Below are 49,733 nucleotides of genomic sequence, written 5' to 3'. Positions count from 1 at the left end.
CCGACGGCCGCATCGTCGACGAACTCCACAACCCCACCGCCGACACCGTCCTGGACCGCATGCGCCGCTTCGACGCCAAGGGCCGCACCAGCTGAGGACCCGGCCCCGAAACGCCACCCGTCCCCGAGTACCCCAGGACTGACGCTCCCCCATGTTCCGCACCGCACTGCGCAATGTGCTCGCCCACAAGGCCCGACTGCTGATGACGGTACTGGCCGTCATGCTCGGCACCGCCTTCGTGGCCGGCACGCTGGTCTTCTCCGACACCGTCGGCAACGCGCTCCGGACCCAGAACTCCAAGAGCTACACCGACATCGCCGTGACGGTCAGCGACCGCGAGGCCGCCGGCTTCGGCTACGACCACGGAGACCGGGCCGTCGACAGCCCGACCCTCACCGAGGAGACCCGTGCCAAGGTCGCCGCGCTGCCCGGCGCCGCCGAGGTCCGCGGCGTGGTCAGCGGCTTCGCCGGCATCGCCGACCGGAAGGGCGCGCTGATCGGCAACGGCTTCTCCACCACCGGCACCAACTACGTGCCGGGTGCCGACGGCACCGACCCGCGCTACCCGTTGGTCGAGGGCCGCGGCCCGAAGGACGCCACCGAGATCGCGCTGGACGCAAGGACCGCCGCCAAGGGCGGCTACCAGGTCGGCGACACCGTCCGGGTCGCCGTCAACGGCCCGGTGATGCAGCTGAAGCTCACCGGCACCGTGCACACCAACGACCCGCGCGTGGTGGCCGGCGGCTCGCTGGCCGCCTTCGACACCGCCACCGCGCAGCGGCTCTACCTGAGCCCGGGCCGCTTCGCCGAGCTGGACGTCAGGGCCCGGCCGGGCACCGACGACGCCGCGCTGCTCACCGCCGTCAAGCAGGCCGTCCCGCAGGGCGACTCCATCGAGGCCAGGACCGGCCGCGAACTCGCCGACGAGCAGGACGAGATGATCAGGAAGGGCACCACCTTCCTGACCACCTTCCTGATGGCCTTCGCCGGCATCGCGCTGTTCGTCGGCGTCTTCATCATCGCCAACACCTTCACCATGCTGGTCGCCCAGCGCACCAAGGAGCTGGCCCTGCTGCGCGCCGTCGGCGCCACCCGCCGCCAGATCACCCGCTCGGTGCTGGTCGAGGCGCTGCTGGTCGGCCTGACCGCGTCGGTGACCGGCCTGCTGGCGGGCATCGGCATCGCCGTCGGGCTCAAGTCGCTGCTCAACGGCCCGATGGACGCGAACCTGCCGGACGGCCCGCTGATCGTCGCGCCGGGCACGGTGGTCGCCGCGCTCGCGGTCGGCGTGCTGGTCACGGTACTGGCCGCCTGGCTGCCCGCCCGCCGGGCCTCCCGGATCGCCCCGGTGGCCGCGATGAGCTCGGCCGAGCAGCCCGCCACCCAGAAGGGCCTGCTGGTCCGCAACACCATCGGCCTGCTGTTCTCCCTGGCCGGCCTCGCCGCGCTGGCGGCCGGCGTGGGCGGCAAGGAGGTCAAGCTGGTCGGCGTCGGCGCCGGCGCGCTGCTGATCGGCGTGTTCGTGCTGACCCCGCTGCTGTCCCGGCCGCTGATCACCCTGATCGCCCCGCTGCTGCGCACCCTGTACGGCGCCCCGGGCAAGCTGGCCGAGGAGAACGCGATCCGCAACCCGCGCCGCACCGCCGCCACGGCCTCGGCGCTGACCGTCGGGGTCACCCTGATCACCTCGCTGACCGTGATCGGCGCCTCGGTGAACGAGGCGGTGGACAAGGCCGCCGCGACCGACCTCAAGGCCGACTACACGGTCGCGATGCAGAACTTCTCCTCGCTCTCCCCCGAGATCGCCACCCAGATCGCCAAGGCGCCCGGCGTCGGCGTGGTGAGCGCCGAACGCAGCATGTCCGTCCGGACCGGGCCGAACGGGGACGACAGCGAGTGGATCACCGCGGTGGACGCCGCGACCATCGACCAGGTGGCCACCGTCAAGGTCACCGAGGGCTCCCCGGACGCCCTCCGGCAGGGCAGGCTCCTGGTCAGTTCGGGCCGCGCCGAGCAGGCCGGGTACAAGGTCGGCGACACCCTCGCCGTCACCTACCCGGACGGCGTCGAGGGCTCGCTGACCGTCGGCGGCATCCTGGAGGCCAATACCGCGCTGGCCTCGATCGTCGCCCCGGAGGCCGTGGTCGGCCCGCACGCCAAGCCCGGCTCCGGGCTGGAGAAGATCCTGGTCAAGGGCACGAACGGCGCCACCCCCGAGCTGAAGCAGGCGCTGCGCGACGCGTCCGGCGGCAACCCGCTGATCGCGGTCAAGGGCGAGAAGGAGATCAAGGCGGAGAACCGCAAGATGGTCACCGGGATCCTGAACATGATGTACGGGCTGCTCGGCATGTCCGTGGTCATCGCGGTGCTCGGCGTGGTCAACACCATGGCGATGTCGGTGTTCGAGCGCCGCCGGGAGATCGGCATGCTGCGGGCGATCGGCCTGGACCGGCTCGGCATCCGTCGGATGGTCCGGCTGGAGTCGCTGCTGATCGCGCTGTTCGGCGGGCTGGTGGGCGTCGGCCTCGGCGTCCTGGTCGCCTGGGCGGGCGTGCGCACGCTGGCGGACAGTCTGAAGGACGTCACCACCGTGGTGCCGCCGGTGCAGATCGCCGGCTTCCTGCTCGCGGCCGCCGTGATCGGTCTGCTGGCCGCTCTCTGGCCGGCCCACCGGGCGGCGAAGCTGGACGTCCTGGACTCGATCAAGAGCCAGTAACGGTCCGGGAGGACGGAGCCGGGAGCCCCCGGGGCGGTTTCGAGGAACCGCCCCGGGGGCTCCGGCGCGTCGTGGGTCGCAAGGCGTCGTCGAACGGCGTCAGCCGGGCGGCGTCAGTTGAACAGGACCTTCTCGTTGTTCGGCTGCAGGGTGCCGGTGGTCAGCCCGGCGGCCGAGACCAGCAGCTGGCCGGCCGGCTTGCCGTCGGTGCCGAGCACCTCGGCGGTGACCGGCGCGGTCTCGTCCGGCAGGGTGACCTGGAGGCCGGTGAGCACGTGGCAGCCGGCGTCCGCCTTGTCGCAGGCCGTCCACTTGAGGCCCGCGTACCCGGACTTGTTGGGCTTCAGGGTGGTCAGCACCGCCGGCCCGGGGTGCGCCTCGCGGTTGGCCGACAGCGCGTCCGCACTGTTGTCGGCCTTCAGCCCGCCGAAGCCCGGGTAACCGTACAGGGTGCAGTTGTGGTCGCTCTTGTTCTTGATCGTCAGCATGGCCGAGCCCGCGCCCTTGATCTGCACGGTGGCGGTGACCTCGTCGCTCTTGCACCGCGAACCGGCCGCCTGGCCGGCCATCGGGTCACCGGGGACGGTGGCCCCGGCGGCGCTCGCCTTCGGGTCGCCCGGCTTGTCGTCCGTGTACTTCACGTCGTCGCACGCGGTGAGCAGAACCGTCGCCGCGAGGGCGGCGACACCGGCGGCGACTAACCTGGCAGGCCTGCGAACGGTCATGATCCCCCCATGGGTGGGTAATGGCATGGAGCTGTCACCCTTAGTACGAAGGCCGTGGCGGAACGGTTCCACTGGGGCTGCAGATTGTCAGAGCTGACCGTTTTCGTCGCTTTCCTGACTTGTTTCGGCCGGGGCTGGCCGGAACTGGCGGCAATGGGCGCCGCCTCGACGAAACCGCCCCGCCCGGCGGCTGCCGGGCGGGGCGGTGAGGGGTCGAACCGCGGTGTCAGGAGGCCGACTTGGCGGCCACCCGCGGGGCGGGCTTCGCCCGGCCGCCGCCGAAGAGGTTGAAGAACACTGCCAGCGTGGGCAGCAGGTAGGCCAGCCAGACCGCCAGCTGCAGCACCGTCGGGTCCGGCTGGAAGTTGAACACGCCCTTCAGCAGGGTGCCGTACCAGCTGTCCTTGGGAACCGCGCCGGAGATGTCGAAGGCCAGGCTGTGCAGACCGGGCAGCCAGCCGGCCTCCTGGAGGTCGTGCACCCCGTAGGCGAGCACCCCGGCCGCGACCACGACCAGCATCGCGCCGGTCCAGGTGAAGAACTTGGCCAGGTTGATCTTCAGCGCGCCCCGGTAGAACAGCCAGCCGAGCACCACCGAGGTGAGCAGGCCGAGCGCGGCGCCGACCAGCGGGTTCCAGCCGTCGTCGGTGGCCTGCACGGCCGACCAGATGAACAGCGCGGTCTCCAGGCCCTCGCGGCCGACGGCCAGGAAGGAGGTGACCACCAGGGCCGTGGTGCCCATCGCGAGCGCCGCGTCCAGCTTGCCGTGCAGCTCGGTCTTCAGGTGCCGGGCGGTGCGGCGCATCCAGAACACCATCCAGGTCACCAGGCCGACCGAGACGATCGACAGGGTGCCGCCGAGCGCCTCCTGGGCCTCGAAGGTGAGCTGCGAGGAGCCGAACTGGAGCACCGCGCCGAAGGCCATGGAGAGCGCCACGGCCGAGGCGACGCCGATCCACACCGGCGGCAGCTTGTCCTTGCGGTCGGTCTTGACCAGGTAGGCGATCAGGATGCAGACGACCAGGCTGGCTTCGAGGCCTTCGCGCAGGCCGATCAGGTAGTTGCCGAACACGCGGGCTCCCGGGGTGTCGAGGTGGTACGAGGGGGTCGGGCGGGGATCAGCCGAAGAGGGCCTGGCCCCACCACTCCCCCGGCTTGCGCACGCCCGCGGGGCAGGCGAAGTGGGCGGAACCGACGTGCTGGATGTACTCGTTGAGCTTGTCGCTCGCCGCCAGGCGGTTCTGCAGCGGGACGAAGGCCTTGCGGGTGTCGCGCTGGTAGGCGAGGAAGAACAGCCCCGCGTCCAGGCGGCCGAGGCCGTCGGTGCCGTCGGTGAAGGAGAAGCCGCGGCGCAGGATCATCAGGCCGTTGTTGGCGTCCGGGTGGGCGAGCGCGACGTGCGAGTCCGCGGGCATCGCCTTGAGGTCCGGCGCGTCGTGCTCCTTGGCCCTGCCGTACGGCGCGCCCTCGCCCTTGGTGCGGCCGAAGACGTCCTCCTGCTCCTTGAGCCCGGTGCGGTCCCAGGTCTCGATGTGCATCCGGATCCGCCGGGCGACCAGGTAGGAGCCGCCGGTCATCCACTCCGGGCCGTCGCCGGGGGCGGCCCAGACGTGGTCGGCCAGCTTCGCGGTGTCGGTGCCCGCGATGTTGTGGGTGCCGTCCTTGAACCCCATCAGGTTGCGCGGGGTCTGCGCGTCCGGGGTGGTCGAGGAGGTCTTGCCGAAGCCGAGCTGCGACCAGCGGATGTTGACGGTGCCCATGCCGATCCGGGCCAGGTTGCGGATCGCGTGCACGGCGACCTGCGGGTCGTCCGCGCAGGCCTGGACGCAGAGGTCGCCGCCGCTGCGGGTCGGGTCGAGCTTGTCGCCCTTGAAGTTCGGCAGGTCGATCAGGGCCTCGGGGCGCTTGGCCAGGAGGCCGAAGCGGTCCACGCCGTCCTTCTCGAACAGGCTCGGCCCGAAGCCGATGGTCAGGGTGAGCCGGGAGGCGGGCAGGCCGAGGGCCTCGCCGGTGTCGTCCGGCGGCGCCTCCGCCGAGTCGGGCACCGCCCCGGTGCCGACCTCGCGCCCGCCGGTCATCGCGGCGGCCGCCTTGGTCCACTCCTTGAGCATCTTGACCAGGGAGTCCCGGGTGGCCTTCTCGGAGACGTCGAAGGCGGCGAAGTGCAGCCGGTCCTGGACCGGGGTGGAGATGCCCGCCTGGTGCTCCCCGTAGAACGGCACCTCGGCGCCGACCGGCGCGGCCACCGGAACGGCGTCGTCCCGGCGGGTCGCCACGGCGACCGAGCCGACGGCGGCGGCGCCGAGCGCGACGCCCGCCCCGGCCCAGCCGATGACGGCGCGCCGGCTGACCGCGCCCCCGCTCTCGGTGGCGTCCGGGGTGGACGGCGTCCCGTTCTGCTGCTCGTGCTCCGTGTCCATCGGCGGGCGGGCCCTTCTACTGTGCCGGTCTTCTGCGCTGACCCACGGAGGCCGTGGCGGCCGGATCGCGGGCCGCCACGGCGTCGGTGGGGGTGGTGCTGCGGGTGGGTGCCGCCGTTACTTGACGACCACGGCGGCGGCCAGCTTCGACAGCGGCTCGCCCAGCGAGTTGACCGCGTCGGAGAAGGTCTTGCGCTCGGCCTCGGTGACCTTGTCGTAGGAGGTGAAGGAGCCGTCGGCCTGCTTGTACTTGGCCAGCAGGGTGTTGATGGCGGTGAACTCGGAGTCCAGCGTCTTCGCCAGCTCCGCGTCCTTCTCGGAGGCGACCGGCTTCAGCAGCTCGTAGGCCTTCTGCGCGCCCTCGACGTTGGCCTGGAAGTCGGCCAGGTCGGTGTGGCTGTAGCGGTCCTCCTCGCCGGTGATCTTGTTGGTGGCGACCTCGTCCAGCAGCTCCTTGGCGCCGTTGGCCATGCTGGTCGCGGTGATCTCCGCCTCGGGGATCTTCTTCTGCCAGTCCTTGAGGTCGGCGACCAGCTGGTCGGCGAGCTTCTTCTCGTCGTCGCCGATCTTCGCGTCGGCCCAGAGCGACTTCTCCAGCTTGTGCCAGCCGGTCCACTCCTGGCCCTGCTCCAGCTTGTCCTCGCGGGTGTCGGTCTTCGGGTCGACGTCGCCGAAGCTCTCGGCGACCGGCTCGGTGCGCTCCCAGCCGGTGCGCGAGGGCGCGTACAGCGACTTGGCCTTCTCCACGTCGCCCGACTTGATCGCGGCGGCGAAGGCCTCGACGGCCGGGATGGTGGCGTCGGCCTGCTCCTGGGCGTACTTGCGGTAGGAGTCGACGGCGGCGGCCAGGCGCGGGTCGGTCGGCGCGGCGCTGCCGCCCGCGCCGGTGACGGTGATCTTCTGGCGGATGCCGTCGCCGACCATGCCGGGCTTGCAGGCGATCTCGTACGAGCCGGCCTTGATCTCGGCGTTGATGCTGGCCTTGGTGCCGGGGCCGATGTTCTCCCGCTCGGTGACGATCTTGTCGCCCTCGCCGTAGACGTAGACCTCGGTGGTCTTGGAGCCCTTGTTGCTGATGTCCAGCACGACGTGGCCGGCCGGGAAGCTGGTCCGGGAGACCTCGCAGGCGGTGTCGGTCGCGTTCACCTTGACCGCGTCGGAGGCGGCCTTGTCGTCCTTCTTGGACGAGCAGCCGGCCAGGGTTGCGGTCGCCACGGCGAGGGTGAGCAGCGCTGCTGCGGTGGAACGGCGACGGGCGGACATGGGGGCTCCAACGGAAAAGGGCATGGGGGTGCCGAGGCAGTGCGGTCGGCTGGCGGGCCGGCCGACCATCATTAGCTAAGGCATACCTTACGTACAGACGATTTTCAGTCCATACCCACCCCCGGAACCGTTACCTTCCCGGTGTACGGCGGGCGGCCGCCCGGGCCGTCCAGCGGCCCTCCTGCCGGCTGATCCGGATCGGGTGGCCGAAGGTCTCGCTGATCAGCTCCGTGGTCATCACCTCCGCCACCGGCCCGGCCGCGACGCACTCGCCGCCGCGCAGCAGCAGGGCGTGGGTGGTGCTCTCCGGCAGCTCCTCCAGGTGGTGGGTGACCAGCACGCTGGCCAGTTCCGGGTGCTGGTGGCGCAGCAGGTCCAGGCTGTCCAGCAGCAGTTCGCGGGCGGTCAGGTCGAGGCCGGTGGCGGGCTCGTCGAGCAGCAGCAGCCGGGGGCTGGGCATCAGCGCGCGGGCGATCAGGGCCCGGCCGCGCTCGCCCTGGGACAGCGTGGTCCAGGCGGCTTCGGCCATCGCGCGCATGCCGAGGGTGTCGATCAGCAGCTCGGCCCGCTCCAGGGCCTCCAGGGCCGGCTTGCGGTGGAACTCCGGCTCGATGGTGTTGGTGTGCCCGGTGAGCACCACCTCGCGCACCGTCAGCGGCGAGCGCAGCGGGTGGCGCGGGTTGACGTGCCCGAGGTGGGCGCGCAGTTCCCGGACGTCCACCCGGCCGAGCCGGCGGCCGAGCACGTCCACCTCGCCCCGGGTCGGGTGGGAGACCGCGCCGAGCAGCGCGAGCAGGGTGGACTTGCCCGCGCCGTTGGGGCCGAGCAGCGCCCAGTGCTCGCCGGGCCGGATCTCCAGGGTGATCCCGCGCAGCAGGTGGCGGCCGTCGCGCACGACGTCGACGTCCCGGGTCCGCAGCAGCGGCCCGGCGGCGTCGGGGGCGGATGAGTGCATGGGGCTCCGATCGCGGCGTCGGACGGGGTGTGCGGGCGGGGCGCCGCACGCAGGGCGGGGCGGGCGGGCCGGCGCCGCCCGTCCGCGTGCAGAGTACAACCGTCGCCCGGGGGCGGGCCCGGGCGTCCGAGGGGTGGACGCGCCAGAACCCTGTTGCCCGGCGGGAGTTGGTAGGAGGATCGTGCCTCCGAGGGGAACAGGGGGAGACGACGATGACCGAGGAGCGGGCCGACACCCTGCACGCACTGGTCGAACTGCGGGCCCGCCGGGCGCCGGAGGCGGTGGCCGTGCGCTGCGGCGAGCGGGAGCTGAGTTACCGGGAACTGGACGAGCGGGCCGGGCGGCTGGCCGCCGTGCTGACGGAGCGGGGCCTGGCCCCGGGCGGCCGCGCGGTGGTCGCCCTGGGCCGGGGCACCGAGGTGTACGTGGCGCTGCTGGCCGTGCTGAAGGCGGGCGCGGCGTTCGTACCGCTGGAGCCGACCGCGCCGGACGCGCTGCTGCGGCACGTGCTGGCGGACGCCGCGCCGGACGTGGTGGTGACCGAGAAGCGCCACCGCGGCCGGCTGGCGGACGCCGGCGGGGCACGGCTGGTCTGCGTCGACGCGGCCGCCCCCGCGACGGCCCCGTTCGAGCCGCCCGAGACCTCCTCCGCGGACCTCGCCTGCGTCCTCTACACCTCCGGCTCCACCGGCCTGCCCCTCGGCGCGCTGATCGAGCACCGCAACCTGCTGGCCGCGTACGAGGGCTGGCGCGAGGTGTACGGGCTCACCGCCGAGGACCGGATCCTGCAGACCGCGAGCCTGGAGTTCGACGTCTTCACCGCCGACTGGGTCCGCGCCCTCGGCACCGGCGCCACCCTGGTCGTCACCCCGTTCAACCTCGCCCTGGACCGTGCCGCCGACCTCGGCGCGCTGCCCGCCCTGGTCGCCGCCGAGCGGATCACCGTCCTGGAGCTGAACGTCCGCACCGCGCGCCGGCTGACCGCGCTGCTGGCGCGGACCGGCGACGGGCTGCCCGGGGTGCGGCTGCTCACCGTCGGCGCCGAGAAGTGGTACCTGGACGAGCAGTCGGGCCTGCAGCGGCTGCTCGGCGAGCGGACCAGGGTGCTGAACGTCTACGGCCTGGCCGAGGCCACCGTGGACAGCACCTGGTTCGACGCCCGGGGCACGGCCGCCGCCGACGGCGCCGAGCGGGTCTCGCTGGTCGGCCGGCCCTTCCCCGGCACCCGGGTGTACGTGCTGGGGCCGGAGGGCACGCCGCTGCCGCGCGGACGGTTCGGCGAGATCGCGATCGGCGGCGCCGGCCTGGCCCGCGGCTACCTGAACCGGCCCGCGGACACCGCCCGCGGCTTCGTCCGGGCGGACTTCGACCCGGACGGGCGGGTGCTGCTGACTGGCGACGTCGGGCGGCTGCGGGACGACGGCGTCCTGGAGTTCACCGCCCGGGCGGCGACGGTGGTCGGGCCGCTCGGCCCCCGGCCGGTCGGCACGGTGCTCCCGCTGGTCCGGGCGGCGGCGCGGGCCGAGGGCGTGCTGCGCGGCCACCCGGGGGTCCGGGAGGCGGCCGTCGTCCAGGTGGAGCCCCGACCGGGCAAGCGGCAGCTGGTCGGCTACGCGGTGACCGAGCCGGGCTGGGACGGGACGGACGGCTGGTCGCTCTCCCAGTACCTGGGGAGGCGGCTCCAGGGCCGGTCGGTGCCCGCCGCCGTCGTCCCGGTGCCCGAACTGCCGCGCACCCGGGCGGGCAAGCTGGACCGCGCGGCGCTGCCGCTGCCCGCCCCGCCGGGACACACCGCCCCGCGTCCGGGCGGGTCTGCGGGGGCGAAGGGCGGTCAGCGCCGTAGCGGCGGCAAGGCCGGGGGCGCGGGCGGCGGGGCGGACGAGTCCCTGGGCTGCGCGGCGGCCCTGCTGGTGGCGATCGGGGCGCTGTTCGCCTGGCTGACCACCGACGTGTTCTTCCCCGGCGCGACCGATCTCGGCGGCGTGCCGCCCGGCTACCGGGCCGGCTTCCGGCTGCTCTACCTGTGCGAGAACCTGGCCTTCGGCGCCGGGGTGGCCTTCCTGGTGCTCGGCTTCCCGGCGGTGCTGCGCCAGGGCCGGTCGTTCGGGCTGTCGCTGCTCGCCCACCTCTCCGTGGGCTGGCTGCTGGTCTCCTGGTGGCCGCAGGACAACCTCTACCGGCTCACAGCGGCGACGGACTGGCCGCGCCAGACGGCCATGGTGTTCGCCTTCAACGTCCCGTTGATGCTGGCGGCGGTCGTCCTGGTGGTCTTCCTGTTGCGCAAGACCCGTACGCGCAAAGGCAGGTGACGGTCGGTCAGCGGAGTGCCTCGAAGATCCCGGCCAGCGCGTGGTGGGCCGCCGCGACCAGGGCCTCGGCGGCGTCCAGCGCCTCGGTGTCCGGACCGGCGAGGGCCAGGCCGACGGTGGGCTCGGGCTCGCGGCCGGCGGTCGGGATCAGCGGGAGCAGGGTGACCCCGAGCCGGGCGCAGCGCGGCCGCAGCCGTTCCAGGTGGTCGTGCAGCGCGCCCTGGCCGAGCCGGGCGCCGAGCGGCATCGCGTCCAGGGTGCGCACCAGGTGGCCCGGGCCGCGCACCCGGTCCAGACGGGCGCGCAGCATCAGGGCGACGGCCGGGCCGGTGAGCCGCAGGTTGATCTCGGTGGGGGCGAGCCGGCGCTCCCGGTCGGTGACGAAGTCGACGTCGTACCAGCCGCGGTAGCCCTCGGCGGCCAGCCGCTCCCCCACCGCCAGGGTGAACCGGCGGGCGGTGGCGGCGGCGCCCCGCGGCACCGCCCCGGGGCCGACGGTGACGCCCCGGTAGCGGGTACCGGCCACGTCCATGGCGCCGGCGCCGACCGGGTGGACGGTGCCGTCCGGGCCGACCAGGGCGTCGTAGGTGAGGTCGCGCAGCCGGGCGGCCGGGCCCGGGTCCACGTACTCCTCCAGCAGCAGCAGGCCGTCGGACGGCAGGTCTCCGGTCCGGACCAGCCGCCGCAGCAGGGCCCCGCCGCCGCCCGCGGCGAACAGGTCGGCGGGCTCCACCACGACCGTGCCGTGGCCGCCGACGCCGTACGGGCTCTTCAGCACCGTGGTCAGCCCGCGCACGGCGCGGGCGGTCAGCCGGCGGGCGGTCCGGCGCCGGCCGTCCGGGCGCTCCTGGTGCGGCAGGCGGATGCCGGGGTGTTCGGGGGCGAGGGCGGCGAACAGGTCGTGGGAGGCGGCCTTGGACTCGAAGCGGCGGACGGCGGCGAGCTCGGGCCCCTCGCCCTGCGCGGCCGTCCGGCCCCAACCCACCACCGGGCGGTCGGAGTCGGCGATCCGCGCCGCCAGCGCCGGGCGGTCGGCGAGGGCCTCGGCCAGCGTCCGGTCCGGGGCCACGCCGGCGTGCACCTCGACCGGGCCCCAGGCCAACTCCCGGGCCAGCCAGTCGGTCCACTCCGGGGCGACCTCGGCGGGCAGCACCAGCACGGCCGGTTCGGGGCTGTAGCCGACGGCCAGGCAGGCGTAGTGGTGGGCCTGCCGCAGCCGTCTCAGGCGCCGCGCCCGGTCCGTGCCGGGGGCGAGGAACTGGGCGTCGAAGTCCGCCACGTCGCCCACGTGGACCGCCGCCCGGCCGCCGGTCCAGGCCCCCACCCATCCGTCCATGGGGCGGAAGCCTAGGGGGTGGGCCACGCCGCCGACAGGCCCCGGTCCGGTCGGCGGCGGGCCCGGTCCGGTCGGTGGGTGGTGCGGGTCAGAGCGCCAACAGCCCCGCGTCGGTGGGCCGCAGGCCGCAGGCGTCGAGGTAGAAGGGCCGCAGGTGCGGCTCGAAGTCGACGTGCAGCCAGGCGCAGCCGGCCGCGCGGGCGCCCTCGGCGGCCTCGGCGACCAGCCGGGTGGCGACGCCCTGCCGCCGGGCGTCCGCGGCGACCACGGTGTCGAGCAGGAAGGCGTGGACGCCGCCGTCCCAGGCGAGGTTGACGAAGCCGACCAGGGCGCCGTCGGCGGGGCGGCGGGCGGTGACCCAGCCGAGGCTGTACCGCTCCAACCGGGCGGTCCGGCCGTCGGGTTCCACGGGCCCGCCGAAGCCGTCGGCGTGCAGGGCGCCGAGTTCGGGGTCGGTGAGCGGTCCGCGCCACTGGTAGTCGATCGTCACGACGGCACTGTAGACCGCTTGTTAATTCCTGGTCACTTTTGACCATCGAAGGACACAACTTGGCAAAGTTATGACCTTTCCTCTAGCTGCATCTGACTGACCGCCGTCAATCTCTGACCAGCTCCTTTCCCTGCAGCTACCCCCACTGGAGTCAGAGTGATCCCCACGTCCTCCTCCCGCCGTGCCCGCGTGGCCGCGGCCGTCGCGGTCGTCGCCGCCCTCGCCGGCGCCACCGTCCCGGCCGCCACGGCCTCCGCCGCCACCGGCCCGCGCGAGGCCGCGATATCCCAGGCCCGCGCCAACGTGGCCCACAACGCCGCGGTGTTCGGCTTCGGCACCGGTCAGGACCTCGTGCTCAAGGACGTCGTGCTGGACGCCGACGGCGCCTCGCACGTGCGCTTCGACCGCACCTACCAGGGCCTGCCGGTGGTCGGCGGCGACCTGGTCGTCCACCAGGACGCCAAGGGCCGGCTCAAGGACTCCTCCCGCGCGGCCGCCCACGACGCCGCCGTGAAGTCGACCGTCCCCAAGGTGACCGCGCAGTCCGGCGCGGCCGGCGCGCTGGCCGCCGCCCCCGGCGTCAAGGACGCCGTCAGCACCCCCGAACTGGTCGTCTGGGCCGCCGACGGCACGCCCCGTCTCGCCTGGCGCACCACCGTCGAGGGCACCGGCGAGCACGGCCAGCCGGCCGGCAAGGTGGTCGTCACCGACGCCACCACCGGCGAGCAGATCGAGTCCTACGACGCCGAGCACCAGGCGACCGGCACCGGGAACTCCGAGTACACCGGCAAGATCACCATCGACACCACCGCCAAGACCGGCGGCGGCTACACCCTCACCGACCCGGTCCGCGGCCACGTCACCAAGGACGCCAACAACCTCTCCGCGAGCTCGCTCAAGGCCACCTCCGGCACCCCGTTCAGCAGCACCACCAACGTCTGGGGCGACGGGAGGAAGTTCTCCACCGACCGCTCCACCGCCGCCGTCGACGCCCACGCCAACACCGCCTGGACGTACGACTACTACAAGAACGTCCACGGCCGCAACGGCATCAAGAACGACGGCAAGGGCGCCACCGTCTTCGTCCACGTCGGCACCAACTGGGACAACGCCCAGTGGTCCGACACCTGCTTCTGCATGATGACCGGCGACGGCGACGGCACCACCGACCCGGAGCAGGTGGACCTGGACACCATGGGCCACGAGATGACCCACGGCGTCACCAGCGCCACCGCCAACCTGCGCTACAGCGGCGAGTCCGGCGGCCTCAACGAGGCCACCAGCGACATCTTCGGCACCATGGTCGAGTGGTACGCCGACAACAGCATCGACACCGGCGACTACCTGTTCAGCGACCAGTCCACCCCGCCCTGGCTGCGCCGCTTCGACAAGCCCTCGCTGGACGGCCGCTCGGCGGACTGCTGGAGCAGCTCGGTCGGCAAGCTGGACGTCCACAACTCCTCGGGCGTCGGCAACCACTGGTTCTACCTCGCCAGCGAGGGCAGCGGCAGCAAGACGATCAACGGGGTCACCTACAACAGCCCGACCTGCAACGGCTCCACGGTGGCCGGCGTCGGCCACGACAAGATCGCCAAGATCTGGTACCGCGCGCTGACCGTCTACATGACCTCCACCACCACCTACAAGGGCGCCCGCACCGCCTCGCTGAACGCCGCCCGCGACCTGTACGGCGCCGGCAGCGCCGAGTACAACGCGGTGGCGGCCGCCTGGAGCGGCGTCAACGTCAGCTGACGCCCGTCCGGATCGACCTCGCACCCACCGACAGCGGCCCGGCCCGGCGGACACCCCGCCGGGCCGGGCCGTCCGGCTGCTCCCGCACGGCGGTCGCCGGCCGGCTACGGCAGCTCCGGGGGCCGCAGGCCGTAGCCCGCGTCGGTCCGCACGATCCAGGAGGGTTCGCCGAGCTTCGTCCTGAGCACCGTCATCGGGTACCGCAGCTCGTGGGGGTGGGGCGCGGCGTCGAAGACCTTCCACATGATCGTGTGGGGCTCGTGCACGCCCTCACCCAGCTCGACCAGGCCGCGCAGCAGCTTGACCTCGGCGCGGGTGAGCCGCACCTCGCGGCCGTCCACGGTGACCAGCCGGGTGTCCAGGTCGATGACGAGGCGCCCGTCGAAGGTGGTCAGCGAACCCTGCGGCTCCGGCAGCACGCCGAAGTGCTTCCGGACCCACTCCTCCGCGGCCCGGTCGTCCGCCGCGTGCTCCTCCGCCACGCCGGGCAGCCTAACCGGCGGCGCCCGGCGCGGACCAGGCCGCGGTCCAACCGGCCTGCCCGGCGGGGCGGTTGGTGACGATCCCGGCCGTGCCCACCGTCGCGAGGGCCGGCCGTCCGTTCGGACCTTGCACGCCGCCCCGAGCGGCGTGCGGGTCCCGGACCACTCCGAGGCCGGTGGAGGCGCTCGGCCGAGGGGCGGTAGGCCGCCCGGCCGAGTGCGCGGGCGGTGGTGACGGGATCGGCGTCCAGGGTGGCGCGGCGGAGTAGGCGCCGCGGTACGCGTACACGGTCGGCGGCGCACCGGCCGGGCGCGGCCGGGCGACGGAGGCGGGGCGGCCTGTCGTCCGGGCGCCCCGGCGAGTGCGACGGCGCCGAGGGCGATCCGGGCAGCGCGGGGACGCAGGGCGGTCCGGCGGCCTCCTCGACACCGGAGGCACCCGGGGCGCCGGGGCGCCGACGGGTTGTCAGGACCCGCACGCCACGGGTGTCCGGCGGCTCCGGCCCCGGGGGACGCCGGCGCGTCGGGCAAGGGGCACCCGATCCCCCTCCGGTCATCCTCACCCGAACGGCGCCAGCAGCGCCTCTGCCGAGGCCGTCCTGGCGTAGAGCACCCAGCGCCCCGCGCGGTGGGCGCTCACCAGGTGCGCGTCGCGCAGCGCCGTCAGGTACTGGGAGACGGCCGAGGGCGAGAGTCCGGTGCGCCGGGCGAGTTCGGTGGTCGACGCCGGGTCGGCGAGCTCCGCCAGCAGCAGGGCGCGGGAGCGGCCGAGCACCGCGGCGAGCGCCTCCGCGCCCGGGGTCCGGGCCGTCTCCCACAGGCCGCCGGTCCCGCGTGCCGGGTAGGCGACCTGCGGCGGGTCCGCCGGGGTGAGCCGGGTGAACAGGCCCGGGCCGGTGAAGGCCGACGGGATCAGCAGCAGGCCCGCTCCGGCCTTCCGGCCGGGCAGCGGGCGGGCCCGGTGGAGCAGCCGGAGGGTGTCCTCCGACCAGCACAGCTCCGCGTGCAGGTCGTTCAGCACCCGCGCGGCGCCGTACTCGGCGGCCTGCCGGGCCCGGCGCAGCACCTCGGCGTCCAGGACGGCGCGGATCCGCGCCCAGTACGGTGCCAGCGCCAGTTCCCAGTACGTCCCGATCGCCCCGGTCAGCCGGGGCAGTCCCGCCCGTGGATCGGCGTGCAGGGCCCGCAGCCGGGGCCCGAGCCGGCCCTGTTCCTCCGCCAGCCGGTCGAGGTCGCGCCGGACCCGCTCGGCCGGGGTGGCCCGGATCGCGGCGAGCTCCTCGGCGAGGGTCGGCGCGGGCCCGGGCGGGGCGGGGTTGATGAAGTCGGGCACGTAGCCGGTGGGCGGGACGAGTTCCGCGAGCAGCCCGTACGCCGGGCCGAGCGCGGCGAGCCGGGGCCGCACCTGCTCGGCCCACGGCCGGTGGACGGCGTGCGGGAGGCCCGAACGCAGCAGGCGCAGGCTCGGACCGACCTCCCACATCGGCGAGACCGCGAACCGCATCCGGGCCAGGTCGCCCGCCGTGAACAGCAGCTCGGTCGGCAATGCTCCCCCTGATCGGCCGCCGGTGGATTCGCACATTCCCGAATCACTGGCGGTCAGGCTAGGGCATTGGCGATCATGATCGGCATGACTTCCGACAGCGCCTCGATCACCGCCGGCTCGATCACCACCCCCGCGACCACCGCGACCACCGCCGCCGCCTCCGGCACCTGGCAGCTCGGCGACCGCACCGTCCACCGGATCGGCTTCGGCACGATGCGACTGCCGCAGACCGGCCCGGCGCTCGTCCCGCACGCCGTCCCGCGCGACCGCGACCAGGCGCTGCGGGTGCTGCGCCGCGCGGTCGAACTGGGTGTCAACCACATCGACACCGCCGCCTTCTACTTCTCCCCGCTGCGCTCCGCCAACGAGCTGATCAACCGGGCGCTCGCGCCGTACGCCGACGACCTGGTGATCGCCACCAAGGTCGGCCCCGGGCGCGGCCCCGACGGCGAGTGGGTCGAGCACGCCCGCACCCCCGAGCGGCTGCGCGCCCAGGTCGAGCAGAACCTGCGCCAGCTCGGCCGCGACCACCTCGACCTGGTGAACCTGCGTGTCCTGGGCACCGACTCGGTCGCCGAACGCTTCGGCGCGCTGGCCGAGTTGCGCGAGGCCGGGCTGATCCGGCAGCTGGGCCTGTCCAACGTCCACCCGCACCAGCTCGCCGAGGCGCGGACCATCGCGCCGGTGGTCTGCGTGCAGAACCCGTACGGCATCGGCGCCTCGGCCGAGCAGGACGAGCTGCTGCGGATCTGCGGGGAGCAGGGCATCGCCTTCGTCCCCTTCTACGCGATCGCCGGGGCCGGACGGGAGGGCGGCGCCGGCGAGGCCGAGGCCGCCCAGGTCCGGACGGTCGCCGGGGCGCGCGGGGTGAGCACCGCCCAGGTGCGGCTGGCCTGGACGCTGCAGCGCGGCCCGCACGTGCTGGCCATCCCGGGCACCGGCGACGTGGCGCACCTGGAGGACAACATCGCCGCCGGGGCGCTGCGGCTGTCGGCGGAGGAGCTGGCGCTGCTGGACGAGGCCCACCGGGGCTGACCCCGGCCCGGCCCGCCGGGGCCCATCCCGGCGCGGCCGCCGGGGCTGGCCGGGAACCGGGCGCGGGCCGCGGCACGTCACTCCGGCACGACATGATCTCCGTCCACCGTGAGGAGTCCCGGAGCATGACCGACCGCGCCACCCGCTACCTCTACCTGGCCCGCCACGGCGAGGCCGCGTCCGAAGGCGACGGCAGCGGGCTCACCGCCGCCGGCCGCCGCCAGGCGGCCCTGCTGGGCCGGCGGCTGGCCGGCCGCCCGTTCTCGGCGCTGCATCACGGCCCGCTGCCCCGGGCGGCCGAGACCGCGCGGCTGGTCGCGGAGCAGCTGGGCGGCGTGCGGCCGGAGCCGTGCGAGGAGGCCGGCGACTTCGTTCCGTACGTGCCCGCGCGGGACGAACTGCCCGACGACAGCGCCGAGTTCCTGCTGACCTATCTCGCCGGCACCACGGCGCAGGAGCGGGCGAGCGGGGCCGCGCTGGCACGGCGGGCCGTCGAGCGGTTCACCGGGCCGGTCCCGGGCGGCGAGGAGCGGCACGAACTGGTGGTCACCCACGCCTTCCTGGTGGGGTGGCTGGTCCGGCACGCGCTGGACGCCCCGGCCTGGCGCTGGCTCGGCGTCAACGCCGCCAACGCGGCGCTGACCGTCCTGCGTTACACGCCCGGCCGGCCGCCGGCCGTACTGCTGCTGAACGACCAGGGCCACCTGCCGGAGGAGCTGCACTGGACCGGCTACCCGCCCCGATTCCGCTTCTGATAGGGCGCCGAGGACCGACCGAAGGACCGCCGGGAGCCCGCCGGGGCGCACTGGGGGTCCACGGAGGCCCGTCGACAGGAATATGCAGACCGGTCTACTATCGGCCGCATGGGAGTCAAGGGCGAGGAGACCCGGGCCCGGCTGATCGCCGGCACCAGGGAACTGATCGAGGCGCAGGGCTACTTCGGGACGGGCCTCAACCGGATCGTGGCCGCCACCGGCGCCCCGCGCGGTTCGCTCTACTTCCACTTCCCCGGCGGCAAGGACCAGTTGGTGGCCGCCGCGCTCACCCAGGCCGGCCAGGAGGTCGAGGCGCTGCTCACCGCGCTGGCCGGGGACGGCGCCGACACCGCCGCCCTCGCCGAGCGGCTGATCGAGGCCTTCGCCGAACGCCTGGAGCACTCCGGCTACACCAGCGGCTGCCCCATCGCCACCGTCGCCCTGGAGGTGGCCGGCACCAACGAGACCCTGCGGACGGTCTGCGCCGAGCTGTACGGGGGCTGGCAGCGGGTCCTGGCCGGGCGGCTGGAGGCCGAGGGCTTCGGCCCGGACCAGGCCGAGGCCGCCGCCGGACAGGTGCTCGCCCTGCTGGAGGGCGCCGTCCTGCTCGCCTCCGTCCGGCGCAGCCGCGAACCGCTGGACCACGCCCGGCATGCCGTCCGGCACCTGCTCGGCCGCGGGTAGGACGGGTGGGCGGCGGGTAGGCGCCGCACGGGCCGAGCGCTCCGCGCCGCCTCCTGCTCAAAAAATATGCAGACCGGTCTACTGATTCCCAACCCTGGAGTTCGCCGTGCCCCCCACCGCACCGCCCCGCACCCTCGTCCTCGGCGCCACCGGCTTCCTCGGCCGCTGGCTCCTCCTCGAACTCCTCACCCGCGGCGAGCCGGTCGCCGCAGCCGTCCGCGGCCCGGGCAGCGCCGACGCCCTGCGCCGCTGGCTGCACGACCACGGCGCGGACGGCGGCGCGCCGACCACCGTCACCGCCGACCTCACCCGCCCCGGCCTCGGCCTCTCCCCCGAGGACGACGCCCGGCTCGGCGAGGTCCGCGACGTCCACAACCTCGCCGCCCGCTACGCCTTCGGCCTCACCCGCGCCCAGGCCGAACCCGCCAACGTCCACGGCGCCCTGCACGCCCTGCACTGGTCCGCCACCCGCCCCGGGCTGCGCCGCCTGGTCCACCTCTCCGGCTACCGCGTCGGCCGCGACCCGCGGCCGCAGCACCCCCTCGACCCGGCCGCCACTGCCGCGCTCTACACCCGCCTCGGCGCGTACGAGGCCTCCAAGCACCTCGGCGACGCCGCCGTCCGGGTCACCGCACCCCGCCTCGGCGTCCCGCTCACCACCGTCAACCCGAGCAGCGTCATCGGCCACTCGCGGACCGGCGAGGCCGGCCAGTACCTGGGCCTCGCCCAACTCGTCCGGCAGCTCCACCGCGGCCGCCTCCCCCTGCTGCCCGGCACCCGGCGCACCTTCGTCCCCGTCGTCACGGTCGACCACCTGGCCCGCTTCCTGGCCGCCGTCCCCGAGCACGACCGCGGCCCGCTCGCGGCCCACACCGTCCTCGACCCGGCCACCCCCCACCTCCCCGAGCTGATCACCCTGCTCGCCCGCCACCTCGGCGTCCGCCCGCCCCGAGCCCTGGTCCCCGTCCGCCTCGTCCGCCGCCTCCCCCGCGCCCTCACCGGCGCCGACCCGGAGACCCTCACCTTCCTCTCCGAGGACCGCTACGACACCGCCTCCGCCGACCGCCTCGCCACCACCGCCGGCCTCACCCGTCCACCGCTCACCCCGGCCCTGACTGCCTGGGCCGACCGCCTGGTGGCGGAGGACTTCGGCGCGTCGTGACGCCGCGTGGGAAGTCGGCCCCGCCGACTACCCACCCGCCGCCCCACGCCCTCGTCAGGTTCGCCCGCCCCGCTCGGCGGGTCGGGGACCGGGCAGGACACGCCAGGCCGCCTCAAGGGGCACGGCGTGGCCGGTCATCGACCGGACGTCGTTTTCCGGTGCGGCGCGAGAGCGCAGCGCCGGCAGGTGCCGGGCGGCGTAGTGCTGGTGGGCGGTGGAGCCGGACCACAGGGTCGTGACCAGGTAGCGGTCCGGCTCCAGGCGGGTGACGACTCCGGCGAGCATGCCGCCGGCCGCCGCCATGCCCGGAGCCCACACCGTGCGCTGGACGTCGAGGAAGTGCTCCTGGCGTCCGGGCAGCAGCCGGCAGTCGGCGACCCGCAGGAGAGCGGCGCGCCGAAGTGCGGCGGCCGGACCGGCCGTCTCACCCGGCATCTCCAGGACGGTCCCGCCGGTGGCGGTCTCGATCGCCGAGTAGCCGGCGCTCGGCCCGCTCTCGGCGACCACCGCGTCGTGCCGCTCCCGCATGAAGCCGCCGTAGGCCTCCGCGTCGGTCCACAGTCCCAGCAGACGGGCATGGCCGGTAGCCGGATCCCAGCCGCCGACCTGCCCGACCAGGCCCGGCTGGTCACTGATCCTCGACCAGTGGAGCTGCGCCGCGAAGAACTGCCCCCGCGCGGCCACCGGTACCTCGCAACTGATCCATTTGGCCCACATGAGCAGCCTGCCTCCCGGGTACGGACACGACGAACCGACGCGAGGAATCATCGGTCGCGACCCCCGCCCGGCGTCAATCGGCCCGAGGACGAAGCAAGCCCGGGACCAGCGGAGTAGGACCTGAGGCGCAGCCGGTGGCTCCCCTGACGGAGCCGGGCCGACCGACGTACGCCCGGGCCGTCGTCGGCGCCGCCGCTGCCGTCCGGGTCGGCGCTGGGAGCGCGACCTCGTCACCGCCCCGCGGGGTGGCGGCCGCCTCCGACGCCCACCCTGTCGAACTCGCCCGGAACACCGCGGAATTCAGGCGGGGGCTGCTCCGCCCTCGCCGGGCCCCCGGCCGCCGGCAGGCGGGTTCACTCCGCCTCGCGGACGACCACCGCGTCGTCGGCCGCGGCCGCGCCGGCGAAGAAGTCCCGCAGCTCGCGCAGGTCGTGGACGACGAGGGCCGCCCAGGTCTCGGACCAGGGCGTCGGGTAGCCGAGGTGCGCGGCCGTGCGGGCCAGCACGCTGTTCTGCTGGCGGACGAGTTCGCCGAGCGCCGAGCCGCGCAGGAAGGCGGCGGCCACCGCGACCTGCTCGGGGCGCAGCACCGGCATGGCGCCGTCCGGCGGCGCCCCGTCCGGCCGGTGGCGGCCGCCGTAGACGGGCAGCCGGGCGGCCGGGTTCACTCCGCCTTGCGGACGACCACCGCGTCGTCGGCCGCGGCCGCGCCGGCGAAGAAGTCCCGCAGCTCGCGCAGGTCGTGGACGACGAGGGCCGCCCAGGTCTCGGACCAGGGCGTCGGGTAGCCGAGGTGCGCGGCCGTGCGGGCCAGCACGGTGTTCTGCTGGCGGACGAGTTCGCCGAGCGCCGAGCCGCGCGGGAAGGCGGCGGCCACCGCGACCTGCTCGGGGCGCAGCACCGGCATGGCGCCGTCCGGCGGCGCCCCGTCCGGCCGGTGGCCGCCGCCGTAGACGGGCAGCCGGGCGGCCGGGTTCACTCCGCCTTGCGGACGACCACCGCGTCGCCGGCCGCGGCCGCGCCGGCGAAGAAGTCCCGCAGCTCGCGCAGGTCGTGGACGACGAGTGCCGCCCAGGTCTCGGACCAGGGCGTCGGGTAGCCGAGGTGCGCGGCCGTGCGGGCCAGCACGGTGTTCTGCTGGCGGACGAGTTCGCCGAGCGCCGAGCCGCGCAGGAAGGCGGCGGCCGCCGCGACCTGCTCGGGGCGCAGCACCGGCATGGCGCCGTCCGGCGGCGCCCCGTCCGGCCGGTGGCCGCCGCCGTAGACGGGCAGCCGGGCGGCCGGGTCGGGATGGAGGCCGTTCTCGGTGAGTGCGAGTTCCATCAGGACGGCGGTGCGCCGCACGCCGAGGGCGAGCCCGGCCGAGGCCAGCCGGTCGTACCGGACGTCGCGGTCGCGGGGCACGAGTTCACCGAGCTCCTCCGGCGAGCAGGCGTCCACGGCCCGGCCGGGCAGGCGGCGCCAGAAGTGATCCGCACTCACCCGCTCAGCGTAGCCGGGTCACGGGGTCGGCCTTCCCGCCCCCGGCGGGTTCCGGCCGCGCCGACGCGGCCCGGGCCCCGCTCCGTACCCGGGGTCCAGGGCCAGCGCCGGTACCCGGGTTCCAGGAGCCGGTTCAGGCCTCGCCGGGGTGCCAGGCGGGCCATTCCCACGGGCGGTCCGCCCAGTGGACCCGCTGCGGGTCGCGCGGGTCGAGGTCGGGGAAGAGCTGGTGGACGCGCGGCTCGAACTCCTCCGGTGCGAGCGGCTCCCAGCCGTGGCCCTCGAAGTGGACGAGGCGGTAGCGGCTGTCGGTCCGGAACTCGGCCACCTCGACCAGGGCCTCGGACGTGCTGTTGGTCTCCATGCCCCCAGCATGTGGCGCGGTGGCAATCAACGCCCGTCCAGACCCCTCTTCCGGGTCATGTCCCGGCGTCGGCGCGCTCGTTGAGCACGGAAAGGTTCGAGGGGGGCCGCTGGAAGGGACGAGCACTATGACTGGGCAGCCCACCGGAGGGCCGTGGCAGTGGCCGCAGGACGCTTGGCAGCCGCCGCCGGTCCCGACGAATCCGCTACCGCCGTGGTCCACCGCCCCGCCGCCGAGGCGGCTGTCACGCAAGGCCTGGACGGCCGCGATGGTCGGGACGGGCGCCGTGCTGGCGTCCGTCCTGGTGATGTGCGGGCCGGGGAAGGGCGACGAGGTCAGCGTGGCGGCGATGCCGGACGCATCGCCGTCCGCCTCGGAGTCGGCGGCGCAGCCGCTGCCGGTCTCGCCGTCGCCGGCCACCCCCGCGCCGTCCCCGCTGCCGCCGCCCACCCCGGGCCCGGCGGTCCCGGTGGGCGGCCCGGTCACGGTGCCGGCCGCCTCCAGCGCCGGGGCCGGCACGACGCCCGACGCCCAGCGCGCCTCGGCGAGCGCGCATCCCAAGCCGGCGCACAGTCCGCACTCCGCGGCTCCGGCCCGTGGCCCGTCGGGCGCGCCCGCCCCGGCGAGTGCCGGGGCGGGCTCGGGCGGCGGCCGGAGCACCATCTGCGACCAGGCGGAGCGGGCGGGCCACTGGCCGCCCGGGTCGGACCAGGCCCGGATCTGCCACAGCCTCTACGGCTGAGCCGACGGCGAACCGGCGGTCACGGACGCGGTGACGCGGACCCGGCGGGAGCGGTCGAACCGGCTGACCCGGCCGACCCGGCGGGAGCGGCCGTGGCAGCCGGACCGGCCGCCGCCCCCAGCAGGCCCTTGTCCAGCCGGGGCGCCAGCACCCGCGCCAGGGTGTCGGTGATGTGCCCGGTGTCCCGGTACAGCACGACGCCCTCCAGCACGGCCGGGCAGGATGGCCCGGTGCCGGGGCAGAGCAGCGGTCCGAGGTCGAGGGTCCGGACCCCGTACCGGGCGGCGAGCCCGCCGTCCAGTACGGGGTCCGGCTCGAAGGCGGTGTCGCGCGGGAAGAAGCAGGCGTCCGAGCGCCCGTCGGAGGCGGCCAGGCAGGTCGGGATGTCCTTGCCGGGCATCGGGGTGTCGCCGAGGTAGGCGAGCGGGGCGCCGAGCGCGGTGAGCCGGTCCAGGGTGCGGGTCCACCCCTCGGCGCGCTCCTCCTGGCTGCCGTACCGGTTGAGCCCGGCCATCAGGACCAGCCGCGGCGTGGGCCCGGAGGTCAGCCGGGTGAGGGTGTTCTCGCGCCAGCGGTCGCACTCCTCGAAGGTGCGGCCGAGCACGTTGTTGCGCACGGTGAGGGTGGCCAGCGGGCAGCCGGGCTTGACCAGGACCTCCAGGGCCCAGCGCCGCTGCTCGGCCAGGGCGAGGGCGGCGGAGATCCACTGCCCGGCGTGCGAGTCGCCGATCAGCACGATCCGGTCGGGGCTGTCCTCGGCGCCGAAGAGGCAGCGCGGGCTGCTGTCGGCGTTGAGCGGGATCTCGCAGCCCTTGCCGGGCGGGAAGTCCTCCCGGGCCCGGGCCAGCGAGGGCGTCAGGGCGAGCACCCGGGTGCCGGGGGCGAGCAGGCCCGGGCCGTCGGCGGCTCCGGCGGGGGCCGCCGTGGGCCCGGCGGCGGGGTCGCCGAGGGCCCGCACGGTGCCGCCGCCGAGGGTGAGTGCGGCGATCAGCGGGATGACCAGGGCGCTGGCGCCGACCGCGAGCCCGCGCCGGGGCGCCGGGCTGCTGCCGTACCGCAGCGGCTGCTCGACCAGCCGCAGGGTGAGCCAGGCGGGCAGCGCGCTGGCGGCGGTGAGCGCGAGCAGGGTGGTCCAGGGCAGCGCGCCGAACCGGGCCTGGGCGATGGTCAGCACCGGCCAGTGCCAGAGGTACCAGGCGTAGGAGAGCCGTCCGGCGGCGCGCAGCGGGCGGGCGGCGAGCAGTCGGCCGGCGTCGGCGGCACCGGGGGTGCCGTGCCCGGCGAGCAGGACGGCGGCGGTGCCGAGGACGGGCAGCAGCGCGGCGGTGCCGGGGAAGGCGGTGGTGCGGTCGTACAGGACGACCGGCGCGAGGACGGCCCCCAGGCCCAGCCAGCCGACCACCCGCAGGGACCACACCGTCGGCCGCCGCTCGGCTCGGGAGGCCAGTGCGGGGACCGCCAGCGCCGCGCAGGCGCCGGCCGCGAACTCCCAGAGCCGGCTGCCGGTGGAGAAGTAGGCGAGCGGCGCGGAGGTGGCCGTCCAGCGCAGGCAGAGCGCCAGCGAGACGCCGCCGACGGCCACGGTGGCGAGAGTGATCGCCAGGGTGCGGCGGCGCCCGTGCAGGTAGCGGGCGAGGCCGAGCAGCAGGACGCCCCAGAGCAGGTAGAACTGGTTCTCCACGCCCAGCGACCAGAAGTGCTGCAGCGGGCTGGGATCGCGTTCGGCGGCCAGGTAGTCGGTCTGCTGGCCGACGAAGCGCCAGTTGGCGAACTGGCCGGCCGAGGCGATCAGGTCGCGGGCGAGGTCGGTGCCGCGCAGCGGGTCGAGCAGGGCGCCGCCGGCGACGGCGGTGGCGACCAGCACGGTGGCGGCGGCGGGCAGGATGCGCCGGGCGCGGCGGGCGGCGAAGTCCCGCAGGCCGAGCGGGCGGCCGACGAGCAGGCCGGTGATCAGGAAGCCGGAGACGACGAAGAAGACGTCGACGCCGACGAAGCCGCCGGTCAGGCCGGGGACGGCGGAGTGGAAGGCGAGGACGGAGAGCACGGCGACGCCGCGCAGCCCCTCGATGTCGGGGCGGAAGGCGGTGCGCCGGCGGGTCCGCCCGTTCTCGGCGACGGCGGCGCGCCGCGGCGCGGCGGCTTCGCGGTCCATCCGGACGACACCGGGCAGCAGGTCGGTGCGCGTCCCGGCGGAGCCGGTGGGTGTCCCGGAGGCAGAGGCAGCGGCGGAGGCAGCGGCGGAGGAATCGGCGGACGGCGGTGGTGGTACGGCCGTTGACACGGCGGTGCTCCTTGCAGGAGTGGCAGCGGTGGTCGGGCCCGCCGGGCCGATGGGGCGGCCGGGCGGTGTCCGCGCCGGTGGGGCGACGCGCAAGGAAACGCAACGATCGATCGGTGAAGCGGAACTGACGGCGGGTCAGAAGAGCAGCGGATCGGCCCAGCCGGAGGCCAGCAGTCCGCACAGCAGCAGGACGGCGGTGACGGCGACGGCCTCGGCCCGGCCGAACCCGAGGTCGGAGCGGCGCCGGGCGGGCGCGGCGACCTCTCCGACGGAGGCGCCCTTGCCGCCCCCGGCCCCGTTCAGCAGCGGCCACAGCTCCCGGATCAGCGGGACCATGGTGTACGCGGTGAGCGCGAGCAGCCCGGCGAGCGCCCAGTAGGGCTGCCAGCCGTACAGCAGCGCGGCCCGGACCAGTCCGGCGACGCCCGCGAGGACGACGAACCCCAGCCAGCCGACCCCGATCCGGGCGACGGTACGGGCGAGCGAACTGCCGCCGGACACGGCGCCGGTGGGCACCCAGTCGGCGGAGCGGCGGCGCAGCGCGTGCGCGATGGCGACCACGTGGCAGAGCCCGCCGAGGAGTTGGACCCGGGTGACCTCGAAGCGCCAGCGGGTGCGGGACATCGCGGGCAGCAGCACCAGGGCGACCCAGATCGGCGGCAGGAACGGCAGCACCTGCCAGGGCTGGATCTCCTCCGGCCGGAAGAACAGCATGATCAGGGCGGGCAGCGGCACGGCGAAGACGTTCACCGCGCTGGTGACGTAGCCGAGGATGCCGTTCCAGAAGCAGAGCCGGGCGGACCTGGGCAGTGGCCCCTTGCGGAAGTCCGGGTCGCGGACCAGGGCCAGGGAGCCGAGGCACCAGCGGTACTGCTGGCTGATGAAGGCGGGCAGTCCGGTGGGCGACATGCCCTTGGCGACCAGCGCGGGGACGTAGCGCGTGGCCCATCCGGCGCGGGCGAGGGCGAGGCCGGTGTAGAGGTCCTCGCTGTGGTCGATCTCGGCGAAGCCGCCGATCCGCTGCAGGGCGGCGCGGCGGTAGAGGGCGTTGGTGCCGCAGCAGACGGTGCCGTCCTGCGCGTCCCGGGAGGGCTGGATCCAGCGGTAGAAGATCTCCTGGGTGGCTCCCGCGGCGCGTTCGAGCCAGGACATGTCGGCGTCCGTGTCGAAGCACTGCGGGCTCTGCACGATGCCGACCCCGGGGTTGTCGAGGTAGGGCACCAGGTGGTGCAGGAAGTCGGGGCGGGGGCAGAAGTCGGCGTCCAGGACGGCGACGATCTCGCCGGTGCCCTCGGCCAGGCCGTGGTTGAGGTTGCCGGCCTTCTTGAACCGGCCCCGGTCGGGGCGGGCTCGGTACTGGAAGCCGTAGGACTCGGCGAGTCGGCGCACCTCGGGGCGGCCGGCGTCGTCGAGGACCAGGACGGTCAGCTCACCGGGCCACTGGACGGCCGCGGTGTGCCGGTAGGCGTTGTCCAGGACGGCCAGCGGTTCGCCGGCGGTCGGCAGCAGCAGGTCCACGCTCGGGGCGCGGGCGGGGCTCCAGGCGCGCAGCAGCAGGTCGTGCGAGTCGCGGGTGAAGCGCCGGGCGCGCTGGCCGTCGGTGAGCGAGAGCAGCCAGGTGGCCGCGTTGAGCACGGTGAGCACCAGGAACGGCCAGAGCAGCGGCTTGCTGAGGGCGAACAGGCCGAGCGTGGCGGTGGCTCCCGCGTAGGAGAGGGTGGCGCAGAGCAGCACCCAGCGGCGCTGCGGGCCGAAGTACCAGTAGAGCTCCTCGTCGTCGGGCGGGCTGGGCAGTCGGTGGTCGTCGGGGTCCGCGGGTGTCCGGCGCGGACCGGTGTCGGGTGCGGGCATGGCGGTGCCATGGAGAACGGGCATGCGGAAATGGCCCCCCTGGGCAGCGGACGGAACGTGGCCGTTCGCGCTCAGCTTCTCACATTGGCCTAGACCAATAATGAACGAGGTGTGACATCTCCGCATCGCCCCAGCTCAACGACTTGACAGGGCGTCACCTGCGGAAACCGGCCCGGTCGGGCGCCCACGGCTCACCCGGCCGCCTTCAACTCCTTGACCAGGTGGGCGAACCGGAGGTCCGGCCGCAGCGGTATGCCGAACCGCTCGTCGCCGTACGGGAACGGGCTGAACTCCCCGGTGCGCCGGAAGCCGCGCCGCTCGTACCAGGCGATCAGCTCGGCGCGCTGCTCGATCACCGTCATCTCCATCGCGCCGACGGCCCACTCCTCGGCCGCCACCCGCTCCGCCTCGGCCAGCACGGCCCGGCCGATCCCGCCGCCCTGCAGCCCGGGGCGCACCGAGAACATGCCGAAGTACGCCCGCTCGCCGCGCCGTTCCAGCTGGCAGCAGGCGAGCAGTTCGCCGTCCCGCTCGGCCAGCAGCACCAGGCCCTCGGGGTGGCCCACGGCCTCCGTGACGGCCTCCGAGTCGGTGCGCCGGCCGTCCAGCAGGTCCGCCTCGGTGGTCCACCCGGCCCGGCTGGCGTCGCCCCGGTAGGCCGACTCGACCAGCGCGACCAGCGCCGGGACGTCGGCGGACACGGCGGGCCGGAACACGGGCTCCCCGGCGGGCCCGGTGGATTCGGCGGCGGTCTCGGTCATGGCTGTCCTCTCCTCACCTGCGGAGGGCCGCCCGTGGTGGCCGGCCTGCGGGCATCGTGCCACAGCGCGCCGGGCGCACCCGGAACCGGCCCGGAGCGCCCCGGCGCTCCCCGGCCCCGCTCCCCGTGCCGCCCCTGGTCACGCCGTCGCAACCGGTACATTCCTACCGGCCCACCCGCGCGTTGACGGAGCAGGTGGGCACCGTCACCTGCGAGGAGCGAGACCCTGAGTACGTCATCCGCGGAAGCGCTGTCCATCGGGCTGCTGGTGCTGGTGCTGGTCTGCGCCGTGGTGCGGCCGTGGGGCTGGCCGGAGGCCGTGGTCGCCGTCCCGGCGGCCGGCTCGGTGGTGGCCGTCGGGGCGATCTCCTGGGACCACGCGGTGGCCGAGGCGCAGCGGCTCGGGCCGGTGATCGGGTTCCTGGCGGCCGTGCTGGTGCTGGCGCAGCTGTGCGACGACGAGGGCCTGTTCCGCGCCTGCGGGGCGTGGATGGCGCGGACGTCGGCCGGGAGCCCGCGGCGGCTGCTGGCGCAGGTGTTCGCGGTCGCCTCGGTGGTCACGGCGGTGCTCAGCCTGGACGCCACCGTGGTGCTGCTGACGCCGGTGGTGTTCGTCACCGCGGCCCGGCTCGGCGCCCGGCCCAAGCCGCACCTGTACGCCTGCACCCACCTGTCGAACACCGCGTCGCTGCTGCTGCCGGTCTCCAACCTCACCAATCTGCTGGCCTTCGCCGCCAGCGGGCTGAGCTTCACCCGGTTCGCCGCGCTGATGGCGCTGCCGTGGCTGGCGGCGATCGCCGTCGAGTACCTGGTGCTGCGCCGGTTCTTCGCCGCCGACCTGGACGCCGGCGCCCCGACCGCGGACGAGGTGACGGCGCCGGAGACGCCGCTGTTCGCGCTCGTCACCGTCGCCTGCACGCTCGCCGGATTCGTCCTCACCTCGGTCGTCGGCGTCGATCCGGCCTGGGCGGCGCTGGCCGGAGCGCTCGTGCTCGCCGTCCGGGCCCTGGTCCGGCGCCGCACCACCCCGGTGGCGATCGTGCGCTCGGCCGCCGTGCCGTTCCTGGCCTTCGTGCTGGCGCTCGGCATCGTGGTCCGGGCCGTCGTGGACAACGGGCTGGCCTCCGCGCTCGGGCACCTCGTCCCCCACGGCACCTCGCTGCCCGCCCTGCTCGGCGTCGCGGCGCTGGCGGCGGTGCTGGCGAACGTCATCAACAACCTGCCCGCCACCCTGGTGCTGCTGCCGCTGGCCGTCCCGTCCGGTGCGGGCGCGGTCCTGGCGGTGCTGCTCGGGGTGAACATCGGCCCCAACCTCACCTACGCCGGCTCCCTGGCCACCCTGCTGTGGCGGCGCATCGTCCGCGAGCACGACACCGACATCGGCCTGGGCGAGTTCACCCGGCTCGGACTGCTCGTCGTGCCCGCCGCCCTGGCGGCGGCCGTGGTGGCACTGTGGGCATCCCTACGAGTCCTCGGAGGCTGACACCGTGACCGTCGTCGTCTGGATCGCCGAAGGCACCTGGCCCGCCTGTGTCGACGCCGCCCGCGCGCACGCGCCGCAGGACGCCGAGATCGTCCTGCTGCACGTCAGCGGCCAGGAGGTGCCCGGCGTGGCGCACGGCGCCTTCGCCGGGCTGCTCGGCCGCGGCCACCGCGAACGGGACCCCGGCACCCGGGTGGAGACCCTGGCGGCGGCCTCCGCCCGCGAGCTGCTCGACGCCGCGGCCGAGCGCCTCGGCCGCCCCTGCGCCCACGTGGAACGCACCGGACGGGTCGAACGCGAGGTCGTCGCGGCCGTCGAGGGCGCGGAGCTGCTGGTGCTCGCCCGGGACGGCGACCGCACCCGGCTCGGCCCGCACAGCCTCGGCCCCGCGACCCGCTTCGTGGTCGACCACGCGCCCTGTCCCGTCCTGCTGGTCTGGCCGGCACCCGCACCCGGCGCCGACACCCTCCCGCCCCCGCCGCCCCACCACCGCTGACGCGACCGGCCGGCGTTCGGCGCCCGGATCCGGCCCGGGGCGGGCGGGGCCGCGGCACCGGCCGGACGGACGGACGGCGCGGCCGCGCGGGGCGGGTGGCCGCCGGTACGCGCCGCGCGGGGCGGTCCGGCCGGATCCGGACGGACGCGACGAGCCGCCGCACCGGGACCGGTGCGGCGGCTCGTCCTGCGCTCGCGAACGGCGCCCGCACTCAGGCCACCGGCACGCCGCCGCCTGCGACCACCTCGGGCGCACCGCTGCCCGCGAGCACCTCGGGCCGCAGCAGCGCCCTGAGCGTCTCGGCCGGGAGCAGGCCCTTCTCCAGGACGAGTTCGGCCACCCCCCGGCCGCTGGCCAGGGCCTCCTTGGCGATGTCGGTGGCGGCCGTGTACCCGATGTGCGGGTTGAGGGCGGTCACCAGGCCGATGGAGTTCTCGACGCTCGCGCGCAGCGCCTCGGTGTTGGCGGTGATGCCGACCACGCAGCGCTCGGCGAGGGTGAGGCAGGCCGCGCGCAGGTGGGTGACGGACTCCGAGAGCGAGTGCAGGATGATCGGTTCGAAGGCGTTGAGCTGGAGCTGGCCCGCCTCGGCGGCCATGGTGACGGCGACGTCGTTGCCGATCACCTCGAAGGCGACCTGGTTGACGACTTCCGGGATCACCGGGTTGACCTTGCCGGGCATGATGCTCGAACCGGCCTGCACCGGCGGCAGGTTGATCTCGCCCAGACCGGCCCGCGGCCCGGACGACAGCAGGCGCAGGTCGTTGCAGGTCTTGGAGAGCTTGACGGCGATGCGCTTGAGCACGCCGGACATCTGGACGAACGCGCCGCAGTCCTGGGTGGCTTCGACCAGGTTGGCCGCGGTGACGAGGGGCAGCCCGGTGATGGCCGCGAGGTGGCGCCGGGCGGCTTCGGCGTACCCGGCGGGGGCGTTGAGGCCGGTGCCGATCGCGGTCGCGCCGAGGTTGATCTCGTGGATCAGCCCGACCGCCTCGGCGAGCCGGCCGCGGTCCTCGTCGAGCATCACCGCGAAGGCGGAGAACTCCTGTCCGAGCGTCATCGGCACGGCGTCCTGCAACTGGGTGCGGCCCATCTTCAGCACGTCGCGGAACTCGACGGACTTGCGGGCGAACGCGTCCTGGAGGACGGCCATCGCGTCGAGCAGGCCGCGCACCGCGAAGACGGTCGCGATCCGGACCGCGGTCGGGTAGACGTCGTTGGTGGACTGACCGAGGTTGACGTCCTCGTTGGGGTGCAGGTGCCGGTACTCGCCCCTGGCGCGGCCCAGCAGTTCCAGCGCCCGGTTGGCGATGACCTCGTTGGCGTTCATGTTGGTCGAGGTGCCGGCGCCGCCCTGGATGACGTCCACGACGAACTGGTCGTGCAGCGACCCGCCGCGGATCTCGCGGCAGGCGGCGACGATCGCGGCGGCCTTGCGGGGCTCCAGCAGGCCGAGTTCCTCGTTGGCGAGGGCGGCGGCCTCCTTCACGGCGGCCAGGGCGTCGATCAGGTGCGGGTACGTGGAGATGGGCGTGCCCGTGATGGGGAAGTTCTCGGTGGCACGCAGGGTGTGGACGCCCCAGTAGGCGTCGGCGGGGACGTCGCGGTCTCCGAGCAGGTCGTGCTCGCTCCGGGTGGCTTCGGTCATGGTGTGCGGGCCCTCTTCCTGAGGTGGGTGCGGGGGTCGTGGACCGGTCACGCCGGAGCGACGCGGGCCTGCGGCACCAGGGCCGGCACCGGGCGGACTTCGCCGACGCGGTGGCCGCCGCCGGCCGTGGCCTCGCCGGCGCAGTCCGCCAGCAGCGCGGGATCGACTCCGGCCAGCGCCAGGGCGGCGGCCGTCACCGGGACGCGGGCCCGGTTCGCCCCGTCCGCGATCTTCACGGCGACGGCGCGGCCGTCCGGCAGCGCGGCGGTCTGGACGCCCTCGAAGCCGTCCTTGGCGAGCAGTCCGGGCACCGCGCGCATCAGCACGGCCGTGTCCCGTCCGCTTCCCGAGGCCATCTCCGGGTAACCGCGCAGCGCGTCCGCGACCCGGAACTCGGCGGTCCCCGGCGCCGCGGCGGCGATGCGGGCGGCGGCGAGGGCGAGGCCGCGCAGGGAGACCGCGAACAGCGGGGTGCCGCAGCCGTCCACGCTGGTGTGCGCGGTGCGCCGGCCGGTGAGCTCCTCGACGACGGCGGCGATCTCCCGCTGGAGCGGGTGGCGGGGGTCGAGGTAGGTGGTCAGGGGCCAGCCGTTGAGCTTGCAGAGGTAGAGCATCGCGGCGTGCTTGCCCGAGCAGTTCTGGGCGAGCCGCGACGGCGGCCGGTCACCTCGCACCCAGGTGTCCCGAACGGCCGGATCGTACGGGTGGTCCGGGACGTTGCGCAGGTCGTCCTCGGTGAGGCCGGCCAGTTCGAGGATCCGCCGGGTGCCGGCGAGGTGGCGTTCCTCGCCGGAGTGGCTGCCCGTCGCGAGGGAGAGCAGTTCGCCGTCCAGCGGCAGCCCGGCCCGCACCATGGCGACGGCCTGGACCGGTTTGAGCGCCGACCGCGGATAGCAGGCCGCCTCGATGTCACCGAGTCGGAACCGGACCTCGCCGTCCGCGTCGAGGACGACGACGGAGCCGTGGTGGACCCCCTCGATCATGCCGCCGCGGGTGACGTGGGCGACGGGGACGTGGTGGGGTTCGCGGATCGCCGGAGCGTCCGCCGGGGAACTTCTGTGCATCACTGCCTCGATCGGTGGGTGGGTCGTCTCCGGTCCGTCCCGGCGGCCCTCGGCGACGGCGGGACCGGTCCGCACGTCGCCGAGGGCCGCCGCCCGGTTCAGTCGTCGGTCCCGGCGGCTGCGCGCGCGAGGCGCCCGCGGACGGCGTACCAGCCGGCGACGAGCGCGGCGGCGATCAGCGGCACGCACAGCACGGTGGTGCGTCCGGCGCCGCCGTCGGCGTACATGAGGACCAGGACGGAGGCGAGGAAGGCCAGCGTCACGGTCTCGGTCCACGGGGAGCCGGGCAGGCGGTACGCCGGGCGGGTCAGTTCGCCGGCCCGGGTCTTCCGCCAGAAGAAGAGGTGGCAGACCATGATCATGGCCCAGGTCGCGATGATGCCGATCGCCGCGAGGTTGAGCACGATCTCGAACGCCTCGGCGGGCACCACGAAGTTGAGGCCGACGCCCAGGACGCACATGCCGCTGGTGAGCAGGATGCCTCCGTACGGCACCTGGGTGCGGCTCATCCGGGCGGTGAAACGCGGGGCGGACCCGTTCACGGCCATCGAGCGCAGGATGCGGCCGGTGGAGTAGAGGCCGGAGTTGAGCGAGGACATGGCCGCGGTGAGGACGACCAGGTTCATCACGCTGCCGGCCGCCGGGACGCCGATGTGGGACAGCACGGTCACGAAGGGGCTCTGGCCGGCGGAGTACCTGTTCCAGGGCATCAGCATCGAGAGCAGGACGACCGAGCCGACGTAGAAGAGGCCCACCCGCCACATGATCGAGTTGATCGCCTTCGGCATGACCTTCTCGGGGTTCTCGGTCTCCCCGGCCGTGACGCCGACCAGTTCGACGGAGGCGTAGGCGAAGACGACGCCCTGGATGATCAGCAGCATGGGCATCAGCCCGTGGGGGAAGACGCCGCCGTTGTCGGTGATCAGCGACGGTCCCGGTACGGCGCCGTCCACCGGGTGCCGGGTGACGATCAGGAAGATCGCGATGCCCATGAAGACCACCAGCGCGCCGACCTTGACGACGGCGAACCAGAACTCCAGCTCGCCGAAGAACCGCACCGAGACCAGGTTCACGGTGAGCACCACGGCCAGGGCGATGAGCGCGATGACCCACTGCGGGATGCTGGAGAACAGGTGCCAGTAGTGGGTGTACGTCGCCACCGCGGTGATGTCGGCGATGCCGGTGGTCGCCCAGTTGAGGAAGTACATCCAGCCCGCGGTGTACGCGCCCTTCTCCCCGAGGAACTCCCGGGCGTACGAGACGAAGGCCCCGGAGGACGGGCGGTACAGGACGAGTTCGCCGAGCGCGCGCACGACGAGGAACGCGAAGAGGCCGCAGACGGCGTAGGCGACGAACAGCGAGGGGCCGGCGTCGGCGAGACGCCCGCCGGCGCCGAGGAAGAGGCCGGTGCCGATCGCGCCGCCGATGGCGATCATGTTGACGTGGCGGGGTTTCAGGGACTTGCTGTAGCCGGCGTCCCCGGCATCGACGTGACGGGTCGTGGGGCGCTTCTCGTCTTTGAGGAACTGCTCGCTCACGCCTCGGATCCGCCTTCCGTGGGGGTGTCCGCCCGCTGGGGGCGCACGATGTCGGTGAGGGTCGTCTCGACCCGGTGGAGGTGGTGGGACATCGCCTCGACGGCGTCGTGTTCGGAACCGTCCACCAGCGCCTCGACGATGGCCCGGTGCTCGCAGTTGGACTGCTCGCGCCGGCCGCCCAGCTCGTTGAGGAAGGTCGACTGACGCGCCAGTGCGTCACGGATCTCCTCGATGACCCGGCGGAACACGGGGTTCCGGGCTGCCTCCGCCACCGCCAGGTGGAAGACGGTGTCCAGCGCGACCCACGCGGTGGTGTCGGTCTCCCGCTCCATCCGGTCGAGCAGGTGGGCCAGGTGGTCCAGGTCCTCCGGGGTACGACGCAGCGCCGCGTACCCGGCGACCGGGATCTCGACGTGCCGACGCACCTCCAGCAGGTCACTCGCCGCGTAGTCGCCGAAGGTGGGGTCCTCGACCGTGTTCGCCACGACGAAGGTGCCCTTGCCGGTCCTGGAGACGGTCAGGCCCATGGCCTGCAGGGCCCGCAGCGCCTCCCGCAGCACCGGCCGGCTGACCTCCAGGGTCCGGCACAGCTCCGCTTCGGATGGGAGCTTGTCGCCCACCGCGTAGTCACCGCGTTCGATCGCACCGCGCAGGTGGCCGAACACCGCTTCCGTGGCGCTGATCCGCCGCGGGATGCCAGCTGTCTGGCTGTCTGACAGGTTCACGGGGCCGATCCTCAGGGCACCGGTGCCACGGTGTCAAGGCGCCGACACGGGCGGAACGGCTCGCCGCGCAGCTTGCGGAAGTCGGCCGAAGACGGTGCTCGCACGTCTCTGGACACGGTCGAGGCACCGGGTCTATAAACGTGGAATCCACCCCGTGCTCCCGCCGCTGACTCTGCTTCAGCGACTTGTTAGCGCTAACATTCCACGCCGCCCTCCCTGCCCCACCCGAGCCGCTCACCCAAGGATGTCGACCCCGTGTACAGATCAAGCTCCGCCCCCACACGTCCGTTCGCGGTGCTCGCCGCCGCCGTCGCGGCCCTCGCCGCCGTGGCGGCGATGCTCGTCGCCGGCCCGGCTCAGGCGGCCACCACCGGCGCCGTGCGCGGTACGGCCTCCGGCCGGTGCCTCGACGTGCCGGGCGCCGTCCGGACCGACGGCACGAACCTGCAGATCTACGACTGCTGGGGCGGGGCAAACCAGCAGTGGACGTCGACGGACAGCGGTCAGCTGACCGTGTACGGCGACAAGTGCCTGGACGTGCCGGGCCACGCCACCACGCCCGGCACCAAGGTGCAGATCCGGGGCTGTAGCGGCGGCGCGAACCAGCAGTGGCGGGTGAACTCCGACGGCACGATCGTCGGCGTCGAGTCGGGGCTGTGCCTGGACGTCTCGGGCGGCGGGACCGTCAACGGCACGCCGGTGCAGCTCTGGAACTGCACCGGCGCCGCCAACCAGCGGTGGACCGGCCTGTCCACGACGTCCTGTGCCCTTCCGTCGACGTACCGCTGGACGTCGACGGGACCGCTGGCGCAGCCGGCGAACGGGTGGGTCGCGCTGAAGGACTTCACCACCACGACGTACAACGGCAAGCACCTGGTCTACGCCACGACCTCTGACGGTTCGTCGTGGAACACGATGGGGTTCGCTCCCTTCACCAACTGGTCGGACATGGCCTCGGCCACCCAGACCGGCCTGCCCCGGTCCGCGGTCGCGCCCCAGCTGTTCTACTTCGCGCCCAAGAACGTCTGGGTGCTGGCCTCCCTGGGGTGGGGCACCTCCTGGTCCTTCACCTACCGCACGTCCAGCGACCCGACCGACCCCAACGGCTGGTCCGCGCCGCAGGAGCTGTTCACCGGCAGCCTCCCGACCGGCGGCCCGATCGACCCGACCCTGATCGCCGACGACCGGAACATGTACCTGTTCTTCGCCGGTGACAACGGCAGCATCTACCGCGCGAGCATGCCGATCGGGAACTTCCCGGGCAGCTTCGGCTCCTCCTACAGCACCGTCATGACCGACACCGTGAAGAACCTCTTCGAGGCCCCGCAGGTCTACAAGGTCCAGGGCCAGAACCAGTACCTGATGATCGTCGAGGCCCGGGGCACCGACGAGCAGCGCTACTTCCGCTCCTTCACCGCCACCAGCCTGAACGGCACCTGGACCCCGCAGGCCGCCACCGAGAGCAACCCGTTCGCGGGCAAGGCCAACAGCGGCGCCACCTGGACCGACGACATCAGCCACGGCGACCTGGTCCGCGACAACCCCGACCAGACCATGACCGTCGACGCCTGCCGCCTGCAGTTCCTCTACCAGGGCAGGGACCCCAGGAGCGACGGCACTCCCTACCTGAAGCTGCCGTACCGGCCGGGCGTCCTCACCCTGCAGCGCTGACCCTCCCGACGCACCACGACCGCGAGCGCGGGTGGCCGACACCCCGGCCACCCGCGCATCGTGGCCCGGCGGGGCCCGGCGGAGCCGGCGTTCGCCCCCGGCCTCCGGTCACCCGGCGGACAGCAGCAGGGGGTCGGCCATGATCCGGCGCACCGTCGTCAGCGCCGCGCCCAGCAGCGGGCCGCGCCGCCCCAGCGCCGAGGGGCGCAGCGCCTCCGGGGCCCAGGGCCGCACGGTGACCCGGGCGGCCAACTCGGCGCGTACGGCGGGCAGCAGCCAGTCGGCGAGCTCGGCGTAGGCGCCGCCGAGGACGAGCCCGTCCGGGTCGACGAGTTCCACCGCGGCGGCGAGGGCGAGGCCCAGGGCCCGCCCCGCACCGTCCAGCGCCCGCAGGGTGGGCTCGTGTCCGGCGGCGGCCCGCTCGGCGAGCGCGGCGACCGGGTCGCCCGGGCGGTGCCGCCCGAGGCCCGCCTCGCGCAGCACCGCCGACTCGCCCGCGTACTGTTCCAGGCAGCCGCGGGCACCGCAGGCGCACCGGACGCCGTCCGGCCGGACGGGGAGGTGGCCGAGTTCGCCGGCGAAGCCGCGGGCGCCCCGGAACAGCCGTCCGTCGATGACCAGGGCCGCGCCGATCCCGGCCCCGGCGGAGACGTGGACGAAGGTCTCCGCGGCCTGTCCGGCGCTCCAGTACTCGGCCAGCGCCCCGAGGTTGGCCTCGTTCTCCGGCTCGGGCACGGTGTCCGGGTCGGGCCAGTGGTCGGCGAGCCGGACGCCTCGCCAGCCGAGGTTGGGTGCGCGCTCGACAAGCCCGGCCGGTTCGTTCGGCACCACCCCCGGGACGGCCAGGACGCGGCCCTCGACGCGCAGTCCGAGGGCCGTGGCCTCGGCCTGCGCCTCGGCCGCCAGCGCGGCGGTCTCCGTCAGGACCTCCCCGGCCGGCCGGCCCGCGTTCTGCCGTTCGATCCGGCGCCACACCCGGGGCTCGCCCCGCAGGTCCACCACGCACGCGCCGAGGTGGCTGACGCCGATCTCCAGGCCCAGCCCGGCCGGGCCCCGGTCGTTCACGGCCAGCGCCCGTCCGGGGCGGCCGACCCGTCCGCTGGCCGTGGCCGCCGCCTCGGTCAGCGCTCCGCGGCCGATCAGCTCATCCACCAGGGAGGAGACGGCCGCCCTGGTCAGACCGACGCGCCCGGCGACGTCGGCGCGGGAGAGCGGGCTGTGCCCGGCGACCGCACCGAGCACCAGTGAGAGGTTCCGCCGTCGCATGTCCTGCTGCGACGCCGGTCCGCCGTCCGACCCCTTGCCCGCCCTGATCGCCACCGTCACGCGCCCCTCCTACCGGTCCTCGGCCGGCGCGCCCTGCAGGGCCCCGGCCCGACGCAGGGTATCCCCGATCCGTTCGAGCGCGTCGTCGTCCCTCTCGACGGCTTCCAGCACCGGGCCGTCGGCCGTGCGCCAGCGGCGCGCCACCGCGTCGGCGGGCTCTCCGGTGAGCAGCGCGGCGGCCTGGGCGGCGGCGCCGAGCGCGACCAGTTCCCGCGCGACGGGCACCTGGACCGGCCGGCCCGACAGCCGCAGGACGGTCCGCTGCCAGGCCCGGCCGCGGGCGCCGCCGCCGATCAGCAGCAGCGGTTCGTCGCCCCGGGGGTCCTCGCCTCCCGCGAGCAGGACGCCGTCCAGCGCCGTGAGCAGGGCGTGGGCGGCGCCGTCGTAGGCGGCCTGGAGCAGCTGGCCCCGGGTGGTGTCGTGGCGCAGGCCGTGGACCAGGCCGGACGCGCCGGGGAGGTCCGGTGTGCGTTCGCCGTCCAGGTAGGGCAGGACGACCGCGGTGCCGCCGTCCTCGACCTCCTCGCGGCCGCGTCCGAGCAGGGCGGCGAACCGGTCGACTGCCAGGGTGCAGTTGAGCGTGCAGGCCAGCGGCAGCCAGCCCCCGAGGGCGTCGGCGAAGCCGGCGACGGTGCCGCTCGGATCGGCGGGCCGCGTCCGGCCGACGGCGTAGACGGTACCGGAGGTGCCGAGGCTGAGCACCGGCTGCCCGGGCAGGAGGCCGAGCCCGAGGGCCGCCGCCATGTTGTCGCCCGTGCCGGTGGCCACCGGCGCCCCCTCGCGCAGCGGCAGTCCGGGACGGACGGTGCCGGCCCGCGCACCGGGCGCGAGGACCCGGGGCAGCAGCCCGGGATCGAGGCCGATCCGGGCGAGGACGTCCGGGTCGTACCCGTCCGGGCCCCACCAGCCGGTGCCCGAGGCGTCGCCCCGGTCGGTGACGGCTTCGCCGGTCAGCCGTTCGGTCAGGAAGTCATGGGGAAGGCGGACGGCCGCGACGCGGTCGGCCGCGGCGGGCTCGTCGGTGCGCAGCCAGGCCCACTTGGCGGCGGTGAAGGCGGCGGTCGGGACGCTGCCGGTGCGGCGGGCGGTCTCCGCCGCGCCGAACGCGTCGCGCAGTCGCGCGGCCTGCGGCGCGGACCGGACGTCGTTCCAGAGCAGCGCCGGGCGCACCGGGCGCCCGGCCCGGTCGAGGGTGACGAGGCCGTGCTGCTGGCCGGCGACGGAGAGGGCGGCCGCGCGGTCCGCCCAGCCGGTGAGTGCCGCGGCCTCGACGAGCGCCTCCCACCACTGCTCGGGGTCGCTCTCCCGGCCGGCGCCCGTGCTGACGGTGTGCCGGGCGCGGCCCTCCCCCACCACCTCGCCGGTGTCGATGTCGACGGCCAGGGCCTTGGTGGCCTGGGTCGAGCTGTCGACGCCGATGACGACACGCTGCTCAGCCATGTGTTCCTCCGGTGCGGGTTCCTTTTGACGTCCCGGCATACTAATTTGTTGAGAGCCCTGACAAACACCCTCCGCACCCGATTCGGAGCCGCTCCATGTCCAGCGACCCGCTCGTCCCCACCCCCGCGCACAAGTTCACCTTCGGCCTGTGGACCGTCGGCTGGCAGGGGCGCGACCCGTTCGGCGACGCCACCCGGCCCGCCCTCGACCCGGTCGAGACCGTCCGGCGGCTGGCCGCCCTCGGCGCCCACGGCGTCACCTTCCACGACGACGACCTGATCCCGTTCGGCGCGGGCGAGGCCGAGCGCGAGCAGGCGGTCAAGCGCTTCCGCGCCGCCCTGGACGCGTCCGGGCTGAAGGTGCCGATGGCCACCACCAACCTGTTCACCCACCCCGTCTTCAAGGACGGCGCGTTCACCGCCAACGACCGCGACGTGCGGCGCTACGCGCTGCGCAAGACCATCCGCAACATCGACCTGGCCGCCGAGCTCGGCGCCTCGGTCTACGTCGCCTGGGGCGGGCGCGAGGGCGCCGAGTCCGGCGCGGCCAAGGACGTGCGCACCGCCCTCGACCGGCTGAAGGAGGCCTTCGACCTGCTCGGCGAGTACGTCGAACGGCAGGGCTACGACCTGCGCTTCGCGATCGAGCCCAAGCCCAACGAGCCGCGCGGCGACATCCTGCTGCCCACCGTCGGCCACGCCCTGGCGTTCATCAACGAGTTGGAGCGCCCCGACCGGGTCGGCCTCAACCCGGAGGTCGGCCACGAGCAGATGGCGGGCCTCAACTTCCCGCACGGCATCGCCCAGGCCCTGTGGCACGGCAAGCTGTTCCACATCGACCTCAACGGCCAGTCCGGCATCAAGTACGACCAGGACCTGCGGTTCGGCGCGGGGGACCTGCGGCAGGCCTTCTGGCTGGTCGACCTGCTGGAGTCGGCCGGCTACGACGGCCCCCGGCACTTCGACTTCAAGCCGCCCCGCACCGAGGACTTCGACGGCGTCTGGGCCTCGGCGGCCGCCTGCATGCGCAACTACCTGCTGCTGGCCGAGCGCTCCCGCGCCTTCCGGGCCGACCCGGAGGTCCGGGCCGCGCTCACCGCCTCCCGACTGCCCGAACTCGCCCTCCCCACGGCCGAGGACGGCCTGACCGGGCTGCTCGCGGACACGTCCGCCTTCGAGGAGTTCGACGTCGACGCCGCCGCCCGCCGCGGCATGGCCTTCGAGCAGCTGGACCAGCTGGCCTACGAACACCTCCTCGGCGCCCGCTGACCGGGACCGCCGTGGCCGGCGGCGAGCCGCCGGGCTCGCCGCTGGCCGGGGGCGGTCGTCAACGTGAAGGTCGACTTCACTCCTGCGGGGCGGGTGGCTGTGCCTGTGCCTCGACGACCAGTGCGTGGCCGGGGTGGTTGGTCAGGCCCGGGGCGGCGAGGCCGACTTCGGCGAGGTACCGGCCGGTCAGGGTGAGCGCGGCCGTCCGCCGGGCCCAGGCGGGCCAGGAGTGCTCGGGGCAGGAGAGCTCGGGGCGCACCCGTAGCGCGTAGCGGGTCGTGGGCTCCAGGCCCGGCAGGCGTACGGGCGCCCCGTTCTCGGCGACGGAGGTGTCCAGCTGGACGTAGGCGAAGACGGCGTGGGACTGGTCCCGGGAGACGACCCCGTGGACCCAGGCGGCCGGGTCGGGGTGGTCGGCGCGGACGACGTCACCGCCGTGGAGCAGCGGCCGCAGTTCCTTGTAGGCGCCGACCCAGGAGGTGAGCGCGGTCAGGTCGCTCTCCGGCCAGGCCGTGATGTCGGCCTCGATGCCGGCGTGTCCGAACAGGGCGGTGGCGCAGCGGAAGGCGAGCGTGGTGTCCCGGTGGCTGATGTGGGCGGGGGCGGAGCCGACGTGGGAGCCGATCAGCTCGTAGGGCAGGAGGAGACCGGTCCAGCGCTGGATCGCCTGGCGTTCGACCGGGTCGATGTTGTCCGATCCCCAGATCCGGTCCGTGTGCTCCAGGACGCCGAGGTCCGCGCGGGCCCCGCCGGACGAGCAGGACTCGATCTCCAATCCGGGGTGACGGCCCCGCAGTTCGTCCAGGAGCCGGTAGACCGCCGTGGTCTGCGCGTGTACGCCGGGCCGGCCGTCGTGGACGGCGTCGGCCAGGTCGCGGTTGTGGTCCCACTTGAGGTAGTCGATGCCCGCTTCCCCGACCAGGGTGCTGATCCGCTCCAGCAGGTGGGCGTAGGCGTCGGGGTTCGCGACGTCCAGGACGTGCTGGTGGCGCTGCTCGAACGGGAGGCGTTCGGCATCGGCGAGGAACCAGTCGGGGTGGGCGCGGGCCAGGTCGGAGTCGGGGTTGACCATCTCGGGCTCGACCCAGAGGCCGAACTGCATGCCGAGCCCGTGGACGTGGTCGGCGATCGGGCGGAGCCCGTCGGGCCACACCTTCTCGTCGACGTACCAGTCACCGAGGCCGGCCCGGTCGTGGCGGCGGTGCCGGAACCAGCCGTCGTCCACGACGAACCGCTCCACGCCGACCTTCGCCGCGGTGTGCGCGAGGGCGCGCACCCGTTCGGGGTCGTGGTCGAAGTAGACCGCCTCCCAGATGTTCGCGGTGACCGGCCGGGCGGTGTTCGGGTGCCGGGGCCGGTCCCGGAGCATGTCGTGGAATCCGCGGCTGATCCCGTCCAGGCCCGAACCGGAGGTCGCGAAGTACACCCACGGGGTCCGGTAGCACTCGCCCTCCGCCAGCCGGATCTCACCCGCGTCCAGCAGTTCGCCGCCGCCGAGGACCGTCGTCCCGTCCGCCAGCCGCTCCGCGTACTGGACGTGGTTGCCGCTCCAGGCGGGGTGCACGCCCCAGACCTGGCCCTGCCGGAAGCCGAAGCCCGCGGTGCCGGCGAGCAGCAGTCCGGCGTCGAAGCCGGTACGGCCGCGCCGGCTCTCCCTCGACCACACGCCCTGCCGCAGCGGAGCGCGCTGCGGGGAGCGCTCACGGGCCCAGCGGCCCGCGAAGTCCAGCAGTTCCGCGGCGTGGGCGGGCACCGGGAGGACGCACGCCAGGGTGTCCAGGGTGTAGGCGTCGGTCGCCGTGTTGGTCAGGGCGTGGCGCAGCCGCACCACGCCGTGCTCCGTCATCTGCAGCTCGGTGTCCAGCGCGAGCCCCGCGCCCCGGTCCAGGGCCCGCACGTGGACGGCGCCGCCCCGGCCGTCCCGGGCGGCGCGCAGGCCGACCGGTTCGGCGAGTTCGAAACGCGGGGGGCGGACCCGGCCCTCGCGGTGCCCTGCCAGGGCCGGCCGTCCGAACCAGCCCTGTCCCTGGGACGGCATCAGGCTGCCGGCCCGGTGGTCCGGGGCCCGGCCCATGGCGTCGAGCACCTGCGCGGCGTCGCCGGCCCGGAAGCCGGGATCGACGCCCCAGTGCAGCACCCGGGGCATCCCGGGGCCGGCGGTGTCCAGCGCGAGGGCCGCGTCACCGGCCGTCAGTACGACGACGTTCGAATCGGTCATCTCATCCTCGTTCGGGAGTGGTCCAGTACCGGCCGGCGCGGCCTACGGGGTCAGCCGGTCCGCGACGTCGGCCCCGTCCCGAACGAAGACCGGGACGCGTTCCAGCGGGGCCGGCGCGTCCAGCGTCCTGCCGCCCTCCAGCACCCGGCCGGTGACGGGGTCGAGCCAGCGGGCACCCGGGGGCAGGTACACCCGGCGGGCCCGGACGCCCGCCTCGTACACGGGTGCCACCAGCACGTCGGGGCCGAGCAGGAACTGGTCGTCCACCTCCCAGGCGCGCGCGTCCTCGGGGAAGTCGAAGAACAGCGGACGCATCGGCGGGGCGCCGGTGCGGTGGGCCTCCTCGGACAGGCTCCTCAGGTACGGGCGCAGGCGCTCGCGCAGCACCAGGTGGTCGCGGAGGATGCCGTACGCCTCCTCCCCGTACGACCAGATCTCGTTCGGCCCACCGGTCATGTCGGTGGCGAAGGCGGGGAAGTTGGGCTCGCGGTCCCCGTGCAGCCGCATGACCGGGCTGAACGTGCCGTACTGGAACCACCGGATCAGCAGCTCACGGTACGCCGGGTCGTCCGGATCGCCGCCGAAGAAGCCGCCGATGTCGGTGGTCCACCAGGGGATGCCGCTCATCGCGACGTTCAGCCCCGCCCTGATCTGGCGTCCGAGGGAGTCGAAGGTCGTGGGGATGTCGCCGGACCACAGCAGGGCCCCGTGGGCCTGGCTGCCCGCCCAGGCCGAACGGATCAGCGACAGCGGCCGGTCCTCGCCCTCCGCGCGCAGGCCGTCGGCGACCCCCCGGACGTGCTCCAGCGGGTAGAGGTTCGCCGCCTCGGCGGCCGGCCCGGCCGCGTAGACCGCGCGGTCGGCGCGGTCCGGGGGGAGGTCGGGTTCGCAGGCGTCCAGCCAGAAGCACGCCACCCCCAGCGAACGGTAGTTGTCCTTCAGCCGCCGCCACAGCGCGGCGCGTGCGCCGGGGTGGGTGGCGTCGTAGTACGCCATGGGGCGGGTCAGCGCGTCCCCGCCGTACCGGGACGGCCACGGGAAGGTGAGCAGGCCGCCGTCCGCCTCCCTCACCAGGTGCCCGGCCGACCGCAGTTCGTCGTGGGTGTCACTGCCGGGCTCGACGGTGGGCCACACCGACACGGCGAGCTTCACCCCGAGCTCCGACAGCTCCTCGACCATGGCGGCGGGGTCGGGCCACTCGCTCTCCTCGAAGCGCCAGTCGCCCATCCGCGGCCAGTGGAAGAAGTCGCAGACGATGACGGACAGCGGCAGGCCGCGCTCCCGGTACTCCCGTGCCACCGCCAGGAGTTCGTCCTGGGTGCGGTAGCGCAGCCTCGACTGCCAGAAGCCGGAGCCCCACTCGGGGAGCAGCGGCGGGCGGCCGGTGGCCCGGGTGTAGGAGTCCAGGATCCGGGCCGGGGTGTCGCCGGCGGTGATCCAGTAGTCGATACGCCCGCCGGCGTCCGCGGTCCAGCGGGTGGCGTCGGCGCCCAGTTCGACGCGGCCGGTGGCGGGGTTGTTCCACAGCAGTCCGTAGCCGCGCGAGGAGTGCAGGAAGGGGACGGCGGCCACGGTGTTGGACTGGACGAGGTCGATCACGCAGCCCTTCTGGTCCAGGCGCCCGTGCAGGTGCTGCCCCAGGCCGTGCAGGCGTTCGCCGTCGTAGGCCTGGAAGGACTGTTCCGTCCGGCCGCCCGCCGCGTGGACGCGGCCGCCGGCGTGGTGCGCGTGCGGGCTGCGCTCGGCGAGGAGTTCGCGGCCCGAGGCGGTGTCGAGGAACCTCAGCCGGCCGTGCGCCGTGGCCTCGACGGCGATGCGGCCGTTGACCAGGCGGGCGCCGCCGTCCTCCGAGACGGACGCTCCGCCCTGCGGGCAGGGCCCGGGGCCCTCCAGGGCGCCTGGGGCGGCGGGGTCGATCGTCCCGGACGCGGCGCGCACCCGCAGGGCGTCCGGTCCCCAGGGTTCGATCCGCAGGACTTCTGCGGGGGTGTGCCGTTCCAGGCCGCCCGCGCGGATGGTGTAGGTCAAGGGTGGTTCCTCTGTTCGGGTGGCGGGCGGGGGCGGGGATCTCCGAGGGCCGTACGCCCGGGGGTGAGTGCCGGCGGCCGGCCTCAGGCCGGATAGGGCAGTTCGGCCTCGTACGTGCCGGCCGGGCTGATGTGCACGGCCCCGTCCGGGCCGCCGGTCCGGAGCTGCCAGGGGTGCGGGCTGTCGGTGGTCACCGTCAGCCGGTCGCCGGTGCGGCGCAGGTGGAAGCGGGCGGCCTGGCCGACGCCTTCGGACCGGGGGATGACGACGGTGCGCTCGGCGCCGTCGGCGAAGGCGTGCACCCGGAGTTCGACGCCCTCCGCCCAGGCGGAGACCGGGCGCCGGTCGTCCGCGCCGAAGGGGATGACGGAGTCGGGGCGGGCGAGCAGCGGGAGGGTGTGGAAGCCGTGCTGTTCGCGCACCCAGCGCGGGCCGGTCACCTGGTCGCCGGTGAGGACGTTGGTCCAGGTGCCCTCGGGCACGTAGTACTCGACCATGCCGTCCTCGGTGAAGACCGGGGCGACGAGCAGGTCGTCGCCGAGCAGGTACTGCCGGTCGAGGGTGGCGGCGGCCGGGTCGTCCGGGAACTCCAGCACCATCGCGCGCATCACCGGGACGCCGGTCGCGTGGGCCTGCTGCGCCGCGCGCTGGAGGTAGGGCGCGAGCCGGTGCTTGAGCAGGGTGAACTCGCGGGTGACCTCGACGGCCTCGTCGCCGAAGTCCCACGGCACCCGGTAGGACTTGCTGCCGTGCAGCCGGCTGTGCGAGGAGAGCAGGCCGAACTGGGCCCAGCGCTTGAAGACGGCGGGGGTCGGGGTGCCCTCGAAGCCGCCGATGTCGTGGCTCCAGAAGCCGAAGCCGGACAGGCCGAGGGACAGGCCCCCGCGCAGCGACTCCGCCATCGCGTTGAAGTGCGATTCGCAGTCGCCTCCCCAGTGCACCGGGTACTGCTGGCCGCCCGCGGTGGCGGAGCGGGCGAACAGCAGCGCCTCGCCCTCCCCGCGCTCCTCGCGGAGCAGCTCGAACACGGCCTCGTTGTAGAGCTGGGTGTAGTAGTTGTGCATCCGCTCCGGGTCGGAGCCGTCGTGCCAGCGGACGTCGGTGGGGATGCGCTCGCCGAAGTCGGTCTTGAAGCAGTCGACGCCGACGTCCAGCAGCGTGCGCAGCTTCCCGGTGTACCAGTCGCGGGCGGCCGGGTTGGTGAAGTCGACCAGGGCCATGCCGGGCTGCCAGAGGTCCCACTGCCAGACGGTGCCGTCCGCGCGGCGCACCAGGTAGCCCTCGCGCATGCCCTCGGCGAACAGCTCCGACTTCTGCGCGATGTACGGGTTGATCCACAGGCTGACGCGCAGCCCCTGTGCCTTGAGCCGGGCGAGCATGCCCGCCGGGTCCGGGAAGGTGTCCTCGTCCCAGCGGAAGTCGCTCCACTGGTACCCGCGCATCCAGAAGCAGTCGAAGTGGAACACGCTCAGCGGGATGCCGTGTTCGGCCATGCCGCCGACGAAGCGGTTGACGGTGGCCTCGTCGTAGTCGGTGGTGAAGGAGGTGGTCAGCCACAGGCCCAGCGCCCAGGCCGGGGGCAGCGCGGGGCGCCCGGTCAGGGCCGTGTAGCGCTCCAGGACCTGCTTGGGGGTCGGGCCGTGGACGACGAAGTACTCCAGCGACTGGTCCTCGACGCTGAACTGCACCTGGCCGACGGACTCGGAGCCGATCTCGTAGCTGACCTTGCCGGGGTGGTTGACGAACACCCCGTAGCCCCGGTTGGTCAGGTGGAACGGGACGTTCTTGTACGCCTGCTCGCTGCTGGTGCCGCCGTCCGCCTGCCAGACGTCCACGACCTGGCCGTTGCGGACGAACGGGGTGAACCTCTCCCCCAGCCCGTAGACCAGCTCGCCGACGCCCAGGGAGAGCTGCCCGAACATGTGGTGGCGGCCGTCCGCGTCGGTGACGAAGCCGGTGCCGCGCTCGCCGGCCGTGGTGAGCACCCGGCCGCCGGCGGTGAACTCCAGCTGCCAGGGCTTCGAGGTGTCCACCCGCAGGGACAGTTCCCCGGCGCAGAGTTCCACCACGTCGCCGTCCCGGCGCACCTTGCCGCCGCCCTGCTCGGCACCGGGCAGCGCGAACTCCGGCCCGCCCCGCGCCGAGCCGGCGTGGTGGGTGGCGCGCACCCCGATCACGCCTTCGGCCGGGGACCAGCACTCGACGGTCAGCAGCGGGCTGTTGAGCGTGTCGCCGCGGCCGCGCACGTGCTTGACGGGCGCGTAGAGGGTCAGCCGGTGCTCGTCGGCGCGGACGTCGGCGACCTCGGTGGCGTAGCGCGCGGTGACGCCCGGGCGCATCAGCCAGTAGCCGTCGGTGAACTTCATCGGGCTGGTTCCTCCGTCCGCGCTCGGTGCGCGGTGATCAGGCCCCGGTACCAGTGGTAGCTGTCCTTGGGGGTTCGGGTCAGGGTGTCGTAGTCGACGCGGACGAGGCCGAAGCGCTGGTCGTAGCCGCGGGCCCACTCGAAGTTGTCCAGCAGGGACCAGACGTAGTAGCCGCGCACGTCGACCCCGGCGGTGACGGCGTCGGCGACGGCGGCGAGGTGGCCGGCCAGGTAGTCGATCCGCTCGGCGTCGTGGATCCGGCCGTCGGGGGTGACGCTGTCGGCCTCGGCGGAGCCGTTCTCGGTGATCCAGAGCGGCGGGAGCCGCGGGTAGCGGCCGGCGATGTCGCGGAGCAGCTCGGTGAACGCGGACGGGACGACGGGCCAGCCCATGGTGGTCAGCCGGGTGCCGTACGGGTTCGTTTCGGTGACGCCGATGTCCGTGGCGGTGCGCTTCTCGGGGTCGGGCTCGCCGTGCGGGGCGGCTTCGACGGTGACCGGCCGGTAGAAGTTGATACCGACGAAGTCCAGGGGGGCGCCGATGAGTCGGAGGTCGCCCGGGCACCGCCAGTCGCCGTCCGCCAGGCCCGCCCAGGTCTCCTCCTCGTGCTCGGGGTAGCGCCCGGCGAACAGCGGTTCCGTCCAGACCTCGTTGTGCAGGACCTCGGCCCGGCGCACGGCGGCGAGGTCCTCGGGGCGGCCGGAGGCGGGGTGCAGGCGGTCGAGGTTGAGCGTGATGCCGACCTCGCGGGCGCCGGCGGTGCGCAGCTCCCGTACGGCCAGGCCGTGGCCGACGAGCAGGTGGTGGGCGGCCGCGAGCGCCCCGCGGCCCTCCCGGGCGCCGGGTGCGTGCCGGCCCTCGGCGTAGCCGACGAAGGCGGAGCAGAAGGGCTCGTTGAGGGTGATCCACCGCTCGACCCGGTCCCCGTAGCGGTCGGCGGCGACGGCGGTGTACGCGGCGAACGCCTCCGCCGTCTCCCGTACCCGCCAGCCGCCGCGGTCCTCGAGGGCCTGGGGCAGGTCCCAGTGGTAGAGGGTGGCGGCGGGGGCGATGCCGGCGGCCAGCAGTTCGTCGATCAGCCGGTCGTAGAAGTCCAGGCCCTTGGCGTTGACCGGGCCGGTGCCCTGCGGCAGCAGGCGCGACCAGGCGATCGAGAAGCGGTAGCCGTCGACGCCGAGCTCGCGGAGCAGGGCGACGTCCTCGGGGTAGCGGTGGTAGTGGTCGCAGGCGGTGTCCCCGGTGGCGCCGCCGAGGGTACGGCCCGGGGTGTGGCTGAAGGTGTCCCAGATGGACGGGCCGCGCCCGTCCTCCTCGTGGGCGCCCTCGATCTGGTAGGCGGCGGTGGCGGCGCCGAAGCGGAAGCCCGGCGGCAGCGGGGGGAAGGCCGGGGCGCTCATGCGCCCGCCCCGCTCGGCACCGGCCCCAGCCCGCGCTCGCGCAGCCAGTCGAGCTGGGCGGGCGGGTTGGAGGCGTAGCCGCCGCCGTGGTCGGCGAACGGCCAGACGGTCATGGTGCGGTCCTCGCCCGCGTAGCGGTTGAAGGCGGCGTAGACCGTACGGGGCGGGCAGACCTGGTCCATCAGGCCGACGCTGAACAGCGCCGGTGCGGTGGCCCGCCGGGCGAAGTGGATGCCGTCGAAGTAGTCGAGGGTGTCGAAGGCCGGCTGCACGCGGTGCCGGCTGTGCCAGCGCAGGTAGCTGACGAGTTCCTGGTACGGGCCGTCCAGGGCGATCTGCGCGGCCTCGCGGTAGTGGCACAGGAACGGGACGTCGGGCATCACCGCGGCCACCCGGTCCCCGGCGAGCCCGGCGAGCCCGGCGACGGCGAGGGCCAGGCCGCCGCCCTGGCTGCCGCCGGCCAGGACGATCCGGTCGGTGTCGAGGCCGGACAGCTCCGCGACGGCGTCCACGGCGCGCACGCAGTCGGTCATCAGCCGCCGGTAGTAGTGGTTCTCCGGGGAGTCGATGCCGCGGGTCATGAAGCCGCCGACCCACTGGGTGCCGTCGCCCGCGCCGGTGTCCGGGGTGTCGTGGCCCTGCCCCCGGCTGTCCACGACGAGCTGGGCGTAGCCGGCGGCGGACCAGAACAGGTGCTCGGTGGGCAGCCCACGGCCGCCGGAGTAGCCGATGTAGCTGACGACGACCGGCAGCGGATCCACCGCGCCGCGCGGGCGCAGCAGCCAGGCGGCCACCGGCTCGCCGTTCCAGCCGGGGAACCGGACGTCGTCGACCTCGACGGTGCGCAGCCCGTACCGCGCGGTGACGCGATCGGCCTTGACCACTCCGCCGTGCGAGCGGGCCTCGGCGAGGGTGCGCCGCCAGAACGCGTCGAAGTCCTCCGGGGCGGGCAGGTCCGGCCGGTAGCCGACGAGCTCGTCGAGGCCGAAATCGGTGTGCGGCATGGCGGGTTCCTCCGGATGGGGCGATGAGGGGGTGCGGTGGTGGGGGGCGGCACCGGGGCCGGGGCTGCCGCCGGGCGGCGGGGTGCGGGATCGCACGGGGGTGGGGGGCCCCCCGGGGGGGGGCGCCCCCCCGGGGGGCGGGGCCCCCCCCCGCCCCCCCCGCCCGGGCGGCCCCGCAGGCGGCCACCCCGGAATGGCCCGGGACCCCCCCGCGAAGGTAGGTGACGCCCCCCC

40 protein-coding genes and 1 pseudogene are annotated in these 49,733 nt (G+C 74.6%); 13 read left to right on the top strand and 28 right to left on the bottom strand.

All coding sequences use genetic code 11. From position 1 onward, the window contains the following. Together ACIQI7_RS37760 and ACIQI7_RS37755 are read left to right on the top strand one after the other, a co-directional pair. Nucleotides 1-95: pseudogene (locus ACIQI7_RS37760) on the top strand (ABC transporter ATP-binding protein); the annotation flags it as partial. A 56-nt stretch (nt 96-151) separates the two neighbouring features. Beyond that, a complete protein-coding gene (locus ACIQI7_RS37755) occupies nt 152-2,716 on the top strand; it encodes an ABC transporter permease (RefSeq protein ID WP_401119065.1) in 2,565 nt (854 codons plus the stop codon). A gap of 113 nt (nt 2,717-2,829) precedes the next feature. Here ACIQI7_RS37755 and ACIQI7_RS37750 read toward each other — a convergent pair whose 3' ends face one another. From ACIQI7_RS37750 to ACIQI7_RS37730, 5 genes are all read right to left on the bottom strand, one after another. Further along, nucleotides 2,830-3,441 (bottom strand): DUF4232 domain-containing protein, encoded by a 612-nt coding sequence (locus tag ACIQI7_RS37750; RefSeq protein ID WP_387755022.1) that lies wholly within the window; start codon nt 3,439-3,441, stop codon nt 2,830-2,832. Between the two features lie 226 nt (nt 3,442-3,667). Next, a complete protein-coding gene (gene efeU, locus ACIQI7_RS37745; protein ID WP_401119061.1) occupies nt 3,668-4,513 on the bottom strand; it encodes an iron uptake transporter permease EfeU in 846 nt (281 codons plus the stop codon). Nucleotides 4,514-4,559: 46 nt separating this feature from the next. Continuing rightward, the gene (efeB, locus tag ACIQI7_RS37740; protein WP_401119059.1) at nt 4,560-5,861 is read right to left on the bottom strand and encodes an iron uptake transporter deferrochelatase/peroxidase subunit; all 1,302 of its coding nucleotides are present in this window, start codon (nt 5,859-5,861) and stop codon (nt 4,560-4,562) included. A gap of 117 nt (nt 5,862-5,978) precedes the next feature. Further along, complete coding sequence (gene efeO / locus ACIQI7_RS37735; protein ID WP_401119056.1) at nt 5,979-7,124, bottom strand: iron uptake system protein EfeO; 1,146 nt, start codon at nt 7,122-7,124, stop codon at nt 5,979-5,981. A gap of 130 nt (nt 7,125-7,254) precedes the next feature. Then, entirely contained in the window at nt 7,255-8,079 is an 825-nt protein-coding gene (locus ACIQI7_RS37730; protein ID WP_401119053.1) for an ABC transporter ATP-binding protein, read from the bottom strand. Between the two features lie 212 nt (nt 8,080-8,291). On the opposite strand from ACIQI7_RS37730, the gene ACIQI7_RS37725 reads away from it, so the two are divergent. Then, on the top strand, nt 8,292-10,388 hold the full coding sequence (locus ACIQI7_RS37725) for an amino acid adenylation domain-containing protein (RefSeq protein WP_401119051.1): 2,097 nt from the start codon (nt 8,292-8,294) through the stop codon (nt 10,386-10,388). Nucleotides 10,389-10,395: 7 nt separating this feature from the next. Here the strand turns inward: ACIQI7_RS37725 and ACIQI7_RS37720 are convergent, their stop codons facing one another. Next, a complete protein-coding gene (locus tag ACIQI7_RS37720; RefSeq protein ID WP_401119048.1) occupies nt 10,396-11,724 on the bottom strand; it encodes a hypothetical protein in 1,329 nt (442 codons plus the stop codon). A gap of 88 nt (nt 11,725-11,812) precedes the next feature. Next, nucleotides 11,813-12,214, bottom strand: coding sequence for a GNAT family N-acetyltransferase (locus ACIQI7_RS37715; protein WP_401119046.1), 402 nt, complete (start codon nt 12,212-12,214; stop codon nt 11,813-11,815). Nucleotides 12,215-12,370: 156 nt separating this feature from the next. Between ACIQI7_RS37715 and ACIQI7_RS37710 the strand changes: the two genes are divergently transcribed. Next, nucleotides 12,371-13,966, top strand: a complete 1,596-nt coding sequence (locus ACIQI7_RS37710) for a M4 family metallopeptidase (RefSeq protein ID WP_401119043.1) — start codon at nt 12,371-12,373, stop codon at nt 13,964-13,966. Between the two features lie 104 nt (nt 13,967-14,070). Here the strand turns inward: ACIQI7_RS37710 and ACIQI7_RS37705 are convergent, their stop codons facing one another. Together ACIQI7_RS37705 and ACIQI7_RS37700 are read right to left on the bottom strand one after the other, a co-directional pair. After that, nucleotides 14,071-14,448, bottom strand: coding sequence for a hypothetical protein (locus ACIQI7_RS37705; RefSeq protein WP_401119041.1), 378 nt, complete (start codon nt 14,446-14,448; stop codon nt 14,071-14,073). 559 nt (nt 14,449-15,007) lie between these two features. Continuing rightward, nucleotides 15,008-15,994, bottom strand: coding sequence for an ArsR family transcriptional regulator (locus ACIQI7_RS37700; protein WP_401119038.1), 987 nt, complete (start codon nt 15,992-15,994; stop codon nt 15,008-15,010). An 84-nt stretch (nt 15,995-16,078) separates the two neighbouring features. On the opposite strand from ACIQI7_RS37700, the gene ACIQI7_RS37695 reads away from it, so the two are divergent. The 4 genes from ACIQI7_RS37695 to ACIQI7_RS37680 all read left to right on the top strand — a co-directional run bounded on the left by ACIQI7_RS37695 (nt 16,079) and on the right by ACIQI7_RS37680 (nt 19,630). Beyond that, complete coding sequence (locus ACIQI7_RS37695) at nt 16,079-17,029, top strand: oxidoreductase (protein ID WP_401119036.1); 951 nt, start codon at nt 16,079-16,081, stop codon at nt 17,027-17,029. 125 nt (nt 17,030-17,154) lie between these two features. Continuing rightward, nucleotides 17,155-17,784: a histidine phosphatase family protein gene (locus tag ACIQI7_RS37690; protein ID WP_401119033.1), complete on the top strand. Its 630-nt coding sequence runs from the start codon at nt 17,155-17,157 to the stop codon at nt 17,782-17,784. Nucleotides 17,785-17,892: 108 nt separating this feature from the next. Then, nucleotides 17,893-18,468 carry a TetR/AcrR family transcriptional regulator gene (locus tag ACIQI7_RS37685; protein WP_401119031.1) on the top strand — a complete coding sequence of 192 codons (576 nt, stop codon included), beginning with the start codon at nt 17,893-17,895 and terminating at the stop codon, nt 18,466-18,468. Nucleotides 18,469-18,574: 106 nt separating this feature from the next. Further along, nucleotides 18,575-19,630: an SDR family oxidoreductase gene (locus ACIQI7_RS37680; RefSeq protein WP_401119028.1), complete on the top strand. Its 1,056-nt coding sequence runs from the start codon at nt 18,575-18,577 to the stop codon at nt 19,628-19,630. A gap of 54 nt (nt 19,631-19,684) precedes the next feature. On the opposite strand, the gene ACIQI7_RS37675 is transcribed toward ACIQI7_RS37680, so the two are convergent. From ACIQI7_RS37675 to ACIQI7_RS37655, 5 genes are all read right to left on the bottom strand, one after another. Then, nucleotides 19,685-20,347: a DUF4937 domain-containing protein gene (locus ACIQI7_RS37675; protein ID WP_401119026.1), complete on the bottom strand. Its 663-nt coding sequence runs from the start codon at nt 20,345-20,347 to the stop codon at nt 19,685-19,687. A gap of 353 nt (nt 20,348-20,700) precedes the next feature. Next, nucleotides 20,701-21,015 carry a hypothetical protein gene (locus ACIQI7_RS37670; RefSeq protein WP_401119024.1) on the bottom strand — a complete coding sequence of 105 codons (315 nt, stop codon included), beginning with the start codon at nt 21,013-21,015 and terminating at the stop codon, nt 20,701-20,703. Further along, nucleotides 21,012-21,326 carry a hypothetical protein gene (locus ACIQI7_RS37665; RefSeq protein ID WP_401119022.1) on the bottom strand — a complete coding sequence of 105 codons (315 nt, stop codon included), beginning with the start codon at nt 21,324-21,326 and terminating at the stop codon, nt 21,012-21,014. Before ACIQI7_RS37665 ends, ACIQI7_RS37670 begins: the two co-directional genes overlap by 4 nt. Continuing rightward, nucleotides 21,323-21,829, bottom strand: a complete 507-nt coding sequence (locus ACIQI7_RS37660; RefSeq protein ID WP_401119020.1) for a hypothetical protein — start codon at nt 21,827-21,829, stop codon at nt 21,323-21,325. The genes ACIQI7_RS37665 and ACIQI7_RS37660 overlap by 4 nt, the downstream gene beginning before the upstream one ends. A gap of 133 nt (nt 21,830-21,962) precedes the next feature. Beyond that, on the bottom strand, nt 21,963-22,193 hold the full coding sequence (locus ACIQI7_RS37655; RefSeq protein WP_401119018.1) for a hypothetical protein: 231 nt from the start codon (nt 22,191-22,193) through the stop codon (nt 21,963-21,965). A 268-nt stretch (nt 22,194-22,461) separates the two neighbouring features. On the opposite strand from ACIQI7_RS37655, the gene ACIQI7_RS37650 reads away from it, so the two are divergent. Next, nucleotides 22,462-22,935 (top strand): hypothetical protein, encoded by a 474-nt coding sequence (locus ACIQI7_RS37650; protein WP_401119015.1) that lies wholly within the window; start codon nt 22,462-22,464, stop codon nt 22,933-22,935. 19 nt (nt 22,936-22,954) lie between these two features. On the opposite strand, the gene ACIQI7_RS37645 is transcribed toward ACIQI7_RS37650, so the two are convergent. The 3 genes from ACIQI7_RS37645 to ACIQI7_RS37635 form a co-directional block, all read right to left on the bottom strand. Then, nucleotides 22,955-25,216 (bottom strand): acyltransferase family protein, encoded by a 2,262-nt coding sequence (locus ACIQI7_RS37645; RefSeq protein WP_401119012.1) that lies wholly within the window; start codon nt 25,214-25,216, stop codon nt 22,955-22,957. A 135-nt stretch (nt 25,217-25,351) separates the two neighbouring features. Further along, nucleotides 25,352-27,091 (bottom strand): glycosyltransferase family 2 protein, encoded by a 1,740-nt coding sequence (locus ACIQI7_RS37640; protein WP_401119010.1) that lies wholly within the window; start codon nt 27,089-27,091, stop codon nt 25,352-25,354. A 167-nt stretch (nt 27,092-27,258) separates the two neighbouring features. Continuing rightward, nucleotides 27,259-27,828, bottom strand: a complete 570-nt coding sequence (locus tag ACIQI7_RS37635; RefSeq protein WP_401119007.1) for a GNAT family N-acetyltransferase — start codon at nt 27,826-27,828, stop codon at nt 27,259-27,261. 225 nt (nt 27,829-28,053) lie between these two features. Here ACIQI7_RS37635 and ACIQI7_RS37630 point away from each other — a divergent pair, with 225 nt between their 5' ends. Continuing rightward, nucleotides 28,054-29,310 (top strand): SLC13 family permease, encoded by a 1,257-nt coding sequence (locus tag ACIQI7_RS37630; RefSeq protein ID WP_401119073.1) that lies wholly within the window; start codon nt 28,054-28,056, stop codon nt 29,308-29,310. A 4-nt stretch (nt 29,311-29,314) separates the two neighbouring features. Further along, nucleotides 29,315-29,806, top strand: coding sequence for a universal stress protein (locus ACIQI7_RS37625; protein ID WP_401119004.1), 492 nt, complete (start codon nt 29,315-29,317; stop codon nt 29,804-29,806). A 211-nt stretch (nt 29,807-30,017) separates the two neighbouring features. Here the strand turns inward: ACIQI7_RS37625 and aspA are convergent, their stop codons facing one another. The 4 genes from aspA to ACIQI7_RS37605 form a co-directional block, all read right to left on the bottom strand. Next, nucleotides 30,018-31,454: an aspartate ammonia-lyase gene (gene aspA, locus ACIQI7_RS37620; RefSeq protein WP_401119001.1), complete on the bottom strand. Its 1,437-nt coding sequence runs from the start codon at nt 31,452-31,454 to the stop codon at nt 30,018-30,020. Between the two features lie 47 nt (nt 31,455-31,501). Beyond that, nucleotides 31,502-32,518, bottom strand: a complete 1,017-nt coding sequence (locus ACIQI7_RS37615; RefSeq protein WP_401118998.1) for an asparaginase — start codon at nt 32,516-32,518, stop codon at nt 31,502-31,504. Nucleotides 32,519-32,616: 98 nt separating this feature from the next. Next, entirely contained in the window at nt 32,617-34,056 is a 1,440-nt protein-coding gene (locus ACIQI7_RS37610) for an amino acid permease (RefSeq protein ID WP_401118995.1), read from the bottom strand. Beyond that, complete coding sequence (locus tag ACIQI7_RS37605) at nt 34,053-34,781, bottom strand: FadR/GntR family transcriptional regulator (protein WP_401118992.1); 729 nt, start codon at nt 34,779-34,781, stop codon at nt 34,053-34,055. The genes ACIQI7_RS37610 and ACIQI7_RS37605 overlap by 4 nt, the downstream gene beginning before the upstream one ends. A gap of 336 nt (nt 34,782-35,117) precedes the next feature. On the opposite strand from ACIQI7_RS37605, the gene ACIQI7_RS37600 reads away from it, so the two are divergent. Then, entirely contained in the window at nt 35,118-36,452 is a 1,335-nt protein-coding gene (locus ACIQI7_RS37600) for a non-reducing end alpha-L-arabinofuranosidase family hydrolase (protein ID WP_401119070.1), read from the top strand. A 108-nt stretch (nt 36,453-36,560) separates the two neighbouring features. Here ACIQI7_RS37600 and ACIQI7_RS37595 read toward each other — a convergent pair whose 3' ends face one another. Continuing rightward, nucleotides 36,561-37,718 (bottom strand): ROK family protein, encoded by a 1,158-nt coding sequence (locus ACIQI7_RS37595; protein WP_401119068.1) that lies wholly within the window; start codon nt 37,716-37,718, stop codon nt 36,561-36,563. Nucleotides 37,719-37,787: 69 nt separating this feature from the next. Further along, the gene (gene xylB, locus ACIQI7_RS37590; protein ID WP_401118990.1) at nt 37,788-39,218 is read right to left on the bottom strand and encodes a xylulokinase; all 1,431 of its coding nucleotides are present in this window, start codon (nt 39,216-39,218) and stop codon (nt 37,788-37,790) included. A gap of 95 nt (nt 39,219-39,313) precedes the next feature. Here xylB and xylA point away from each other — a divergent pair, with 95 nt between their 5' ends. Next, nucleotides 39,314-40,486 (top strand): xylose isomerase, encoded by a 1,173-nt coding sequence (gene xylA, locus ACIQI7_RS37585; RefSeq protein WP_401118988.1) that lies wholly within the window; start codon nt 39,314-39,316, stop codon nt 40,484-40,486. Between the two features lie 76 nt (nt 40,487-40,562). On the opposite strand, the gene ACIQI7_RS37580 is transcribed toward xylA, so the two are convergent. The 5 genes from ACIQI7_RS37580 to ACIQI7_RS37560 form a co-directional block, all read right to left on the bottom strand. After that, nucleotides 40,563-42,704, bottom strand: coding sequence for an alpha-galactosidase (locus ACIQI7_RS37580; RefSeq protein ID WP_401118985.1), 2,142 nt, complete (start codon nt 42,702-42,704; stop codon nt 40,563-40,565). Nucleotides 42,705-42,746: 42 nt separating this feature from the next. Beyond that, the gene (locus ACIQI7_RS37575) at nt 42,747-44,732 is read right to left on the bottom strand and encodes a TIM-barrel domain-containing protein (RefSeq protein WP_401118982.1); all 1,986 of its coding nucleotides are present in this window, start codon (nt 44,730-44,732) and stop codon (nt 42,747-42,749) included. An 83-nt stretch (nt 44,733-44,815) separates the two neighbouring features. Further along, on the bottom strand, nt 44,816-47,098 hold the full coding sequence (gene yicI, locus ACIQI7_RS37570) for an alpha-xylosidase (protein ID WP_401118979.1): 2,283 nt from the start codon (nt 47,096-47,098) through the stop codon (nt 44,816-44,818). Continuing rightward, nucleotides 47,095-48,495, bottom strand: a complete 1,401-nt coding sequence (locus ACIQI7_RS37565; RefSeq protein ID WP_401118977.1) for a GH1 family beta-glucosidase — start codon at nt 48,493-48,495, stop codon at nt 47,095-47,097. The genes yicI and ACIQI7_RS37565 overlap by 4 nt, the downstream gene beginning before the upstream one ends. Next, nucleotides 48,492-49,499, bottom strand: a complete 1,008-nt coding sequence (locus tag ACIQI7_RS37560; RefSeq protein WP_401118974.1) for an acetylxylan esterase — start codon at nt 49,497-49,499, stop codon at nt 48,492-48,494. Before ACIQI7_RS37560 ends, ACIQI7_RS37565 begins: the two co-directional genes overlap by 4 nt. Nucleotides 49,500-49,733 lie beyond the last annotated feature (234 nt).

Source organism: Kitasatospora sp. NPDC092039 (assembly GCF_044756065.1).
In the GTDB taxonomy this organism is placed as follows: Bacteria; Actinomycetota; Actinomycetes; order Streptomycetales; family Streptomycetaceae; genus Kitasatospora.
Note: the sequence above shows the minus strand (reverse complement) of the source record. Positions and strands in the feature narration are given on the sequence as shown.

Excerpts from the sequence above, each read along its gene's own strand:
- ACIQI7_RS37725 (WP_401119051.1), top strand. The coding sequence starts at position 8,292 with ATGACCGAGGAGCGGGCCGACACCCTGCACGCACTGGTCGAACTGCGG.
- ACIQI7_RS37565 (WP_401118977.1), bottom strand. The coding sequence starts at position 48,495 with ATGAGCGCCCCGGCCTTCCCCCCGCTGCCGCCGGGCTTCCGCTTCGGC.
- ACIQI7_RS37615 (WP_401118998.1), bottom strand. The coding sequence starts at position 32,518 with ATGCACAGAAGTTCCCCGGCGGACGCTCCGGCGATCCGCGAACCCCAC.
- yicI (WP_401118979.1), bottom strand. The coding sequence starts at position 47,098 with ATGAAGTTCACCGACGGCTACTGGCTGATGCGCCCGGGCGTCACCGCG.
- ACIQI7_RS37635 (WP_401119007.1), bottom strand. The coding sequence starts at position 27,828 with ATGACCGAGACCGCCGCCGAATCCACCGGGCCCGCCGGGGAGCCCGTG.
- aspA (WP_401119001.1), bottom strand. The coding sequence starts at position 31,454 with ATGACCGAAGCCACCCGGAGCGAGCACGACCTGCTCGGAGACCGCGAC.
- ACIQI7_RS37580 (WP_401118985.1), bottom strand. The coding sequence starts at position 42,704 with ATGACCGATTCGAACGTCGTCGTACTGACGGCCGGTGACGCGGCCCTC.
- ACIQI7_RS37695 (WP_401119036.1), top strand. The coding sequence starts at position 16,079 with ATGACTTCCGACAGCGCCTCGATCACCGCCGGCTCGATCACCACCCCC.
- ACIQI7_RS37690 (WP_401119033.1), top strand. The coding sequence starts at position 17,155 with ATGACCGACCGCGCCACCCGCTACCTCTACCTGGCCCGCCACGGCGAG.
- ACIQI7_RS37720 (WP_401119048.1), bottom strand. The coding sequence starts at position 11,724 with ATGGACGGATGGGTGGGGGCCTGGACCGGCGGCCGGGCGGCGGTCCAC.
- ACIQI7_RS37595 (WP_401119068.1), bottom strand. The coding sequence starts at position 37,718 with ATGCGACGGCGGAACCTCTCACTGGTGCTCGGTGCGGTCGCCGGGCAC.
- ACIQI7_RS37560 (WP_401118974.1), bottom strand. The coding sequence starts at position 49,499 with ATGCCGCACACCGATTTCGGCCTCGACGAGCTCGTCGGCTACCGGCCG.
- ACIQI7_RS37600 (WP_401119070.1), top strand. The coding sequence starts at position 35,118 with ATGCTCGTCGCCGGCCCGGCTCAGGCGGCCACCACCGGCGCCGTGCGC.
- xylB (WP_401118990.1), bottom strand. The coding sequence starts at position 39,218 with ATGGCTGAGCAGCGTGTCGTCATCGGCGTCGACAGCTCGACCCAGGCC.
- ACIQI7_RS37755 (WP_401119065.1), top strand. The coding sequence starts at position 152 with ATGTTCCGCACCGCACTGCGCAATGTGCTCGCCCACAAGGCCCGACTG.
- ACIQI7_RS37750 (WP_387755022.1), bottom strand. The coding sequence starts at position 3,441 with ATGACCGTTCGCAGGCCTGCCAGGTTAGTCGCCGCCGGTGTCGCCGCC.
- ACIQI7_RS37685 (WP_401119031.1), top strand. The coding sequence starts at position 17,893 with ATGGGAGTCAAGGGCGAGGAGACCCGGGCCCGGCTGATCGCCGGCACC.
- ACIQI7_RS37675 (WP_401119026.1), bottom strand. The coding sequence starts at position 20,347 with ATGTGGGCCAAATGGATCAGTTGCGAGGTACCGGTGGCCGCGCGGGGG.
- ACIQI7_RS37640 (WP_401119010.1), bottom strand. The coding sequence starts at position 27,091 with ATGCCCGTTCTCCATGGCACCGCCATGCCCGCACCCGACACCGGTCCG.
- ACIQI7_RS37730 (WP_401119053.1), bottom strand. The coding sequence starts at position 8,079 with ATGCACTCATCCGCCCCCGACGCCGCCGGGCCGCTGCTGCGGACCCGG.
- efeO (WP_401119056.1), bottom strand. The coding sequence starts at position 7,124 with ATGTCCGCCCGTCGCCGTTCCACCGCAGCAGCGCTGCTCACCCTCGCC.
- xylA (WP_401118988.1), top strand. The coding sequence starts at position 39,314 with ATGTCCAGCGACCCGCTCGTCCCCACCCCCGCGCACAAGTTCACCTTC.
- ACIQI7_RS37650 (WP_401119015.1), top strand. The coding sequence starts at position 22,462 with ATGGTCGGGACGGGCGCCGTGCTGGCGTCCGTCCTGGTGATGTGCGGG.
- ACIQI7_RS37655 (WP_401119018.1), bottom strand. The coding sequence starts at position 22,193 with ATGGAGACCAACAGCACGTCCGAGGCCCTGGTCGAGGTGGCCGAGTTC.
- efeB (WP_401119059.1), bottom strand. The coding sequence starts at position 5,861 with ATGGACACGGAGCACGAGCAGCAGAACGGGACGCCGTCCACCCCGGAC.